Source organism: Stenotrophomonas sp. YJH_SMC_65, assembly GCF_059369475.1.
In genome coordinates this window covers 222,555-277,866 of record NZ_JCAFSR010000007.1, presented here as the reverse complement: position 1 = coordinate 277,866, position 55,312 = coordinate 222,555, and the positions used below count along the sequence as shown (strand labels likewise).

The window sequence follows — 55,312 nt, the reverse complement described above, 5'->3', positions numbered from 1 at the left end:
TGTGCCACGAGCCGACCAGCCGTGGCCTGCCGCCGGCCATCGGGGTGGGCAAGGGCACCATCGTGCTGCAGGATTTCGAGCATGCCGAGGCGATCTTCGTGATCGGCCAGAACACCGGTACCAATTCACCGCGGATGATGAGCAACCTGGTCGAGGCGCGTAAACGCGGCATCCCGATCGTGGCGGTCAATCCGATGCCCGAGCGTGCGCTGATCCGCTTCGCCGAGCCGCAGGACGTGGTGCAGATGGCCACGTTCGGTTCGACCGAGATCACCAGCGAGTTCGTGCATATCCGCATCGGCGGCGACCTGGCCCTGATCAAGGGCATGATGAAGGTGATGTTCGAGCGTGAGGCACAGGGCGAGCGCGTGCTCGACCATGATTTCCTGTCGGAACACACGGTGGGCCTGGAGGCGCTGCGCGAGGACGTGATGGCGCAGGACTGGGACCAGATCGTGCAGGTGTCTGGCATTTCGCAGGCGCAGATCCGCCGCTGTGCGGAGATCTACATCCGTTCCAAGGCCACCGTGATCTGCTACGGCATGGGGCTGACCCAGCACCAGTATGGCTCGCGCCTGCTGCAGCAGGTCGCCAACCTGCTGTTGCTGCGTGGCAACTTCGGCAAGCCCGGCGCCGGCATCGGACCGATCCGTGGGCATTCCAATGTGCAGGGCGACCGCACCGTCGGCATCGACGAGAAGCCCAAGCCGGCCTATCTGGACCGCGTGCAGCAGGTGTTCGGTTTCGACCCGCCGCGTGAGCACGGCCATCACGTGGTCGAATCCATCGAGGCGATGCTGGACGGCAGCGCCAAGGTGTTCATCGGCCTGGGTGGCAACTTCATCCATGCCGTGCCCGATACCCCGCGTGCGTATGAGGCAATGCGTGGCCTGGAGCTCACCGTGGGCATTGCCACCAAGCTCAACCGCGGGCACCTGGTCCATGGCCGCGATGCACTGATCCTGCCGGTGGTGGCGCGCTCGGAACGCATCGTTACGCCGGCCGGCGAGCAGTTCGTCACCATCGAAGACGCGATGTCGAATGTAACCGCGTCGCGCGGGGTACTGGAGCCGGTCAGTGCCGAGGTGTTGCCCGAGGTAGAGATCGTCTGCCGGATGGCACTGGCCACGCTGCCGGACAGCAGGGTTGACTGGGCCGGCTGCATGCACGACTACGCGCCCATCCGCGAGCTGATTGCCGCGGTGTATCCGGAGATCTACACCGGCTTCAACGAGCGCATCCAGCAGCCACACGGTTTCCATCTGGACATTCCGCCGCGCCGCCGGGTGTGGCCCACGCCCAATGGCAAGGCCAACATCCTGGTGATGCCCGGCCTGGACGTGGACGATCCGCTGCACGATCCGGACATGCTGCGGTTGGCCACGGTACGCTCGCATGATCAGTACAACACCACCATCTACAGCTACAACGATCGCTATCGCGGCGTGTACAACGATCGCATGGTGCTGTTCATGAATATCGAGGACCGGCTGGCGCGCGGGCTGGAGAAGGAAGCGCTGGTCAGCCTGGAGACGATCAGCGGCGATGGCGTGCAGCGCCGCATCGAGGGCCTGACGGTGCTGGACTACCCGATGCCGCGCGGCGCGCTGGCCGGTTACTACCCGGAACTGAACCCGTTGCTGCCGCTGGACTACTACGACCGGATCAGCGGCACACCCGCAGCGAAGTCGATCCCGGTGCGGATGCGGGCGATGGCGGCGGCGATTGCGTGACGCGCATCGGCTATCATCGGCGGGTGAACCTGCCTGGCCTGCTGCTGCGATGGATGCTGCTCGTTGCCCTGGTGCTGAATGCACCGGCGCTGGCGCTTGGCTCGTCTTCGTACGGCGGGTCGGCCAACCAGGATCACTGCGCTGCACCGCACGCGGCTGCGCTGGCGGCAGCCGGCTGCTGCGATGATGCGGCCCGGGCGGCCTGCCAGAGCGGTGAGTGCGAATGCCCGCCAGCCTGCCTTGGCATGCTGGCCACGTTGAGTGGAACGCCCGCCTCGCCGTGGCGTGAGGCGCCTGTAGCTGCCCGTTCCCAGCAACGCGCATCGCCGCCGATGCCGGACCCGTTGCGTCCCCCCATCCTGTGATGTCCTGCAGGCGCTCGAGCGCCTGCCATGACTGTTCGACTCTTTCTCGCCTCTGCCTGCGCCTTCGATGCGCGGGCGGCGGGCCGCGTTGCCCGCCTCAGCAAAGGAATCACTCAATGAACCGTTCTCTCTCCCTCGGCCTGCTGCTGGGCACCGTGCTGGCCACCACCGCCTGTGCACGTGCCGCCGAAGAATCCGCCGCCGCACCGGTCGCCAGCAAGGCTCCGGTGGCACCGATCCAGGCCAGCCCGGCCAAGGTCGATCCGGCCCTGCCGGTGGCCATCGTGCACAAGACCGCCAGCTGTGGCTGTTGCGGTATCTGGGTCGACCATCTGAAGGCCGCGGGCTTCCAGGTGGACGTGCGCGATACCGATGACATGAATCCGATCAAGGTCCGCCTGGGCGTGCCGGTCGGCAAGGCCTCCTGCCATACCGCCGAGATCGGCGGTTATGTGGTCGAAGGCCACATCCCGGCCGAGGACATCAAGCGCCTGCTGGCCGAACGCCCGGCCGCACGCGGGCTGGTGCTGCCCGGCATGCCGGCCGGTTCGCCGGGCATGGAAATGCCGGATGGTTACGTGCAGTCGTACACCGTCGAGCTGGTGCGGACCGACGGCAGCACCGAGCCGTTTGCCCAGCACGGGCAGGGTGGCTGATGGAAGGCGGGTGCCGGTCGTCCTGACCGGCACCCTTCGACGCGTCTTGTGTAGGGCTGAGCCTATGCTCGGCTGTGTTTGGCCGGCAAGCCGAGCATGGGCTCGGCTCTACAGGATCAGCGTGCCGTGGCTGTTTCCTTGGCCAGCTGTGCGTCGAACTTCTTCTCGGCCGCATCCGCGTAGGCCTTGCAGGTCAGGGCGTTGGCTCCGGCCTCTGCACCCGCGGCATAGTTCCAGTTGCTGGCGCCCGGATGCGGCGTCAGCAGCAGGTCGCAGGGCAGGCCGCGCACCGTAGTGAAGCTGCGCCGGTAGTCCTCGACCAGGCGGGGATAACGGGCGTTGCCCTGCAGCTGGTAGCCCGGCGCACTCAGGCTGTCGGCGTAGGCGATGCGCACCGGCTGGCCATCGCGGGTATCGGTCCAGGTCCAGGCGGTGCTGCCTGGGGTGTGCCCCGGCATGAAGTGCGCGTTGAACGCGATGCCGCCTACGGTGACCCCTTCGCCATCCATGATGATGCGGTCGGCGCTGGCCGGCGGAAAGGTGATGCTGTCGCCAAAGTGCAGGTCGTTGCTGCCACCGCGCGCCAGCAGCACGGCCGATTCGGCGTTGGCCGCTACGCTGGCGCCGGTACGGCGCTTCAGCTCCGCCACTGGCCCGGCATGGTCGGCGTGTGCGTGGCTGAGCAGGATCAGCCGTAGATCCTGTGCTGCCACCCCGCGTGCCTTCATGTTGTCCAGCAGGTGACCGGCCATCTGCGGCATGCCGCCGTCGAGCAGTACCGCACCGTCGGCGGTCTGCACCAGCAGCGCGGTCAGGTCCTCGGTGCCGATCTGCCAGGTGTGGTCGGCAATCTGCAGCGGTGCCATCGGCTGTAGCCACGAGGCGTCCACGGTGTAGGCCTGCAGCTGCGGCAGCGGTGCGTCGGCGGCAGTCACATCAAAGGCAAGTGTGGCAGTCAGGGCAAGGGTCGTCAGGCAAAGGCGCATGGCGGAGAGGTGTCTGGGCAGGGTCGGATGAAACTACCACGCGGGCCGGGCGGACCGTTTCGCGAATAATTCATGGCTGCGATAAGGTGCGCCGCAGCCTGCCCAGGGATTGTTCGCTGGCCATGGATTGTGAATCCACCTCCACGGGCTGGAGCGCAGAATCGGCCGGGGCTAGCCTGCTACCAGGCTCAAGGAGGTGGACCATGCACGTGCTCATGGTGATGCTGGGTGGCGTACTGCTGCTGGGGGTATTCGTGCTGTTTGGCCATCTCTGGAGCACGGGCACCTCGCAGCTGCCCACGGCACTGATCGCCTTCATCGCCACCTGGCTGCTGGTGGCCGTGGCCAACATGTGGGTAGGGGTCAGCAAGGCCGGCTACGCGGTACGCGAGGAGCTGCCGATCCTGTTGCTGGTATTCGCCGTGCCGGCGCTGCTGGCCGGTTTCCTGTACTGGCGCCTGGCGCGCTGAAGGAGTTCCATGAGTACCCGACTGCGCCTGCCCGCGCTGCGCCACCGCGATGGCCATCATGCCCGCGTGACCTACGAAGAACTGTTCTTCGACCTGGTCTACGTGTTCGCGGTCACCCAGCTCAGCCACCATCTGCTGCACCACCTGGATCTGGCCGGCGTGCTGCAGACCCTGGTGCTGTGGTTCGCGGTCTGGCTCGGCTGGCAGTACGCGTGCTGGGTCAGCAACTGGTTCGACCCGGAGGCGCCGCGCATCCGGGGCCTGATGTTCGCCACCATGCTGCTGGCGTTGTTGATGTCCTCGTCCATTCCCGAGGCGTTCGCCGATCGTGCGTGGATCTTCGCCGGGGCGTACGCCACGATGCAGGTCGGACGCACCGCGTTCGTGCTGCTGGAAGTCGGCCGCAACCATACGTTGGCGCCGAACTTCCGCCGCATGCTGGCCTGGGTCAGCGTGTCGGCCTGCTTCTGGCTGGCCGGCGCGGCGGCCGAGGGCCACCTGCGGCTGGCACTGTGGGCGATGGCGGCGGCCTGCGAATACATCTCGCCGATGTTCGGCTTCGCGTTCCCGGGCATGGGCCGGTCGCACACCCGCGACTGGACCATCGAGGGCGGTCACCTGGCCGAACGCTGCCAGCTGTTCGTCATCGTCGCACTGGGCGAGACGTTGCTGGCCACCGGGGGCGTGCTAAGCGATGTCGAGCACTGGAGCCTGCAGGTGATCTCGGCGGTGCTGGCCACCTTCGCTGGCACGATTGCCATGTGGTGGCTGTACTTCGGCATCTCCAGCCGCGATGCCACAGAGGCCATCACCCACGCCGAAGACCCGGGCCGGATGGGCGCCAATTTCCATTACGTGCATGCCCTGCTGATCGCCGGCATCATCGCCACCGCGGTGGGCAACGATCTGGTCATGGACCATCCGGCGGCGGCCGTCACCACGGTGTACGCCACGGTGATGGTGGCGGGCCCGCTGATCTATCTGCTGGGCAGTGCCCTGTACAAGCACGTGGTCTATGGGCGCGCGCCGCGCTCGCACCTGCTGGGCGCCGCCGCACTACTGATGCTGGGCCTGGTGTTGCCCTGGATGCACCTGCTGGCCGCCGGATGGCTGACCAGCCTGGTGCTGCTGGGCGTGGGGTTGCTGGATGCGCGGCTGAAGCGGCGCACCCGGCCGTTGCCGGGCTAGAACCCGCCGCCGGTCTTGAAGTCACCGCCGCCGCTGATACCACCGCCGCTGTGGAAGCTGCTGCCGCTGGAACTGGAGCTGGAGCTGGAGCTCGAACTGGAGCTCGAACCCGAGCCGGAACTGCTGGAACCGCCCGAAAGCAGGTCGAACAGGCCGCCAGAGGAGCGGGTGGTGCTTCGGCTGCTGGTGGTGCTGAAGAAGGATGCGGCGACGGTGGCCGGCGCGGCGGCCCGGTAGCTCGGCGCCTCGTAGGCCTGGCGCTCGATGTCTGCTGCCGCCTGGTAGCTCCTCCGCGCCGCCTGCAGGCTGTCCAGGCGCTTTTTCAGCACGGCCATTTCGCGGGTGTGCTCGCCTACCATCCCATCGATCTCGCCCAGGCGCAGGCGACTGCGATGGATGCGCTCGAGCACGGCATCGTCCTCGCCGGAGGCGGTGGCGGCCACGCGCCGGTACAGGTCGTCCATGCTCTTGGCCGACAGCGTGCGCGCCAGCGCGGTGAGCAGGGCGCTGCCTTCGGCATCGGTCCAACTGCGGAAGCCGTCGATCTGTGCCTGCTTGGCATCCACGGTCTGACGATGCAGCTGCTCGGCCAGCAGCGCCTGCGCTACTGCGCCCTGTGCCGTCTGCAGCTGCTGGCGCAGCGGGTCGCCACCGGCGCGGGCGAGGGCGGCATCGCGGGCCTGCTGTACCGGTTGGCGGGCCGCCTCCACGTCGTCGCGGGCGCGTCGGGCATGTTCCTGCAGATAGGGCGGAAGCTCGACCAGCGTGGCGTACTCGCGACGGGCACGGTCAAAGCCGCACAGTTCGGCCAGCCAGCCGTCGACGGTGCGCACCAGTGGCCAGCCGCGGTAGGCCGTGCTGCCGTAGCTGCGCCGGTGCAGGTACATGAAGATCGGGTCGGCCTGATAGGCGCCGGCCTTGGCGTCATGCTCCGATTGGGCAGAGGAAGCCATGCGCTCGACCGTGTCGGCACGCGCCACGGCCAGCTGCAGGTCGTCCTGCAGCGCCCTGTAGGTAGGTTCCGCTTCCAGCGTGGTGTCCACCTGGTCCTGCAGGGCCTGCCAGCGTCCGCCGGCGGCGTCGCGTGCGGCAACGGCCTCCTGCGACCGCTGCTGCAACGACTGCTCGATGTCCAGCAGCGCCTGCAGTTCGTCGTCCAGCACCGCCGCTTTGCGGTCACGGCGCTGCAGATCGGCGCTGGACTGCTGCAGCAGGTCCCGGGCCAGCATCGGCGGCGCATTGTTTGCGGCCTCGGCCTGCAGGCGCGCCAGGGCGTTGAAGTCGTCGCGGACCCGCCCGTGCAGCGCTTCCTGTTCCTTGATCAGCTCCCGGCACTGGTCGCCACGCGCGGCCAGTTGTGCCTGCACCTGGCCGATATCGGTTTCGACATCGGCAATCGCGTCGTTCAGGTCTCTCATGTCAGTTCCTTACCCATCACCATTGGGTGATGTAGCCACCGGTGGCGGGCATGCGGAACCGCGGCGACAGGCTGCCGCGCGGCTTGCTGCCGATCTGGTCGTCTTCGATGATGCCGTTGTCCTGCTTGTCGGCGGCAACGCGGTTGTAGGTGGCCTCGGGCACGCGTACGGCAAACACCGAGACCCGTTCCTCCTTGCCGGTTTCCTCGTTGCGGATCGGCAGTTCGGCAGCATTGCCGGCCTCGTCCAGCGCTTCGGTCACCAGATAGTAGTTGCGGCCACCATTGGCCTTCTCGTTGTAGCGCCAGACGCCGGTGCGTTCATCGTCACGGTTGACGATGCGGTAGACCAGGGTCTGCGACAGCAGCCCCACCAGCTGGCTGACCTCGTCCAGGGCCGGCCCGGCTTCGGCCAGCGTCTCGACCCGGATCAGGCGGGCGGCCTGCTCCAGCGCACGTTCGAAGCGCTTGCGGTCTTCGCCGGCGACACCGGTGGCGAGGCCGTCGGCCTTGAGCTGGGCCAACCGCTCGTTGAGCGCGGCCAGCGTGTCGGCGCTGCCGATCAGCTCCTTCAGGGTCGCTACCGCCTGGCCGGCCGCGGCGATGTCGCCCGCGCGCAGTGCCACGTCGCCGCCGGTGTAGGCGCGTGCGCGCGCCTGCTCTGCATCCGGCGCGAGGCGTGCCGCCTTTGCAGCGGCGTTGGTGGTATCCAGCAGCTCGCTGGCCTCGATCGCCTGGCCGAGCATGTTCACCCGCTCGGTCAGCGGCGGCAGGGTTTCCCTGGCATTCGCCAGCAGCTGCGCGGCGGCCTGCCGATGCTGCTCAACCTGCGCGGCCGCCTGCTCGCCGGTGGCACTGCCACCACTGCTGAGCCGGGTGAGCTTGTCCTTGCGCACCAGGGTCGGCTGTGCGGCCAGTGCGGCGGGAACCCCGGCGAAGCGCCGCTGTGCTTCGGCCAGCGCGGCCTGTGCGCCTTCGGCCAGTGGCTGCAGGCGCCCACCGCTGGCGGTGGCACGTGGCAGCAGCCCCTGCAGGGCCTGTTCCTGTGCGGCCAGCAGGGCGCGCGCTGCAGCAGCCTCCTGTTGCTGCGCGGCCACCCTGTCGTTCAGCACCTGCACGTTCTTCTGCACGTTGCTCTCGTGCACGAACGCTCCGAAGCTGCGCGCCATGAACAGCAGCATGCCGAGCACCAGCAGCAGGAAGGCCGCCAGCAGCGCCCACTTCAACAGGCGGGCCCGATCAATCCAGCGCCGCGCCAGCCACGCCTTCCAGCCACGCGGCGCGGTGTAGAGGTAGCGCTGCTCGCGCTGGGCCTGGATGCCGGCCTCAAGGATCTCGTCGGAGACCTCGATACCCTGCGAGCGGTACAGCTCAAGCAGGCGCTGCTTCAGCGTCGCCTTGTCGTGGCCGCTGTCGGCCAGCGCCTTCATTTCGGCGTTGCGGTAGCGCAGCTGGTCGACCACATCCATGGTCAGCAGCGCATCCTGCAGCTCGGCAGGGGCCATCGTCGCACTCACCTCAGCGCGGCTCCGGGCTCGGCGGCGCCTGCAGCAGGGCGGCGAAGCGCTGCTTGCCCTGTTCGACATACTCGGCGATCTCGGCCGAGTCGCGGGTCGCCTGGCCGCGCAGCTGCTCGATCTCCTGCAGCGAGGTCTCCTGGAAGCGCACCACCGCATCGACCAGCTTGCGCACCGAATCGACGCCGATGGTGGCGCCGTAGCCGGCCTTCAGGCCCTCGTGCAGCACGTCATCGCCAATGTTGGCCACCGCTTCCAGGCCCTTGGAGGTGCCCTCGGTCATCGCATTGAGCGCCTGCGTGGACTCGTGCAGGCCCATCTGCGTGGTGAAGGCCAGGTTCAAGGCGGTGAAGCTGGTTTCATTGGTGGAGAAGAACACCACCGAGCGCTCGTTGACGCGGCGCTTGATCTCGTGCGACTGGTGCACGCGCAGCATGATCGCCTCGGAGGTGGCGTAGTTCACCTGCAGGTTCTCGGCCAGGTCCTTGGCCAGCTGGTAGCGCGACTCCTCGGCCTGGTTGTTGCGCAGGGCCTCGTCGCGGGCCATGACCAGGCGGCCGGTGTCGGCAGCATCGGCGGCCGGATCGGTCGACTCCACGCGCTGCTGCGCCTGCTTCAGCGCCTCGCGGGCATCGGCCAGCGCCTGCTCCTGCAGCTTCAACAGCTCATGGGCCTGGATCTCGGCATCCTTGATCGACAGGCGGAAGTCGCCGTACATCTCCAGCACGCGCGACTCGCGCTGCAGCTGCTCGGCCGAATCGCGGCTGACTTCCAGGAATGTGCGGCGGATCTTCTCGAACCGGCTCGGGATGTCGCCGCGGGTGACCTTCATCCACAGGTTCTGCAGGCGCTCGCCCATGTCGATCCTGCCGTCGCGCACCTGCTCGACCATGGTGCTGGCATCGTCACGGATGCTGTCGAAGGCGCGGATGATCTCGGTATAGCGGTCGGACACCTTGGCCGAGCTGATTTCATCACGCATCACGGCATTGAAATGCCCGGACTGCTGCAGCACGCGGGCAATGGCCACCACGCGGCCCTGGTCAAGGGTGGACAGCTGCGAGACCAGCGCGATGGCCGGAGCGTTGTTGTCCTGGGGAGCGGCCAGGCCCAGGCTGCGCAGCGTGGCCATGGCGCGGTCGAGGTACTTGATCGGCGCGGTAGCGGCCGGCGTGGCAAGGAGGGTGTTCTCGGACATTTCGACGGCTCCGGTCAGGGCAGGCAATGAGGAACCTGCCGCGCGGAACGGGCAGGTTGCTGCGAAACGAAGGGGAAGGGGAGCGGCAGCCGTGCGGCGCACGACAGGTGGGCCCGGTCAAGGGCCGACGGCCCGGTTTGGGCGAGGGTGGTGTCCTGTTCAAGCATGGCGCATTCCCTGCAGATCGCCCCCCTGGCGATTCCGTCCCATTGTAGCGGCGGTGATGGGCAGGTGAAGCCCCACCGATGGCAGGGTGGAGTAGCGTTGGCGCACGCTCATCGGTTGCGGCAAGCGAGGGCTTCGTGCAGAACGTACCGCAATGGTTGCTCTGGGCTGGACTGTCCGCCGTGTTCGCAGCGCTGACCGCGCTGTTCGCCAATGTCGGCGTCAAGGGTGTCGACCCGGACCTGGCCATGGCCATCCGTACCCTGGTGGTGGCGGCGGTGATCCTGCCGCTGGTGGTGGTCACCGGCAAATGATCCAACCCGTTGCTGCTGCCGGGGTGCACCCAGCTGTTCCTGGTGCTGTCGGCGCTGGCCACCGGTGCGTCGTGGCTGTTCTACTTCCGCGCACTACAGAGCGGTGAGCTGGCCAAGGTGGCCGTGGTAGACAAGTTCAGCGTGGTGCTGGTGATCGTGCTGGCCTATCTTCTGCTGGGCGAGCGGCCCAGCCTGCGGGAGTGGAGCGGCATCGGCCTGGTGCTGGCCGGGGTGATCGTGCTGGCCACGAAGAAGTAGCAGCGTTGAACCGACCAGAGGGGAGAGCAGGATGCAGGGCGAAGCACACGGTACGTTTGAAGTGGATCTGCGGCCGATCGGTGGCAATGATGGCCCAATTGCGGTGATGTCGATCAACAAGACCTTCGCCGGCGACCTGCACGGCAGCAGCGTCGGCCAGATGCTGGCCTTCCGCACGCCGGTGCAGGGCTCGGCCGGCTACGTGGCGATGGAGCGGGTAACGGCCACGCTGGCCGGGCGCCAGGGTGGGTTCACCCTGCAGCACAACGGACTGATGACCCGGGGCAGGCCGGAGCTGAGCGTTGTGGTGGTGCCCGATTCGGGCAGTGAAGGACTGCTCGGCCTGAGCGGCACGCTGGAGATCACCATCAGCGAGGGCCGCCATGACTACCGGCTGGTCTACAGCCTGCCGGACGAGATCTAGCGGAGTTCCGCTGCCATCGCCGCGAGCCGGGCGACGGTATTGAGATTGCGCGCCGTGCCCTGTGCCGAGCCGGGAATGCGCAGGCGCGAGTCGGCCATGCCGGCGCCGTAGTGGATGAAGATCTCGCGCGTGCCGAGTGCAAGCTGTTCGTCGCGCCGGCCGGTCACGCCATCAAGCGGGTCGGCAGGCAGGCTGCCGTCGAGGAACAGGGCGACCACACGGTTGCCGGCGGCATCCGGAAACGGATTGCGTGCCACCACGCCTGCGATCTCGCTGGCCGAACGCACCAGTACGCCTACCGGCTTGCCGGCATATTCCTGGAGCCGCTGGCCGAGGGCCTGGCGCACGCCCGCCTCGTCGAGCGAGCTGCGCAACACCACATTGCCGCTGGCGATGTACGTGCGGACATCGGCGAAGCCTGCGTCCTCGCACATCGCCACCAGTTCGCGCATCGGCAGCCTGCCGGTGCCGCCGACGTTGACCGCGCGCAGCAAGGCGACGTGGACGTTCATGGCGTCCCCGCCTGCAGGCGGTCGTACATGCGCACCAGGTCGACCAGGGTGCGCGCGCCCATCTTGCGCATCACCTGCGCGCGGCGCACCTTCACCGTGATCTCGCTGACGCCGAGGTCGCCGGCGATCTGCTTGTTGAGGCGGCCACGCACCACGCCATCGACCACCTCGCGCTCACCCGCGTTGAGCGTGTTCCAGCGCTGCTGCAGGGCATCGAGCGCCTCGCCCTCGCGGCGGCGCTGGCGGTCGATCTCGATGCCCTTGTGGATCGCATCCAGCAGTTCCTGGTCGCGAAAGGGCTTGGTCAGGAATTCGATGGCACCGTCCTTGATCGCGTTGACACCCATCGCGATGTCGCCGTGGCCGGTGATGAACACCACGGGGAGCTGCAGGCCATGGCTGCCCATCGTGCGATGGAATTCAAGACCGCTCTGGCCGGGCATGCGCACGTCCAGCACCAGGCAGGCCGGCGCGTCTTCCAGGTCGTGTTCGAGGAAGGCCTGGGTGGAGGCGAAGGCCCGCACCTGCAGGCCCATCGAGGCCAGCAGGTCTTCCAGCGCCGCGCGCACCGACGGATCGTCGTCGACCACATAGACAATGGGCGCCGGATCGGCGATGGGTGCAGTGGGCTTACGCATGGTGGACATCCGTGGCGACGGGCAGGTCGAAGACGAAGCAGGCACCGCCGCCTGCCGGTCGTTCGGCGCGGATCTGGCCGTCGTTGGCCTCGATCATCGAGCGGCTCAGGCTGAGGCCCAGCCCCAACCCGTGCGACTTGGTGGTCCAGAACGCGTCGAACACGCGCTCGGGATGGTCGGCGGGCAGGCCGACGCCACGATCGCGTACGCTGAGGCTGACCCGTTGGCCCTCACGCCGGGTCAGCAGCGACAGACGCCGGTCGCCTGCGGGTACGGCTTCCATTGCATCCACCGCATTGAGGATCAGGTTGCCGATCACCTGCTGCACCTGTACGCGATCGGCCTGCACCGGCGGCAGGTCGGCGTCCAGCAGCAGGGCCACGGCCACGCCATGCTGGTCCAGTTCGCTGCGCGACAACGCCAGCATTTCCTCCACCGCCTGGTTCAGGTCGAAGGCGCGCCGTTCCGGTGCCGCGCCCTGGGTCAGGCCGCGGATGCGGGCGATCACGTCACCGGCGCGGTGCGCGTCTGCCAGGATGCGGGCTACGGTCTGTCGGGCCTTGTCCACGTTCGGCGGGTCCTGCGCCAGCCAGCGTTGGCAGGCTTCGGCGCTGCTAGCGATGGCCGCTAGCGGCTGGTTCACTTCATGGGCGATGGAGGTGGTGAGTTCGCCCACGGTGGAGGCGCGCGCTACCCGCAGCAGGCGACCCTGCGCTTCCTGCACGGCGGCCTTGGCCGCTTCCATGTTCAGGGCGAGGTAGGTGGTGATGCCGATCACCAGCATGCCGATCACCGAATTGACCAGGCCGATGCGGTAGGTGCCGAAGCGGGTCAGGAAGAAACTCAGCCCGGTCAGCGCGATGCAGGCGATGGCCAGGGAGATCAGCCCGCGCGCACCCAGCACGCGCGATGCCGCGAGGATGACCGCTGCGTAGAAGCAGGCAGCAGCAACCGCGTAGTCGGTGATGGTGTCGATCAGGAAGATCGCCGCCATCACGACGATCAGGGCCAGCAGCACCAGCGGGCGGCGGGGCGACAGCGATGGCATCGGGAGGCTCCCTGGCGTGGGGTGAAAGGATAGCAAAGCCGCCATCGGCAGATGCCGATCCTGGTCGGCAGGCTCTTGTGCTGTGGGTGCCGACCGTTGGTCGGCACAAGCCAGAACGATGCCTGGTAGTGCCGGCCGCTGGCCGGCAACTGCACGGTGTTGCCGGAGCTCATGAGGTTGCCGGCCAGCGGCCGGCACTACCGCAGGGATGGACACGGTCTCTGAAGGTTCTCTGCCGACCAAGGTCGGCACCTACCAAAGCGGTGCACGGTGTTGCTGGCCAGTGGCCGGCACTACTCCTCCAGGCTGGCGTTCCAGAATCCCTGCAGCACACCGGGCGTGGTCGCCAGCGTCGCAAGTACGGCGTCCAGTTCGCCGGCATCCACCGTGGTGGCATACAGCACCGCTTCGATCTCCACATCGCGCTCACCGAACGGGCGCTGGTCCACCGCGCGCACCGGGTACTGCGCCTGCTCAAGCAGCAGCAACAGCTGGTCCAGCACCTCGGCCTGCTGCTCGCGCTGGCAGACCACGTTGATCGCATAGGTCGCCTCGCTGAACGCTTCCGGCAGCGGCTGCCGCTGGATGCGGTTCACCACCGGCCGCAGCAGGGTATTGGCGGCCAGCACGAAGACGGCGGCCAGCACCGCTTCCGGCAGCAGCTTGATACCCGCGCAGGCTCCCACCGCCGCCGATCCCCACAGGGTGGCGGCGGTGTTCAGGCCGGACACCTGCGCGCCGTCCTTCATGATCGCGCCGGCGCCGAGGAAGCCGACGCCGGAGATCACATAGGCCACCACATGCAGCGGCGACGGTGGTCCGCCGTACAGGTCATGGAAGCGCACCGCCAGATCGACGAACACTGCCGCACCCACCGCCACCAGCGTATTGGTACGCAGGCCGGCGGTGCGTTGCCGCAGCTGCCGCTCCAGGCCGATGACCGTGCCCAGCACGAACGCCACCGACAGGCTGATCAGCGAACTCAGGGTTGCGCCGGCGTTGAACGCCGGCAGGTTCGGATTGATGTCCATTGTGTTTCTCCCTGGACAAAGCGGCGGGCGCTTACTGCCAGCCGTAACGACGGATGTAGAACTTCTTCAGCGCGGTGGTCAGCACCGCATAGCCGAACAGGATCGCCACCAGGAACGGCCAGTAGCCGGCCGGCAGGGCCTGAAGCTTGAAGTAGCCGGCCAGCGGGCTCATCGGCAGGGCCACGCCGATGGCCATGATCAGGCCGGTCATCAGCAGCAGTGGCGGCGCGGCGATGCTCTGCAGGAACGGCACCTTCGGCGTGCGGATCATGTGCACGATCAGGGTCTGGGTCAGCAGGCCGACCACGAACCAGCCGGACTGGAACAGGCCCTGGTCGGCCGGCGTGCGTGCATCGAACACGTACCACATCAGCGCGAAACAGCTCAGGTCGAAGAGCGAGCTGATCGGCCCGAAGAACACCATGAAGCGGCCGATGTCCGCCGGGTTCCACTTCAGCGGCTTGCGTACCAGTTCCTCATCCACGTTGTCGAACGGAATGGCGATCTGCGAGATGTCATACAGCAGGTTCTGCACCAGCAGCTGCAGCGGCAGCATCGGCAGGAACGGCAGGAAGGCCGAGGCCACCAGCACCGAGAACACATTGCCGAAGTTGGAGCTGGCGGTCATGCGGATGTACTTCAGCATGTTGTTGAACGTGCGCCGGCCCTGGATGACGCCTTCCTCCAGCACCATCAGGTTCTTTTCCAGCAGGATGATGTCGGCCGCCTCCTTGGCGATGTCCACCGCGCTGTCCACGCTGATGCCGATATCGGCTGCGCGCAGCGCCGGCGCATCGTTGATGCCGTCACCGAGGAAGCCGACCACCTTGCCCTGCGCCCGCAGCTCGCGTACCAGCCGCTCCTTGTGCAGCGGCGTCAGCCGGGCGAACACGCGATGGTGGTGCAGCGCCCGCGACAGCGCGCCGTCGTCCATGCGCTCGATCTGCGGGCCGGTCAGGATGGTGTCCGCGTCCAGCCCCACCTGTGCGCAGACACGGGCGGTCACCAGTTCGTTGTCGCCAGTGAAGACCTTGACCTCGACACCGTGTGCGGCCAGCGCCTGCAGCGCCTGCGCAGCCGACTCCTTCGGCGGGTCCAGGAAGGCCACGTAGCCGACCAGGGTCAAACCGCACTCGTCCGCTTGCGAGTAGGCGCTCTGACTGGCCGCGGTCTCCTTCATCGCCACCGCCACCACGCGCAGGCCCTGTTCGTTCAGTTCCTCGGTGGTCTGCCGCACCCGCGCCAGGCGGCGCTCGTCCAGTGGCACGTCCTGGCCGTTCTCGCGCACGGTGCTGCACACCGCCAGCATCTCTTCCACCGCGCCCTTGCAGATCAGCTCATGGTGGTCCTCGCGCTCGGACACCACCACCGACATGCGGCGGCGCTCGAAGTCGAACGGAATCTCGTCCACCTTGTGGTAGTCCTGCGACAGCCGCAGCGAACTCTGCAGCTCCACGTGCTCCAGCACCGCGCGGTCCAGCAGGTTGATCAGCCCGGTCTGGAAGTGGCTGTTGAGGTAAGCGAACTTCAGCACGTCTTCCGAATCGTGACCGAACACATCGGTGTGGCGCTCCAGCGCGATCCTGTCCTGGGTGAGCGTGCCGGTCTTGTCGGTGCACAGCACTTCCATCGCGCCGAAGTTCTGGATCGCATCCAGGCGCTTGACGATCACCTTGCGCCGCGACAGCAGCACCGCGCCCTTGGCCAGGGTGGAGGTGACGATCATCGGCAGCATTTCCGGCGTCAAGCCCACCGCCACCGACAGCGCGAACAGGAACGCCTCGGTCCAGTCGCCCTTGGTCCAGCCGTTGATCAGCAGGACGAACGGCACCATCACCAGCGCGAAGCGGATCAACAGCCAGCTGACACTGTTGACGCCGGCCTGGAACGCGGTGGGCGCACGGTCGGTGGCGGTGCTGCGCTGGGCCAGCGTGCCGAAGTAGGTGCGGTTGCCGGTGGCCAGCACCACGGCGGTGGCGGTGCCTGACACCACGTTGGTGCCCATGAACAGTAGGTTGTGCTGCTCCAGCAGGCCAGCCAGGCCGTCGCCGGGGTGCGCGAACTTTTCCACCGGCAGCGACTCGCCGGTCATTGCGGCCTGCGCCACGAACAGGTCCTTGGCGGTCAGTACGCGGCAATCGGCCGGAATCATGTCACCGGCCGACAGCACGATGTGGTCACCGGGCACCAGCTCACGGATCGGCAGGTCCAGCAGGCGAGCCGGACGACGGCTGTGCAGGTGGGCGCCGAAGTACTGGTCGGCCACATCGGCGGCCTCGGTGCCCGGATTGCGGCGCAGCACGCGCGCGGTGTTGCCGACCAGCGCCTTCAGCCGCTCGGCGGCACGGTTGGAGCGGCCCTCCTGCACGAAGCGGATCAGCGTGGACAGCAGTACCATCGCACCAATCACGATCGTGGCCTTGATGTCCTCGGTCAGCCAGGACACCGCCGCCAGTACGGTCAGCAGCAGGTTGAACGGATTGCGGTAGCACTGCCACAGGTGCCGCCACCACGGCAGCGGCTTTTCGTGATCCACCTCGTTGGGGCCGAGCGTGGCCAGCCGCTCCTCGGCTTCATGCGGGCTCAGGCCATCGGCATGCGACTCCAGCGTGGCCAGCAGCTCGGCTTCTTCCTGCTGGGCAAGGGTGATCAGGCCGGTGGTAAGCGCGAACGGCGCCGCTTCGGCGCTGCCCGGGCCAAAGCCGGCTTCGGGCATCGCACGACGGCGGAACAGGTTGCCTGCGCGACGGCTGCGCAGGAAGGCGTTGAACCAGGCGTTGAGCAGGCTCATGGGACGCTCCTCGAATGTCAGAGCCGGCCGCAGCCGGAACACGAACGGAATGGGTGAGACAGATCAGGCGTGGCGCATCGCCAGCACCGCCGGCGACCACGGCTGCATGTGCAGGCGCTGGCTGCCGCCGATGCATAGCGGCTTCATCGCATCGCGCAGCGGGTAGGGCAGATGGCGCAGCACGGTGATCCGCTCGCTGATCGGCAGCAGCGACAGCGCGTCGGCCACCACGCGCGGCGAACCGAGCGACAGCGAACGGGCGAACATGACCGGGCCGTGCTGCAGCAGCTGGCTGCGCAGGGCGGCAACATCGCGCTCGCCAATCAGGCGGCGCAGGGTGATGTAGAGGATCTTGTAGGACATGGGGGTGATCTCCAGGCAGGCGGCGCCTGGCGATCCCCCGTCACTCAGGCAGGCAGGGACCGGCGGGCAGGCGCCAGGAACAGGCAACAGGCGGTCATCCGGGGCGCGGTGCGCCCGGCAGGGTCGGGGTCCATCTGCGTCTCCATGAGGGGAGGGTGCCAGCCAGGGTTGCCCTGGCCAGTGGCGCTATTGTCCGCCCCTGAATGGGGTAGTCCTAGAGGCCCGTGGGTTAGCCCGGCTATACCTTGGTATAGCCGGGCGTATGCGGTGCCGATCGAGGGTTCAGTGGTGGGTCAATGCGCGCCGCTGGTCTGCTTGCAGACGTCGTACTCGCCACGGGTCAACGTCTTGTCACGGTCGGTATCGCAGGCATGCAGGCGCTCGGCCCAGTCGGGTGCCACGGCATCCACTTCGGCCAGCGTGACGATGCCGTCCTTGTTCTTGTCCAGCGACTCATACGGCGGTATCAGCTTCACTTCGGTGACGTCCTCGGCGGCGGTGGCCTTGCTCGCCTCCTGGGTTCTGGAACAGGCGCCCAGCAGCAGGCCGATGGTGATGACGAGGACAGCAGGAACGTAGCGAATACCGGTCATAACAGGCTCCAGAAGTGGGGACGCGGGCCATGGGTCTGGATGGCCACGGCCGGATATTCGGCCCGGATCTGTAAGCGAGCTGCGAAGAACCGACCGGGTCGCCAGATGGCGGTGGGCGCCCGTTCACCCGCACGCCCCATGCGTGTGCCAGCCGCCGATGCTGTTCCAGGGCGTGCCGTCGCGATGTGCAACGGGCCAGACCGCCGCGGCCGAGTGCGCGGACAGGATTTCCGGGTTGACCTGGGCGGAGCCACTTTGCGAGGTCGGAAATATCTGACCTTTTTGCAAGTTGTTGCATGGCCTGATTGTAAATCTGCCGTGAAACTAACCGCTCGCCTCTCCCCGCGGGTTCGTCATGCAACGCGCACTCCTTCTCCTCCTGCTGGCCCTGTTCGCCAGCAGCGCTCATGCCACGACACCACAGATCAACGTGGGTCTCCTGTTCGATCATCTTGCGCCCGCGCACAGCAACCTGCTCAAGCGCATACGCAATACCGGTGATGTGACCGCATACGTGCGCGTTGAGGTCACCCAGATGCACTTCGATGCAGACGGCAAGGTTGTCGAAACGCCAGTGGACACCGTGGCGCTGGTACGCAATGCACCTGGCGCGCACGGGGTGATCGCCAGCCCCAGCCGCCTGATCATTGCCGCCAACGGCCAACAGGCGACGCGCCTGGTCTATCGCGGTGACCGTGATGAGGAGCGCTACTACCGGCTCCGCTTCATTCCGGTGGTGCCCAGCGCCGAGGAATTCTCACTCAGCGATGCGCAGGTGCAGGAGATCACCGGGCTGACTTCGGCAGTTCGCGTGTTCACCGGCTACGGCACCATCCTGTTCGTGGCACCGCGGAACACGCGCTATGACACCCGTGTGCAGGACGGTCACGTGCACAACGGTGGCAACGCCACGGTGGTGCTGGACAACCTGCGGTACTGCGAGCGAAGCAGTCCGGATGCCTGCACGCCCGGCATCATCGTCCATGTCCGGCCCGGGCGAACCTATGCGCTGCAGGCCGACGACAGCCGGTTCGCCCGCTACGACCTGAGGGAGGGCGACGACCGGCGCAGTATCGACTCGCGCCGCTGATCGTCCGCCCATCTCCCCTTTCTGCAACGTCCCCACCGGGTTCGCCAGGCGCCCGGCGGGGAGGCTGTGTCTTCGTCCTGGCGTCGTATCCCATCGTATCCATCCACCGATCCCGGAGCATTTTCATGTCCCTGAAGAAGTACGCCCTGGCTGCAGCCGCAGCAGCCCTCATCGCACCGGCTGTCAGCCTGGCAGCCACCGAATCCAAGTCGATCACCGTCAACGTGACCGCCGACGTCCCGAACACCGCTGGCCTGCAGGTGTCCACGCCTGACGGCTGGGAAGGCCTGCCGCAGAACCTGCCGTGGGACACCGCGCGCGAAACGCTGGGCGAACTGACCGGGCGCGTCATCAACATCAAGTCGCCGGCTGCCATCACCGCCTACCTGACGTCGCCGGCACAGATGGCGTCGGCCGCAGACGTCGTGGACCTGGTGGTGAAGCTGGACAACGTGGAGGTTCCGGCAACCGCCGCCGCCAAGATCACCGTTGCCAACGCGGCCCAGGCCGCCGCGGGCAAGTCGCTGGCCTTCGCCATCGCGCCGACCGCGCCGTCGGGTGGCTACAAGCAGGGCAGCTACGGTGGCCAGTTCCACATGATCTTCGAAAGCGACATCACTCCCTGAGTCCTTTCAGGCGCCCCGTCGCATCCAATGACGCGGCGGGGACGCCGGAACAGCGCCCATGCTCTCGTCCTCCAACCAACGTCGATTCCGCCTGGCCCAGCTCGCGACCGCGATCGGTGCCGTGGTCCTTGCCACGTCAACGCAGGCGGCCGGCCTCGCGCCGGGCGAGCTGCCCAGCCTGCTGCAGCAGCGCGAACGCATGCCGGCCGAATTCCGCGAGCACCTGTTTGGCAACCCGCTCACCGTGCGCGTGGAGCTGGATGGGCAGTATCTGGGTGACGCCGAGGTTCTGCTGCACGAAGACAACCGGGTGCAGGTGATCGGCTTTGGCGACAGCCACGAAAGCCGGTTGGCACAGACCGAGCGTGCCCGTTGGGGCGAGCAACTCGCTGAACCGATGGCGCTGGGCGTATGTAGGCATCAGTGCCGGGGCATGGCAGCGCTGCACTACAGTCTGTCCAACTCGCTGCTGAGTGTACTGACGCCTGCCGGCGCGCAGAAGGAGGGGCGCCACATCGCCTTGCCGGACGCGGGCAGCCGGGGGCTGATCGTGCGCAACAGTCTTGCCGTGCACGGCGGCCAGGAACAGCAGGCCACCGTGCGCTACAGCGCTGAACTGCGCGGCAGTGCCGGCCACTGGAGCACGGTTGGCAGCTACCAGTACTACGCCCAGCCCGGCAGCAGCGAGCACTACCTCAGTGCCCTGTATGCCCAGCGCGAACTGGGCGATCATTTCGTTCGCGCCGGCTACTTCCTGCCCACCTTCGAGGGCATTGTGCGCCAGCCCCGGGCACCGGGTACGCAGAACGATACGGCGCTGGGCCTGATGTTCGGATCCTCGGACGTACTGCTGGCCGATACGCGAAGCCCCAGTGTCTATCCCGTCTATGTCACCGCCAGTGGCGAAGGCGTGGTGGAGATCTATCGTGACGGGAACCTGCTGTCCACGCAGGCCGTCAAACCCGGCATCCAGGAAATCGATACGCGCCGGCTACCCGGCGGGATCTACGATGTGGAACTGCGGGTGGTCCAGGACGGCCGCGAAGCGTCCCGCGAAAGCGCCTCCATCCACAAGCCCAGCCGCTGGCAGGATCCCAGCCGGCGGTGGCGCTACAGCGCGTTCGCAGGGCAGCAGCGCGGGTTGCTGGCCAGCGCCGGAAGCGCCCGCGAGGGCGGCGCCGCGGCCGGTGCCGTGGTCAATTACCTGTTGCATTCCCGTGCGGTGGCCGGGGCCACCGTGCAGCGGATCGGCGCGCGGCATGCGGCGGGTGTGTCGATGGACTGGCAGGCCAGTGACCGCTTCAGCACGTACACCAATGTCTATACCTCCAGCGACGCCGGGCGCGGCGTGGACCTGCAGGGCCTGTACCGCTATCGTGCCGGCTCGGTGGTGGCCAACCATGCGCGCGGTTGGGTGGAGCAGCGCGAGCGCGTCGTGGCAGACGACAGCGGCGCCCCACGCTGGGAGACCCGCGGCGGCTGGCAGGACACGACGGCCGTCTCGATCACGCATCGCCTCGGGCACCGTGATACTGCCAGCCTGCGCGTGGCCCGCAGTTCGGGCTTCACCCGCGGGACCGGCATCGATGTCTCTTACGGGCGCCGGGAGACGGTGTTCGGCAAGCACGATGTCAACTGGCGCGTTTCCGCCTATGACCGCCCCGGCGCCCGCTACACGGGCTATCGGCGGCAACGCGGGATCGACCTGACGGTGAGCGTCTCGCTGGGCAGCGATCGACGCAGCTACAGCGGCAGCCTGGGCAGCCGCACCGGCGATGCCGGTCGCCGCGATACCTATGTGACCGCCTCCTCCACACAGCGCGTGGACGGCGCCGTACTGCAGAGCGTGAATGGCACGGTCACCGCCGAACGCGGCGGGCTGGGCGCAGGCGCGGGTGCCTCGCTGCAGGGCGCGTTTGTGGAGGGTGACATGCAGGTCTACCGCGGCGCGGCGTCGGGCCGCATCAGCGGCACCGCCAACCTCGACAGCACCGTGGTCATTGGCGGTGGGCGCGCCGCCGTGCTGGGGCAGGGGCGCGGCAGAAGCGCCGACACCGGGCTGATTGTCGATGTCCGCAGCGATTATCCCGATCTTGCCCTGCGTGCGGACGACAGCCACGGCGGCGGCGTTGCGCTGCGCCCGGGCCGCAACTTCGTTCCGGTGGCCGCGTATCGCGCAGGCCACGTGCAGTTCGACTTCCAGGGGCGGCATGCGCCGTCGGCAACGCTGCAGCCCTCGGTCGTCAGCTATCACCTCAACAAGGGGGGCGTGATGCATGCCACGCTGGACGTGCTGCGCACCTTCACCGTCATGGGCCAGGTACTGGATGCAGACGGCAACGGTGTGCGCGGCGTGCAGGTGATCAACCACGCCGGCCGCAGCGTCAGCCAGGAGGATGGATTCTTTACCCTTGAACTGAGCGCCCGTGCGCCGGTGGTGGAGTTGCGCTACCCCAACCTGGTCAGCTGCACGCTGACGATGGAGGAGGGGCGCTACCCCAGGGAAGGAGATGTGTTGATGGTGGGGGCGACGGGATGCCCGCCGTCGATCGCGAGAACCGAGGAGCATACGAAATGAGAATCCGCTCGCTGATGGCGGCGCTGCGAGGCGCAGGGCTGGTCGTGATTGGGCTTGGCGCGGCCGCAAGTGCATGTGCGGCAGAAGTGCTGGTCACGGCAGAGTTTGCCCCGTCAGCCCTGGACCCGGGCCGGATGGTCTTCCGGAACACGACGCCGCCTGGCATCTACTGTTCGTGGCGTCCAGAATTCTGCACGGAGGATGGTGCCTACTCTGTCGATGTCCCGATGTCGTGGAACAAGACCTACGAGTATAACGGCGACGTCCGCAAGCGCTTCTATCTTGGCTTGCCTGCCCCTCGCAACGTCATGTTGCAAAACACCACCACGGGTGGCGAAGCGGAGGTCCGCATCACGATTGCTACCGTCAGTGGTCAAATGACACCGGGAGGCGTTACCAATCCAGTGTTCACTCGAACGGTGCGTGGAGGATGCAGCTACGTTCAAACCGTCAGCTACGGGTCATATATCAGGTTCGGCTGGACAGTGAAGAATCCTGAGATGCCGCAGCCGTGCAACTCTCAGGGAGATAACCCGCTATCACAGCCGGCCAACTATGCGATGCCCTGGATTGGTCTGGGCCTTCTCATAACCGCGCCGTCGCCATTGTCGCTGAACGACGGTGTGTATGAAGGAGAATTGACCTACAGTGCGGGAGGCGCGGGCAGCGATATCGACTTTGGTGATGACGTCACGACCGAGCCGATCACGTTGAAGTTCCGCTTCACGGTGTCGCACCAGTTCCAGGTACGGTTCCCCAGCGACAATCCGCAGGTGCACCTGGCGCCGGAGGCAGGTTGGGCGCAGTGGACCGATCAGGGCCGTGCCCCGACACGCCTCTATCAGGAGCTGCCATTCCATCTGACCAGCTCGATGGACTTCAGCATGAAGCTGCGCTGTGAGCACGACGCAGGCAATCGCTGCGGCATTCGCAACCACGCGCTTGGGGAGGTTGTACCGGTGGATGTGGACGTCACCCTGCCCGGCATGCGCAATCTGCGCGATGGGCGCCCGGCGCAGGATACACCGCTGTCGCCCGACGACGCACAGGCGCCGCGCTTCACACCGGATGGCTATCTGATGCAGCGGCGGTCGACCTTGCGGTTCACCGCAGGGCGGGACGCCGTAACAGAGATGCTGAAGGCGCCAGGCTCGCATTGGGAGGGCAACATGACCGTGGTGTTTGACGCCAACCCGTAGTCGCACGCGGGAGTGTGTTGCGGGGTGCCGGCCAGCGGCCGGCACTATCCCAGGCGTTCAGAACCGGTCGGCAAAGGCATCCGTCGCCCGCACCAGCGCATCGACCGTGGCCGGCTCGTTGGCGCTGTGGCCGGAGGTCACCATCTCCAGGCGCGCTTCCGGCCAAGCCTTGGCCAGGTCCCACGCGCTGCGCGGCGGGCAGATGATGTCGTAGCGCCCCTGCACGATCACGCCGGGCAGGTGGCGGATGCGATCGATGTTGCGCAGCAGCTGGTCCGGCTCCAGGAAGATGCCGTTGCGGAAGTAGTGCGCTTCGATGCGGGCCTTCGCCAGGGTATCCAGCGGATCATCGGTGGATTGCGCATCCACGTCGTGCTGCAGGGTGGCCGCATTGTCTTCCCAGCCCAACCAGGCCTGCGCGGCTTCAATACGGGTTGCTTGATCCGGGCCATCCATGCGCGCCCAGTAGGCCGCGATCATGTCGCCACGCTCGGCTTCCGGGATATAAGCCTCGTAGCGGTCCCAGCGCTCCGGGAAGATCCAGCGCGCACCGCCATCGGCCTCGGCGAACCAGCGGTTCTCGATCTCACGACCGAGGAACACGCCACGCACGATCAGGCCGGTGGCGCGTTCCGGATGCGCCTGCGCGTAGGCCAGCGACAGCGTGGAGCCCCAGGAGCCGCCATAGACCAGCCAGCGCTCGATGCCCAGGTGCTCACGCACCTTTTCGATGTCCGCCACCAGGTCCTGCGTGGTGTTGTCGCGCAGCTCGCCGAACGGCGTGGAACGGCCGCTGCCGCGCTGGTCGATCAGCACGATGCGGTAGCGCGCCGGGTCGAAGAAGCGCCGATGGGTCGGCGAGATACCGGCGCCCGGGCCACCGTGCAGGTACACCACCGGAATGCCCTCCGGCGTGCCGCACTCTTCGATATGCAGCGTGTGCAGATCGCTCACCGGCAGGGCGAATTCGCGGTAGGGCTCGATGGCCGGGTACAGGGTGCGCATGGCGGGTGTCTCACAAGCAGGGGCGGCCAGCATAGCGCCGCCATCTACGGCTTGCAGTGGCAGGCTCCTGCGCGGCGCTGGAAATGCGCTGGCCGATGCGCATAAGCTTCCGCGATGCAAGCGACCACGACCGGGACGTCCACGTTCAACCTCAGCCTCGGCAGCGGCGCGCGCGAGCTGTTGAAGTGGATCGCGCTGCTGGCCATGACCGGCGACCACGTGGCCAAGGTGGTCTTCGGGGGCTACGTGCCGGTGGTCAGCGAACTGGGGCGTATCGCCTTCCCGCTGTTCGCGCTGGTGATGGCCTGCAACCTGGCCCAGCCGGGCGCCGACCTGCGCAAATCGATCCGCCGGCTGGCGCTATGGGGGCTGATCGCGCAGCCGTTGCACGCCTTCGCGTTCGGTTCCTGGCTGCCGCTCAACATCCTGCTCACCTTCACCCTGGCGGTGGTGGCCGTGCATGCGCTTGCGAGCCATCGGCCTGTGCTGCTGTTGCTGGCTGCCGGTGTGCTGCCGATGTTCGTGGACTACCAGTGGGCCGGCGTTGGCGCCGTGTTGCTGGCCTGGATCGCGTTCCGACATCGGGCGTGGTGGCCGCTGCTGGTCGCGCTTGCGGCGGCGTGCTGGGCCAACCACAACGGCTGGGCACTGCTGGCCGTTCCGGTGGTCGTGCTGGCGACGCGGGTGCCGTGGCAACTGCCGCGCTGGCGCTGGATGTTCTATGGGTACTACGTGGGACATCTGGCGGTGCTGGCGTTGATTGCCCATCTGCTTGTGTAATGTCGGAACTGGCGTGTCGCGCGTCTTGAAAGCCGGATGCGGTCAAGGAACGCGTGGTGCCGATGCGGGCGGGGAACGCCGCCGTTGGCGTGGCGCAAGTTGTTGAATCTTCGGCTCGATTGTCGATATGCGACAATGCGGCCACTGCGTGAACGTTGCTGTCTTTGCACTTGGGTTGTTGGCGCCTGCCACCCCGTTGTGCACATGATGGGGTGCCATCGAAAAAGGATGGCCGGGGGCTGGAATCCCCGCTGGTTGTGTTGTTCGCGCTTGTCAGCCGGCGTCGCCTTGTGCGGCGCCGGCTGACAACCCGTCCGCGCCTTATGGCGGGCGGTGCGTGGAGGCGCGCGCAAGCGTGCCTACCGGACTGTCTTCACGCAACCACCGGATTCCAGCCACGCACCGTCCGCCGCCTTGATTGTTAAGGGTGGTGGTCCCGCATGCCTTGCACGGAGACCTGCCATGAACGCATCGGAGTTTCCCCATCAGCGCGCCCCGGCCAATGCCGATGAGGGGCACGACATCCTGCCCGATCCCAACAACCTGACGGCCCTGCTGCATCGCATCGGGTTGGGCGCGGCTGCCGACGGCCAGCCCTGGCCCGAGCGCCACCAGCTGCCAGGCCGCTGCCTGACGTTGGCCGACGCCGACGGTGCACTGGCCGGGCTGCGTATCGTGCAGGAGATCCTGCTGGCGGCCGAACGCGCCCGCCAGAATGGCGGCCCGGAACAGTACGTGGGCGATCGCGTAATGGAAGGGCTGAAGCTGGCGGCATTGGCGTTGACCAGCCACGCCATCTATCGCCTGCATCCGGAATGACACGTAGATCCACGCCATGCGTGGATGCCGTTCGCGGATTGCCCGACGTCCTGTAGAGCCGAGCCTATGCTCGGCTCAGCGGACGAAACGGAGCCGAGCATGGCTCGGCTCTACAGGGGTTCCACGCCAGCTTAGAAATCCATCGTTGCCGACACCAGCACCGTCCTCGGTGCACCCAGCGCCAGGCTCGACAACAACGGCATGCCCCAATACGACTTGTTGGTCACGTTGTTCACGCTGGCCCGCAGCGCAAGCGATCGACCCTCCACGGTGGTGCTGTAGCGCGCCCCCACGTCGAACAACGTACGCCCCGGCACCGACAGGCTATTGTCGGCACTGATGTACTGCCTCGACATCGCCGTGGCATTGCCGGTCAGGGTCAGGCCCTGCAAGGTCGGCACATCCCATTCCACGCCCAGCTTGGCCTGCCGCTGCGCCACGGCGGTGGCGATGCGTCCTTCATTCACGCCACCGGCCGTGCGGGTCAGCTTCGGCTGTACGTAGGCCACGCCGCCGAGCAGGCGCACGCCATCCAGCGGTGCGCCGAAGAAGCCCCATTCCACGCCCCGGTTACGTTGCTCGCCGCCAAACGAGAAGATATTCGTGACCGGGTCGGTGTAGCTGTTCGGTCGCTTGATCTCGTACACGCTGAAGGTGTGCGCGAAGCTGCCCAGGTCCAGCTTCAGGCCCAGCTCCTTCTGCCTGGTGCGGAACGGTGCGAACACATCGCCGGCATTGGCGGCGGTCATCGGCGCGGTGGCGCCCTGGCTGAGGCCTTCGATGTAGTTGGTGTAGAGGGAGATCGCGTCGGTGGCTTTCACCAGCAGGGCCGCTGCCGGCGTGGTGGCGCTCTCGTCGTAGCGCGAGGTGCGTGCACCCGTGGACACGTTGAAGGTCTCGCTGACCACCTGCTGGCGGCGCACGCCCAGCGTCAGCTGCACGCGGTCATCGGCGAAGGCGAGGGTGTCGGCGAAGCCGAGGCTGTCCAGCGTCAGCTCGGTATGCGAGATGTGCGGTGCCACGAACGGCGCCGCCGGGCCCCACACTGGGTTGTACAGATTGGTGGTCCAGTCCCAGCCGGGTACGCTGCGCCGGCCGTAGTCGTTCTGGGTGTGCTGGTAGTGGGTCACGTTGGCGGCCCACTGGTGGCCGACGTTGCCGGTGTGGAAGGAACCGCGCAGGCCGGCATCTGCGGACTGCTTCCTGATGTCGAAGGCGAGCTGGCCGATCACCGTGGTGAAGTTGCCGGCTGGATTGAGGATCTGCGCGCTGATCGAACCGTTGTAGCGGTAGTCGGTCCTGCTGGTGCCGTACGCGAGGTAGGCCATCAGGCTATCGTTGACATCCAGTTCTCCGCGCACCATCGCGCCCTTGTCCTGGCTGTCCACGTAGGCCCAATCCGGGTTGATCAGCGTATCGCCGCGTGGCGGGCGCGGAATGGCCACGCCCGGTGCCAGGCCGACGCCCCGTGCCGGGCCGTCAACGCGGTCGTCGGCGCTGTACAGATCGGCCGACAGCCGCATACGTTCGCCGCGCCAGTCCAGTGCCAGCGAACCGAGCTGTACCTTCTTGCGCTGCTTGCCGACGGCGCCGTCACCATCACGGTAGGCACCGTTGAAGCGGATGCCGAACTGCCTGTCGGCGCCGAGGCGACGGCCCATATCCACGTGAGTGCCGAACTGCGCATCGGAGGCGAAGTTGGCACTGACCCGCAGCAGCGGTTGCTCGCTTGCGCGCTTGGGCACCAGGTTGACGCTGCCACCGACCGAGCCGCCCGGCGGCATGCCGTTGAGCAGCGCAGACGGTCCCTTCAGCACCTCGATGCGCTCGAACATTTCCGGCGAGGTGCGGTAGTAGGGCGCCATGCCGCTGAGGCCATTGAAGGTGGTGTCGCTGGTGTTGGAGGCAAAGCCGCGGATCGCGTAGTTCTCGCTCCATGCACCGGTGACGCCGTTGCTGAACACCGTGGGGTCGGTGGCGGCAATGACGTCGGTCAGGTCCTTGGCCTGGCGATCGCGGATGAAGGACTCGGTGTAGCTGATCGTATTGAACGGCGTGTCCATGAAATCCTTGTCGCCGAGCAGGCCGACGCGGCTGCCGGCAGCCACTTGCCCGCCCGCATAGTCTGCAGTGACCCGGCGTTGTTCCTGCACCTGTACCGACGGAAGGGTGGACGGCGCGGCGTCGGCCAGCGCGGCGAACGAGGCCAGCAGCCCCAGCGCGAGGGCGGACACCCGGTAGCGCCGGACCATGCCCGGCGAATACATCAGGCCGGAGGATGCGGCGGCAGCGCGATGCTGTGCAGAAGTGAAGTTGAAAACGGTCATGCCAGAGTCCTGTGAATCGCAGGCGCGAGCGCGCCTGGCGCGCTGCCGACGGCAAGCACGGGGAAAGGGCGCAGCGCAGGGTTGTTGGCTGGGTGGGGACCTGGCGGGAGGTGAGCCATGGGCTCGATCACGGGCAGCGTGCTGGACGCCTTCCGAATTAGTTGAGTAAATTAAACTAAATCAATCGAAGCGGACAAGAGGGTCCCTTTGCTGGCACCCTCAGCAGGGTATGGACGCGCACCGTAAGAGCAGGCACCGTATGAGCACGCACCCCGATCCAACGGCGCCGACCCGTGGCCGCCCGCCCACCATCACCCCGGAGCGTCTGGCCGACATCGGCATCCGCCTGGGCCTGCCCAACCTGACCATGGCCAACGTGGCCGCCGAACTGGCGGTGACCCAGGCAGCGCTGTACAAGCGCGTGGCCAACCTGGAGGCGTTGAAGCGCCTAGTGGCGGAGGCGGTGTTCCAGCGCTGGCAGATTCCGCGCGCGTCGGTCGACGCACCGGGTGGGCTGGAGGCCTATCTGATGGGGTTCGTGGAGTCGCTGTGCGAAGTGGTGAAGGCGCATCCCGGGCTACCGCCCTACCTGCTGCGGCGCACGGTGGCGACCGCGCCGATGCTGGAAAAGATCGCCTCGCACCAGGCGCACGTGGCCGAGGTGTTCGGCCTGCCGGTGGACAAGGCGCGCTGGCTGCTGGCCACGATCGCGTTCTACTGCATCGCCGGTGCCGACACCATCTACGCGATTGCGGATGACGAAGAAGGGCAGGTGATCACCGAGTTCAAGCAGGGCATGCGGGCCCTGGTGATCGGTTCGCTGGAGGTATCGCGGCTTCGGTAGATGCACGCCATGCGTGGATGATCGCGGCCGTTCACCATGACGCCAGCCAGGCGTGGCCTGGCTCTACTGGACGGATCGCGTAGTGTCGAGAATACAATGCGGCCATGCCTGCCACGCCCACTCTCGATGACCTTCGCCGCTACGCGGTGGCGCGCACCTTGTTCAAGCCGACCACGCTGCTGACCGCGATCCGGCGGCTGGGCTTCGTGCAGGCCGACCCGATCCGCGCACCGGCACGCGCACAGGACCTGACCTTGCGCCACCGGGTGAAGGACTACCGCGCGGGCGATCTTGAGCGCCGCTACACGCGTCTGCCGGTGGAAGAGGATTGCCTGGTGAACTACGGCTTCCTGCCGCGCGAGCATCTGGCGCTGATGCACCCACGGGTTTCCAAGCGCGAGTGGGATGCCGAGACCCATCGCCGTGCGGCCGACGTGCTGGCCTTTGTGCGCGAGCGTGGCAGCGTGCACCCGCGCGAGGTCGACCAGGCCTTTGCGCATGGGCGGGTGACCAACTACTGGGGCGGCACCAGCAACGCCAGCACGCATCTGCTGGATGGCATGCACTACCGCGGCCTGCTGCGGGTGCAACGGCGCGACAGCGGTACGCGCATCTATGCGGTGGCCGATCATGCCGAGCCCGACTCCAGCGAACAGGCGCAGATCGAACGTGCCGCCGCCCTGATCGACCTGGTGGTGCGCAAGTACGCGCCGCTGCCCTCGGCCAGCCTGACCTATCTGGTGCGCCTGCTGGGCTATGGCGCGCCGCACCTGGCCGAGCAGACCCGCAAGGCATTGGCGCTGGCCAAGCAACAACTGGCCAGCTGCACGCTGGAAGGCACCACCTGGTACTGGCCGGCGGACGAGAATCCGCGCTCGCGCCGCCATGCACCGGATGAGCAGGTGCGCCTGCTGGCGCCGTTCGACCCGGTGGTGTGGGACCGCCGCCGCTTCGAGCTGTTGTGGGATTGGGTGTACAAGTTCGAGGCCTACACGCCTGCACCGAAACGCCAGTACGGCTACTACGCACTGCCGGTGTTGTGGCATGAGCAGGTGGTGGGCTGGGCCAACTTGAGCGTGCGCGAGGGTGAGTTGGTGTCGAGCGTGGGCTATGCAGGCAAGTCGCTGGCCCGCGACAAGGTATTTCGTGGCGCGCTGGACGACGAGCTGCAGCGCATGGCAGAGTTCCTGTAGCGCCAAGCGGCGCATGGGTATCTATCGATCCCGGTAGCCGCCAACCTGGGTTGGCGCTGGCTCCCATCGGTGCCCACCAAGGTGGGCAGCTACCAGAGCAACACCGCTCAGGCCTGGTAGCCACCAACCTGGGTTGGCGCTGGCTTCCATCGGTGCCCACCAAGGTGGGCAGCTACCAGAGCAACACCGCTCAGCCCTGGTAGCCGCCAACCTTGGTTGGCGCTGGCTCCCGTCGGTGCGCGCCAAGGTGGGCAGCTACCAGGGCAACACCGCTCAGCCCTGGTAGCCGCCAACCTTGGTTGGCGCTGGCTCCCGTCGGTGCGCGCCAAGGTGGGCAGCTACCAGGGCAACACCGCTCAGGCCCGGTAGCCGCCCACCTTGGTTGGCGCTGGCTCCCATCGGTGCCCACCAAGGTGGGCAGCTACCAGAGCAACGCCGCTCAGGCCGGGCAGCCGCCAACCTGGGTTGGCGCTGGCTTTCATCGGTGCCCACCAAGGTGGGCAGCGACCGGTCAAGCGGCGCCCTTGTGGTCCGCATCGTCCATGCCGGGGCTGACGCGGCGGCCGATATCCTTCAGCCGCGCAAGCTGATCCACCATTGAAGGCGCATCGTCCAGGCTGCCGACGAAGGTCCACAGGTAGGTCATCACCGCGTAGACGTGGCCCGGTGTAACGCCTTCACTGGTGGCAAGGCGGCCGATGGTCAGCGCGAACAATGCCGCGGCAGCCAGCCCGATCACCACATAGGCGCCGGCTTCGCGGTCGGACAGCAGGATGCGCAGGCGCGACAGCGTGGTGTAGTGGCGGCGCAGCACCGAGGGGCTGACCCGGTCGACCAGCCGGATTTCGTGTTCCAGGCGGTTGTTCAGTCGGCCGTGCAACTGCTCGTTGCGACGTGCGAACCAGGGCAGCACCAGCAGGGCGCCGAGCAGGGTGGCCAGGCCAGCGGCACCGACCATCGGCTCGATCGCCAGCAGCATGGCCACTGCACCGAACATCGATGCCAGCGCGGTGGCGATGATCGGCACGTGCTTTTCAAAGAAGTCGACGAACTCGCGGGCCAGCACCACGCGTGCCGCCGAAGTGGACGTCGCCTGGCCCAACCGGCGCTGCGCCTGCACCACGCTCACTGCCAGATCGGCATAGATGCGGGTGAAGGTGCGCGTATCCACCGCCCGACGGGCGGCACCCACCAGCCAGAACAGCAGTACCACGCCGGCATAGGAGATGGCATGGCCGATGTTGCCGCTGATGATCGCGTCTACCGCGAAGCCGGCGAACAACGGATAGGCCAGCAGCAGGGTGTTCTCCAGCGCCACCAGCGAGAACGTGCCGGTCAGCTGCCAGGGGTAGGTGCGCAGGATGGCCTTGAGCGTGGCGGCCGCATTCTGCTGGCCGATGCTGCCGGCGGCGGCCGCTGGATCGTGGGGGTGTTGCATGGGATGCCTGGGGGGTTCGGGGACAGGGCAGGGGACGGATGCCTGCCATCTGCCGGGTAGCGCCCAGTATCTGCAGCCCTTTGGAGCGGGCATGGAGGGATGATGGAGATTGCGTGGAGAAATCGGCGGCGTTCAGCCACGCGCGTGGTGCCCACCAAGGTGGGCTGCTACCAGGGCAGCGTCTACGGCCTCAACGGCGCACGTGCACCGGCCAGCGGATCTCGAACGAACTGCCGCCACGCTCGGTAGCTCGGCACTGCGCCGTTCCGTGATGGGCCACGGCAATCGCACGCACGACCGCCAGGCCGAGACCTGAGCCCCCACTCTGCCGTGAGCGCGACACATCGGTGCGCTGGAAGGCTTCGAAAATGCTGTCGCGCAGGTCGTCCGGCACGCCGGGGCCACCATCTTCCACGGCCACCGCGCACTGCCCCTCAGCGAGGGTGACGCGCACCCGCAGCGGGCAGGGGATGGCATGGCGACGGGCGTTCTCCAGCAATGCCAGCACCGCCTGGCGGATGCGGGCCGGATCGCAGTCCGCCAGCGACGGCCGCGCATCCAGGCTCACCGAGAAGCCACTTTCGGTCAGCGCCTCGGACATCGCCTCCACCACCGCCGCCACCTGCACGCTGACGTCGCTGCGTTGCAGGCGCAGATCCAGGTGGCCACTCTCGGCCAGGCTGACCACGCGCAGGTCCTCGATGATGCGGGTCAGTCCCTCCAGCTGGGTGAGCATGCTGTTGAACTGCTCGGGGCCCGGCTCGAATACACCTTCGGCGATGCCTTGCAGGCGGCCACGCAGGATGGTCATCGGCGTGCGCAGTTCGTGTGCGATGGCCGCGTTCCAGAACACACGGTTCTCGGACATCCGGCTGAGCCGCTCGGCCATGGAATTGAAGTCGTTGACCAGCGTGGCGGCCTCGGCCATCGAGGTGTCGCCGCCGCGTGCGCGCGCCTCCAGGTCACCGCTGGCCACGCGACGCAGGCTTGCGGCCACCGAATTCAACGGGGTGATGATGCGCCGGGTCAGGCGAGACGCGATCAGGGTGGCCAACGCCACCACCACGGTGGCGGTCAGGCCGATCCACAGCCACTCCAGCCCGGAGGGCATCATGGACTTCGGCTCGTCATACCAGCGCGGATAGAACACCTCCAGCAGGAAGTAGAACAGGTAGAAGCCGCTGATCGACAGCACCGTCGAACACAGCGAGGCCACGGTGATCGACAGGCTGATCTGGCGGCCGATGCTCTTGCCTTTCGCAGTCATCATTCAGTCCAGGAAGCGGTAGCCGACGCCACGGATGGTGGCGGGAATGCCGATCACGCCGACATCCTCGAGCTTGCGCCGCAGCTTGCTGACATGGCTGTCGACGGTGCGCTCCTGCGCATCGCCCTCGGGCAGGCAGGCGTGCAGCAGGTCCACCCGCGCATGCACCTGGCGCGGCGCGCGCGCCATGTGCACCAACAGCCGGAATTCGGTGAGGGTGAAGTTCAGTGCGTGCGCCTGCTCGCCGTTGCGGACCGTCACTTCGTGGCTGCGCAGGTCGATCTCGAACGGGCCCTGGCGGATCAGCCCGGTGGGTTCTTCGGCCACGCTGCGGGCACTGCGGCGCAGCACGGCCTGGATGCGTGCAGCGATCTCAGCGGGATTGAATGGTTTGGCCACGTAGTCGTCAGCGCCCACACGCAGGCCGGTCAGCTTGTCCACGTCCTGGTCGAGCGCGGTGAGCATGATCACCGGCGTGTTGCCGCGACGCCGCAGTTCGCTCAGCACCTGCCAGCCATCCAGCTTGGGCATCTGCACATCCAGCAGTACCAGGTCCGGGCGCAGCTGGCGGTGGCTGGCAAGCGCCGCCTCGCCGTCGGCGGCGCGTGCGCTGCGCAGGCCCGAACGGGCCAGGTAGGCACCGAGGATGTCGGCGATCTCGCTCTCATCTTCGGCGATCAGCACCAAGGGGGGCTGTCGGTTACGGGGTTCGTATTTCATGGCGTACGGCGGGTTCGAGGCCAGGGCGGGCAGGGGCCGGATCAGGGGCAGGGTCATCGTCGGCGTTCCCTGGCCTGCGCCTCTTCGTTGGCCGCCCAGGCCAGCGTGGCCAGCACCAGCGAGCGCTGCAGGCTGGGGTCCACCGAACCCGCGCCGCGCAGCTGCTGCAGCGTCAGGGTAGACACCGCGGCAGGCAGCGCGTTCCAGCGCGAGGCCATGGGGGTGGCGTTCACCCGGGCCTGCAGCCGCGAGGCCATGCCCACGATGGCGCGCAGGCGCACTGCCAGCAGGGCGGCGACCACGGCGGTGGCGGGCGCAAGCAGCAGATGCAGGTTGACGTTGGCGGCCGGAGGTGTTGCCGACCAGAACGCCAGGCTGATCAAGGCCAGCGATGCGAGCGACCCGGAGCGGCGGGTGCGTCCGGGCCCGTCACTGCGGAACCCCAGCAGGGCGGCGGCCCCGAAGCCGGCCAGCAACGGCAGTCGCGGATACGGTGCGACCCACATCCATGTGCTGGTCGATGCCAGCACCAGTGCGATCAACCACGGCGAAGGCGCACACCACGCCAGGTAGGCACGGCGCACATCGATGGGTGGCAGGTCCGGGTAGGAAAGGGGCACGGCAGGCTGGCAGTCGGCGAGGCCGCCGAGGCTAGCGACCGTTGATGGAGACTTGGTCGAGATTGTGTCGAGATTGCGTGGAGCCGGGCCATGGATTCAGCGGCCGACGCGGTCCCTGAACGGCGGTCGCGTCTCCATCCAATCTCCACAGCCGCTCCAAGAAACATCCACCTGGGGCTTCCAGACTGCGGCCCTGGCGGTCGCACCGGGCGACTGCACGCACCCCCGGAAGTTTCGATGAACAACCGCAGGACCTGGATCATTGCCGCAACGCTGGCCGTTCTTGCCGGCGGCGGTTGCTGGTGGGCGTTTGCCGATGGCGAGGATGCCGCGTTGATCACCGCACCGGCAAGGGTCGCCGGTCTGGAAAAGACCGTGCAGGCGGTCGGCCGGGTCAATCCGAAAGAACTGGTGGCCGTGGGCGCGCAGGTCTCCGGGCAGGTCACGCGCCTGCATGTGGTGCTGGGCCAGCACGTGCAGGCCGGCGACCTGATTGCCGAAGTGGATTCACAACCGCAGCGCATTGCCCTGCGCAGTGCCGAAGCCGCCGCCAACGCGCTGCGTGCGCAACATGCGGCCAGCCAGGCGCGCTACCGCCAGGCCCTTCGCACGTACGATCGCCAATCGCAGCTGGTGGCGTCGCGGCTGGTCTCGCAGGAAGGCTTCGAAGCGGCACGTGTGGCGCGCGATGCGGCGCGCGCGGATGCCGCTGCGTTGCAGGCGCAGATCGACCAGGCGGTGACCCAGGTGGAAACCGCCCGCATCAACCTGGGCTACACGCGTATCGTGTCGCCGTCCGAGGGCTACATCGTGGCCATCGTCACCAAGGCGGGGCAGACGCTGAACTCGATGCAGACCACGCCGACCATCGTGATGCTGGCACAGATGGACACGATGACGGTGCGCGCCGAGATCGCCGAGGCTGACGTGGAACTGATCGCACCCGGCCAACCGTTGTGGTTCTCGACGCTGGGACCGAGCGGGCGCCGCTATGAATCGCACCTGCAGCAGCTTGAGCCAGCGCCGTCGTCGATTGCCGACGCGTCCAGCGGCAACAGCGGCGGATCGGCGCAGACGCCGAAAGCGGTGTACTACGCGGGGCTGTTCGACGTGGCCAATCCGGGCTTGATGCTGAAGCCTTCGATGACGGTGAAAGTGACGATCCAGCTGGCACGCGTGGCCAATGCACTGCAGGTGCCGCTGACCGCCCTGAGCGAGTCCGACGACAAGAACGGCAACGGCGCAACCGTGCGGGTAGTCGATGCGAAAGGCCGCGCCCACGAGCGCGCTGTGACTACCGGCCTGCGCACCGCCACCGCGGTGCAGATCCTCTCTGGCCTGGAAGCGGGCGAGAACGTGGTGGTCGGCCAGGCGCCCAGCGGTGGCGATGCCGAACCCACCAGCCTGCTGGGGATGTGAGCATGGCCGACGCACTGCTGGAATTGAAGGGCGTATCGCGCGCCTATCGCTCGGCCGCCGGCGAGGTGGTGGTGCTGAAGGAGGTCTCGTTGCGCATCGATGCCGGCGAGTTCATCGCCATCATCGGCCCCTCGGGTTCGGGCAAGTCCACGCTGATGAACATCCTGGGCTGCCTGGATCGGCCGACCGAAGGCAGCTACCGCGTGGAGGGGGCTGCGACCGAGCAGATGTCGCCTGACCAGCTGGCGCGCCTGCGCCGCGAGCACTTCGGCTTCATCTTCCAGCGCTACAACCTGATGGAGAACCTCAGTGCCACCGAGAACGTGGCCTTGCCCGCCGTCTATGCCGGGGTGGAGGCCGATGCGCGCACCACGCGTGCCCGCCTGCTGCTGGAAACGCTCGGCCTGGGCGAGCGGACCGCGAACCGGCCCAGCCAGTTGTCCGGCGGCCAGCAGCAGCGCGTCTCCATCGCACGCTCGCTGATGAACGGCGGCGCGATCGTGCTGGCCGATGAGCCGACCGGCGCGCTGGATCATGCCAGTGGCAGGCAGGTGATGGCCGAGCTCGAGCGCCTGCATGCGCAGGGCCATACCGTGATCCTGGTCACCCATGATGCGGCGATTGCTGCCCACGCGTCACGGGTGATCGAGATCGCCGATGGGCGTGTGGTGGCGGATCGCCAGGAGCGAGGCCCTTCGGTGCGGCAGCGTTCGGACGCACCGGCGCGCACATCCACGGCGGCTACCGAGCGGCGCGCCCGCATCGATGCCGTGCGCGAGGCGACGCGCATGGCGGTGCGTTCGATGCTGGCCCATCGCCTGCGCACCCTGCTGACCATGCTCGGCATCATCATCGGCGTGGCCGCGGTGGTGACCGTGGTTGCGCTGGGCAAAGGCGCGCAGGCGCAGGTCGAGGCGCAGATAAACGCGCTGGGCGCCAGCACGCTGGAGATCTTCCCGGGCGCCGATTTCGGTGACCCGCGCTCGGCGGAGATCGAGACGCTGGTGGTAGGCGATGCCGATCACCTGGCCGCCCTGAGTTACGTGGACAGTGTCAGCCCCAACCTCAGCGGTTCGGTAGCAGCACTGCAGGGCGGCCGACGAGCCAATACGCAGGTACTGGGCGCCGGTGCGGATCTGCCGCGCGTGCGCGGGCTGCGCCTGAGGGCCGGCCGGTTCTTCACCGATGCCGAGGTGGAGGCGCATCGGGCAGTGGGCGTGGTCGACCAGAAGGCAGCGAAGGCACTGTTCGCTGGCAACCCTATCGGCAGCACGGTGCTGCTGGGCGGCATGCCGGTCGAGGTGATCGGCGTGGTGGGTGCCAATGCATTCGCCGGTGGGGCCACGCCAACCGTCTACGTTCCCTATACGTCGGCTGCCTCCCGGCTGCTGGGCAGCCAGCGCCTGGAGAGCATCACCGTGCGCGTACGCGACAACGTACCCACCAATGCCGCCGAGGCCTCGCTGGGCGCCGAGCTGGAGCGCCTGCATGGTCGTCGCGATTTCTTCATCTACAACTCGGACCAGATCCGCAAGGCGGTGATGAAATCCAGCCAGACCATGGCGGCGCTGGTTTCGGCGATCGCGGCGGTGGCGCTGGTGGTTGGCGGCGTGGGCGTGATGAACATCATGCTGGTGTCGGTGAAGGAGCGCATGCGCGAGATCGGCGTGCGGCTGGCGGTGGGGGCGAGGCAGGGCGACATCCTGCGCCAGTTCCTGATCGAGGCGGTGCTGATCTGCCTGTCCGGTGGCGTGCTGGGCGTACTGCTGGCCTTCGCCGTGGGTGCGCTGTCCAGCCTGCTGTCGCTGGGGGTGCCCTTCCTGTTCACGCCAGGGCCGGTGCTCGCCGCGCTGGCATGTTCGTCTGCGACCGGGCTCGGTTTCGGCTACTTCCCGGCACGCAACGCCGCACGGCTGGACCCGATCCAGGCATTGGCAGCAGAGTAGGGTCGCCCGCTGTGGCACCTTGAGCCGAGCCCACGCTCGGCTGCGCTCCGTTCGGCCGCGACGCACCCTGCGCTGCGCGCAGCGAGCCGAGCATGGGCTCGGCTCTACAGCGACTCAGCGCACCTTGCCCTTTATCGGCAGGCTGCCCGGCAGCTGCGAATAGCCGCTGTCACCCCAGTGCCGGGTGATGCGCTGGAAGAACAACGAGTTCGGCACGCGCAGCAGGCAACCGCGCGCGCCTTCGCCACGGTCACTCAGCGTGGTGTAGATCAGGTTGATGTCCACCACCTGGCCGCACAGGCCCGGCTTGTCCACGCTTTCCAGCACTTCGATCGTGTCGTTGATGCGGAACGGTCGCGTAGCCACGATCAGGAACGAACAGAACAGGTTGGACAACACGCTCCACGCGGCAAAGAACGCCACCGCACCGACCGCCATGAACCCGGTCAGCGCGGTCCACAGCACCGAGCGCGAAACGCCAAGTCGCTCCAGTATCAGCAGCGTGGCCGCCAGATACAGCAGCAATGCACCGCCGCGGCGCAGGCCCACATGAAGCTCTGGAGCCAGCCTGCCGCGCTGCCGGGCCTGCACGAGCAGCCACGCCAGTGCACGCACCATCAGCCAGGCCACCCCGAGAATGACCAGCACCTCGGCCACCGGTACCACCACCAGCAGCCAATCCGCTATCCAGGCAGGCAGTCCGGCCATGGGCGGTCACAGCGTTGCCGCGCCGCCGGAGATGGTCAGCAAGGCACCGGAGGTATAACTGGCGCTGTCCGAAGCCAGCATCACGTAGGCCGAGGCCAGTTCCGCGGGCTGCCCGGGGCGGCCGAACGGCGTCTGCGAGCCGAATTGCTCGACCTCTTCGGAGGCCATGCCTGCCGGAATGAACGGTGTCCAGATCGGGCCGGGCAGCACGGCGTTGACGCGTATCTGGTGCTCGGCCAGCAGGCCCGCCAGCCCCAGCGTCAGGTTGGCGACGGCGCCCTTGGTCGCAGAGTACGGAAGGATGTTCGGGGTCGGTCGCTTGGAATTGACCGATGCGGTGTTGATGATCGCGCCGCCACCGCGCAGGTGTGGCACGCACAACCGCGTCAGATTGAACACGGCATGGACATTGGTATCGAACGTCCGCTTCCAGTCATCCAGGGTGATGTCGTCGAAGTGCTCGTAGTAGCGCTGGTAGGCCGCGTTGTTGACCAGGATGTCGAGACCGTCCAGCTCGCTGGCCACGCGGTCGACCAGCGAGCGCGCCTGCGCCGGGTCGCTGATGTCACACGGTACCAGCACGGCCTTGCGCCCGGCCTGTTCGATCTGCTGCTGCACATGGCGGGCGTCGTCCTGCTCGCCATCAAGAAAGGCGATGGCGACGTCGGCACCCTCGCGCGCGAAAGCGATGGCCACCGCTGCGCCGATGCCGCTGTCACCGCCGGTGATCAGTGCCTTCTTGCCCTGCAGCAGGCCATGGCCGCGGTAGCTGTCCTCGCCGTGGTCCGGCCGGGGCTGCATCTGCGCGGTCTTGCCGGGGAAGGATTGCTGCTGCGCCGGGAAGGGCGGACGTGGGTAGTCGGGCAGGGCCATCGTCACTCTCCGAAAGGGAACCTGGCGGCAGTCTCGCTAGGCGCGGGTAAACGGCCGGAGGGCGCGGTGTCGTGGCAGCGTGGACGACTGCGCACGGTGCTTCACAAGGGATGGGCGATCGTGGTCATGATGCTGTTGGCCGGCTGCCGTGAATCCAGCCGCGTGTGCTGCACGATGATCGGCTGGTCGGATTCGATGAGGGTGGCGAAGCCGGTGCCGCGTGGTACCTGCGCCGGATCCTGCAGGTCGTTGAAGCGCAGGTGGCAGGTGCGTCGTGCTGGCACGGTGATCCGGTAGGGACCGACAGGATCGCGGTCCTCGAAGTAGAGGGTCAGCGTGACATGCGCGTCCTCGTTGCCCGCATTGAGGACGCAGCAGGTTTCGTGACTCTGCATCTCCGGCGACGGGCCGTTGCTCCAGGCTGGAATGTAGCCTTCGGCGATAGCCCAGCGTCGATGCCCGATGCAGGAGGTGTTCGTTTCCATGACGCCGTTTTAGCTGGAGGGGTGTTGCCATCGTGTCCAGTCCCCGCACGGAATCCGTGATGACCATCGGCTACCACGCATCGCATGAGCAGTTCCCGCCCGCCACCTTGCTGGGCCTGGCGCTGCGCGCCGAACAGGCGGGATTCGAGGCTTTGATGTTCTCGGACCATTTCCACCCGTGGACGACTGCGCAAGGGCAGTCCGGCCACAGCTGGGTATGGGCCGGCGCGCTGGCGGTGCAGAGCGCATTGACCTTGGGCATGGTGACCTGCCCGATGCTGCGCCAGCACCCGGCATTGGTGGCACAGGCAGCGGCGACGCTGGAGCAGTTGGCGCCGGGCCGGATCTGGCTGGCGCTGGGTACCGGCGAGGCCCTGAACGAGCGCATCACCGGCCAGCCGTGGCCAGCCAAGCGCGAGCGGCAGAAGGCATTGCGCGATGCGGCCGAGGTGATGCGGCGGCTGTGGGGCGGCGAGCAGGTCGACCACGACGGTGGCTTCCGGGTGCGCCAGGCACGGCTCTACAGTCGCCCGGCGCTTCCCCTGCCGCTGCTGGGGGCGGCCGTCACCGAGGAAACCGCACGCTGGATGGGGGGCTGGGCCGATGGCCTGATCACCATCAGCCAGCCACTGGCGCAGTTGCGGCGTGTGGTGGCGGCGTTCGAGGACGGCGGCGGCAGGGGCAAGCCGATGTACCTGCAGGCCAAGCTCTCCTACGCGCGCGCCGAACAGGCGGCGCTGGAAGGCGCGATGGAGCAGTGGAGCGCCAACGTGCTGCCGCCGGAACTGGCCGAAGGCCTGGACCAGCCCGAACAGTTCGAAGCACAGGCCCGATCGGTCAGCGCCGAGGTGGTGCGCGAGCACGTGCATGTCTCGGCAGACCTGGGCCAGCATCGGGCCTGGCTGCAGGAGCTGCAGTCCCTGGGGTTCGATCGCATCTACCTGCACAACGTGAACCGCGAGCAGGAACGCTTCATCGACGACTTCGCCGAACACGTACTGCCTGCGCTGCGCACTCAGGCACCCTCGGCAGCCAGCCACGTATAGCCATGGCCCTGCAGGTAGCAGCGACGACCCTGCAGTTTGGCGCCGTGGCCCACCAGCGTGTGCAGCGGGCCGTGCAGGGGTACGTCCACCTCAACCGGGTTGTCGCCGAAGTTGATCAGTGCCAGTGCCTGATGGGGTGCCTCACCGAAGCGGAGCATCAGCAGCGCGGGTGAGGGTGGGTCGAGCGTGTGTGGCCCCTGCTGCAGCACGGGATGGGCATTGCGTTGCTGCAGCAGCTCGCGCACCCGCAGCAGCAGTGAGTCCGGCATCGCGCGTTGCGCCTCGACATTCACCGTGCGGTAACCGTAGGGGCCGTCCGCCGGTGGCGCGCGCCAGGCATGCCGCGATTGGTCGGTGAACCCAGCCCCTGGGCCGTCATGCCAGTGCATCGGCATGCGCACAGCATTGCGTTCGGGCAGCTCCAGGCAATCACCGAGGCCGATCTCTTCGCCATAGCGGATCACCGGCACCTGGCCCAGCGACAGCAGCGCCGCCCAGGCCATTGCCTGCCATGCGATGTCGCCGTCCAGCATCGGTGCCAGCCGGCGGCGGACGCCACGGCCATAGATGCGCATGCCACGCTCAGGAGCGAAACGTTCCATCACCGCTTCGCGCTCATCCGGCTCCAGCTGCTCCAGGTCCAGTTCATCATTGTTGCGCAGCCAGGCAATGCGTGTGTCCGGCGGCGCGTGCGGGCCGTACTCGGCCATGACCCGGGCCACTTCGCTGGCATCGCCGCGTGCCAGTGCCAGGAAGAAGTGATTGTTGAGGTGGAAATCCAGCAGGTGCGAAAGCCGCCGCCCGTGGCATAGGAAGTCACCGTAGCGGGACGCGCGGACATCCGCTTCGCCGATCAGTGGCAGCCCTGGTTGCTGCGCGTCTGCCGTGGCGCGCATCGCCTCCAGCAGCCACAGCCCGTCGTCGCGCGGGTCCGCGTGGCGGGCGCGCTCGACCATGTACGGGACCGCGTCGACGCGGAAGCCGGCCACGCCGCGCTGCAGCCAGAACGTCATTACCTGCAGCAGTTCCTCGCGTACCGGCGCATGGGCCAGGTCGAGGTCCGGCTCGTGCCGGTAGAACATGTGCCGGTTGAACGCGCCGGCCTCGGCATCCCATGTCCAGACAGAGGCCTCGATCGGCGGGAACATCGGCTGCAGGCCGTCGTCAGGCATGTGGTCGCTCCACAGGTACCAGCGGCGCCAGGCCGGGTCACCCTGCTGCGCGGCGACGAACCACGGGTGCGCGCTGGCGGTGTGCTGCATCACCAGTTCGACGATGATGCCGATGCCACGTGCGTCGGCGGCATCGACCAGGCGCTGGAACGCGGCCTGGTCGCCCAGGCGCGGATCGATACGGTAGTGATCGTTGACATCGTAGCCACCATCGCGGCCGGCGTTGCAGTAGAACGGCAGCAGCCAGACATGGCTGATGCCAAGCCACTGCAGGTAGTCCAGCTTTTCCGTGATGCCATCCAGCGTGCCCCAGCCGCGGCCGTCGCTGTCGCGGAACAGGTAGGGGTCGATCTGGTAGATGGCGCGCAGCGGACGCACCGCCATGGGCTTCTCCGGCACTGTTCACGGGTGACCAGCCTGCTGTCGCGCGTGGCAGCGGTTCGTGAAACGAATGGCACCGCATCATGACGTGGCATCCACGGCCCGTGCATGCCCGGGCGCTCAGAGTGAATGCTCATTCCCGGCACCGAGGAGGCTTCCTGCATGGCCCGACGCAAGACGCTTCGTATTGCCACGTTCAACGTCAACGGCATCGGCACGCGCCTGCCACAGCTGCTGGACTGGCTGCACAGGGAATCGCCCGACGTGGTTGCCCTGCAGGAACTGAAGGCGACCGACGCGGCGTTTCCGGCTGCGTCGTTGGAGGAGGCTGGGTACGGTGCGCTCTGGCAAGGTGAGGCGCGCTGGAACGGCGTGGCGTTGCTGGCTCGCGGGACCACGCCGGTCGAGAGCCGCCGCCGATTGCCCGGCGAGCCCAGCGACACGCAGAGCCGCTACCTGGAGGCGGCGGTGCACGGGGTCATCGTGGGTGCCCTCTACCTGCCCAACGGCAACCCGCAGCCCGGGCCCAGGTTCGACTACAAGCTGCGCTGGATGGAACGCCTGATCCGGCACGCGCGCAGCCTGGTCGAACTGCCGCACCCGGCGCTGCTGCTGGGTGATTTCAACGTGATTCCCACCGAAGCCGACGTCTACGACCCCAAGGCCTGGCGCCGCGATGCGCTGTTCCAGCCCGAGGTTCGCGATGCCTTCGAGCGGCTGCTCGCGCAGGGCTGGACCGATGCGCTGCGGAAGGTGCACGGCGACGCCACGATCTACACCTTCTGGGACTATTTCCGCCGACATGCCGAGCGCGACCGTGGGCTGCGCATCGATCATCTGCTGTTGAATCCCGTACTGGCGGAGCGACTGAAGGACGCTGGCGTCGACCGTTGGGTGCGTCTGCAGGAGAAGGCCAGCGACCACGCGCCGACGTGGGTGACGGTGCGGCCGGCGTGATCAACGCGCGGCGGGGCCTTCGCGCCGCTCGCGGCGCACGCGCGCGCGGGTCCGGTAGAGGCGGCTGTCCGCCTTCTGGATGGTGTCGGCCACGGGCTCACCGGCCGTATTGATGGCTGCACCCATCGAGAAAGCGCTGGGCGACAGCGCAGCGTGGTCCTGGTACCAGTGCTCCAGTTCGCTCAACCGGCCATCCGCGGGCGCGACCAGTACCACCATGAATTCGTCGCCGCCCAGCCGCACCACCGTCTCCTCCTTGCCCAGCGGCGAGCGCAGGAAGGTGGCGAACTCGACCAGGACGGCGTCGCCGCGGCGGTGGCCCTGGGTGTCGTTGATGTGCTTGAAGTGGTCCAGATCGAACATCACGCAGGCCCAGCGCTCATCAATCAGTTCATCCAGCCGGTGCAGGTAACGCCGGTTGTAGCACTGCGTGAGCGGATCCTTGAAGGACATTTCGCGCAGCTGCTGCTCCTGCATCCTCAGCGCGGTGACGTCCTGTGCATGCCCCAGCACGTAGGGCGGGCTGGCCTCGCTGTCGAGCACGTTGTGGTACGCCCAGTAGTGGCGCGTACCGTCGGCGGCAATCAGCTCGATCACGCCAGCGTCGGTGTGGTTCGCCTGGATCCGAGCGAGGTAGGCCTTGAAGCCCTCGCGTTTTTCCGGTGGCATCAGGTCGCACAGGCTGCGCCCGACCATCTGGCTTTCCTCGAAGCCCAGCGACTGCACCGCCGCGGGATTCACCGAGGTCAATGTCCCGTCCAGCGTGTGGGTGCAGATCAGGCCCAGGCTGTAGTGGAACAGTCGCCGGTAGCGGGTCTCGCTCGCTTCCAGCGCGTCGAGCGCGGCTCGCTCGTCCGTGATGTCCTGGATCGCCCCGACCAGACGCGGATGGCCGTCGACCTGTTGCCGGCTGCCGACCACCCGGGTCCAGATCGCGCGCCCGTCGGCGGTGGTCATTGGCAGCTGCACCTCCCAGGACGTGCCTTCGTCGATGCAACGCTGCACTGCCGCGCGGATGATGTTGCGGCTGTCTTCGCGATAGAACGACAGCGCGGTGTCGAGCGTCGGTTCAAAGTTGCTGCGCACGCCGTGCAGCTGCTTGGTCTCGCGGGTCCAGCGCACTTCGTTGGTGACCAGGTCCATCTCCCAGCCGCCCACCCGGGCGGCGCGGTTGGTCCGCTCCAGGAAGTCTTCGCTGCGTTTCAGCTCGCGATGCAGCGCTTTCGCCTGGCCAACCTGCGCCATCAGGGTACTGCGCTGTTCCAGCACCTGGGTGGTGACCCGCGCCAGATGCACCATCAGTTCGCGCTGGGAGGGGGACAGCACGCCGGGCATCGGGTCGAGCAGGCACAGCGTGCCAATGCGTGCGCCATGGACCGAGCCCAGCGGGATGCCGGCGTAATGCCGGATGCGCGGCCCGGCGGTCACCAGGGGATTGGTCGAGAAGCGAGGGTCCTGGCGCGCGTCGGGTATCTCGAACAGCTCGTCGTGGCGGATCGCATGCGTGCAGAAGGAGATCTCGCGGGCCGTTCCGGTGACGCCCTCCAGCCCGATATTGGCCTTGAACCACTGCCGGTCTTCGGCCACCACGGTGATCAGCCCCATGGTCATGCCGGTCGCGGCGCGGGCGGCGGCGACGATGGCATCGAACACCGGCTCGGGGGGCGTATCCAGCAGGTGCAGTCGTTCGATTTCGAGCAGACGTTCGGCTTCGTCCATGGCGCTTTTCAGGGCTGGGTAGCGAGGGCGGTTGCGGCAGCTGGCTGGCGCTACGCTAGTGCGCACGGCGTTATGTATCGCCATGGCAGAGTGATGCCGATGTGAGGTGGCCGCGCCCGCTCAGTGTTGCTGGAGCGATGCCTGCAGGGCGGTGGCCAGTGCGGCATCACCGGATATCAGGTCCTGCCAGCGTAGCGTGATGCCCTTGCGTCGCCCCTTTTCGACCAGCTTGAGGCCTTCGGGGTCCACGGTGAGGGTATGGGGCCGGCCATCGATGTCCAGTTCGCGTCGCAGTGGTTTGTCGAGCGGGGTCATCATCGTTTCCTCGCAGGGGCGGGAGTACGCCGTGGCTGAATCGATACGTGACGATTGTCACGGATGTGCCAGCGCCAAGGGAAATCGACCGCGCGGGTGATGCCGATGCGTGGACCAATTACCGGGTCGGACGGAGGCGGGGTCCCATCGCTTGCGATCACGATGCCATGGCTGCCAGTCACCAGGTCGGCGCCGTCGAAACTGCGGTCCAGCCCGAATGCCTGCGAGAGCTTGCCGGGGCCGCTGGCCAGATCGTGATCCCGGCGCGCGGCGGGGCGCAGCTCGTGCATGCGCTCAAGGCCCGCCAGCGGCTCGACGGCCCGCAGCAGCACCGCCACGCCTTCACCGACCTCTCCGCAGACCACGTTGCTGCCCCAGTGCATGCCGTAGGTGAAGTAGACATACAGGTGGCCGGCCTCACCGAACATGCTGGCCGTGCGCGGCGTCTGCCCGCGATAGGAGTGCGCCGCCGGATCGACGCTGCCTGCGTACGCTTCGACTTCAACGATGCGACCCGTTCGGCCATCGTCACGGACCAGAAGTTTGTTGAGCAGCTCGGGCGCAACCTCGACGGGCGGGCGCCGGTAGAAGCTGCGCGGGAGGATCTGGAGAGAGGCGGGCAACCAATCCGGCACGGTAGAGGCAGGTTCGGGCAGATGTTGGTGGCACTGTGGCATTGGACTGGTGAAACGGGCGCAGACGCAGCGTCATTCCGGCGCGGGCGGTGCCGCCAGCGTGGCGCGCCGGGCGGCGTAGACCTCGGGCGTCTGCGGCTTGATGAACAGTGCCACCAGCTCCGGATACTCGCGCTTTACCGCCGTTTCGATGCGGGTGATGCAGGCTTCAATCTGTGGGGTGTGCCGATCGTCCTCGAACTCGGCGCTGAGCATGGCCACGACCTGTTCCGGTCCCATCTGCATGGTGGTCACGCCGTTCGCGCGACGCAGATCCGGATCGGTTTCGGCCACCGCCATGATCCGCTCGGCCACCGCAGGGTGGGCAGGCTCTCCAACCAGCAGGCCCTTGGTTTCACGGGCCAGGAGGAAGGCGGTTGCGGCCAGCACGCCGGCGATGCACAGCGACGCCACACCATCAAGCACCGGCATATCCAGCACCTGCGCGGCCACCAGGCCGATCAACGCGAAGCCCAGCCCAAGCAACGCAGCGCTGTCTTCCAGCAGTACGGTGAAGGTGGACGGATCCTTGCTGCGGCGGAAGGCTTCGAAGTAGCCAAGTTTGCCTTTGGTACGCCGGAACTCGCGCAGCGCCACCCACCAGGAGGCCCCCTCGAACAGGATGGATATGCCCAGCACGCTGTAGCTCAACGCGTGGTTGGTGGCCGGCTCCGGCCGGCGGATGTGCTGGATGCCCTCGTACGCCGAGACGCCGGCGCCAGCGGCGAACACCAGCAGGGCGACGATGAAGCTCCAGAAGTACAGCTCGCGGCCATAGCCGAATGGATGTACCGGGTCTGGCGCCTTGCCGGCACGGCGCAGCCCGTACAGCAGCAGGAGTTCATTCAATGTGTCGACCAGCGAATGCACGCCCTCGCTGAGCATGGCCGAGCTGCCGGAGATGCCGGCAGCGATGAACTTTGCGATGGCAATGGCCAGGTTGCCCGCGAGGGCGGCATAGATGACCAGACGGGAACCGGTGGGAGCGGACATTTCGGCTGCGGGGCGGGGCGGACGCCTGATCTTCCCGATCAGCGCGTGCCCATTGCGTGCACGGCGCGATCAGTGCCCCTTGGGATTGAGGTACAAACGCGCCCCATCCGATTCACGGTAGCCCGTCCAGCGCCCACCGCCTGACGCGCGGAAGCGCCCGAACACGGTGTTGCTGGTGTCGGTGAGCAGCAGCTGGTTGCCCGACAGTACCCAACGGTTGGCCGAGAAGAAGCCATCCGGGCAGCCGGCGGGCACGTAGGCACTGTAGCCGCCGAACCACTCGATGTTCTTCAGCTCGATGGAGCAGGTGTTGCCGTTCTCCTGGCCCAGCGTCCAGCTGCCGAACAGATCGCTGTCGCGCACATCGCGGCCGCCACGGTGGCGGTCGCGGCCCCAGTCGTCGTTGTCGTCGTGGAAACCGAAGCCCACGTCGATCTCTTTGCTTTCGCTGCGTGACCCGGACTGCGAGCTGCCGCTGGTGGTGGTCTGGGTGGTCACCGCGCCACTGCTCTGGGTCCGGGTGCTGCTGGATTGCGTGGTCTGGTCGGTGTGGGTGGTCTGTTCGCCGAAGCCGAACGAGGCGTCCTGGGCCAGGGCGGGCAGGGCCAGGCAGCACAACGCGGACAGGCAGGTACGGGCGAGCACGGCAGCCATTGCAGCATCCTCGGAAGGGCGGACCGCGCGAGTATCGAACCGGTGGGGCGGGAGACGGTGTGAGGGTGTGCGCGGCGGCAGCCCAGCGAAGGGTAGTGCCGGCCGCTGGCCGGCTCCCACTTGGCGCCCAGAAACCGAAGGAATGCCGGCCAGCGGCCGGCACTACCCGCAGCCAGGCGGAGCCTGGCGCTACGGGTCGGGCTTTACCCGCACCACCCGTTTCCGGTACTCATACACATTGTCACCGCGGATACGCTTTTCCTCGGTACCGGTAACCCGGCCTACCTGCTGGTCCGAGCCGGTGACCGGCTTGGCCTCGATGGCGGTCTCGTGCTCGAAGGAGTGCGATTTGTCGGTGTTGCGGTAATAGCGGTACAGCGCCCAGTACAGCGCGGTTGCGCCGGCCGGACCTGCCGCCAACAGCCAGAGGCCACTGTCGTCGCTCATGTCGATGCCACCAGGAAGGCAATTGCGAGGGCTTCAATGACGGTGCCGGTGGCCAGTGCCGCCAGCAGCATCTTCCATTGCTGCACGGGCACGCTGCCCATGGTTTCGCCGGTACGGCCGTTCACCGCGATGTAGTGCAGCATGCCGCCGTTCTTGCCGGGCTGGTGGTAGGAGTACAACCACACCGGCAGGTACATCGACACCCAGCGGGTGCCATGCACCTCCAGCTGCTCCTGTTCCCAGCGCACGCCACGGTTGTAGCGCTTCACCGAACCTTCCACCTGTGCGCGGGCGATCGACAGCAGCTGGTCTTCCAGCCGCGGCCGCAGCTTTTCCACATCCAGGTTGCGCTTTTCGGAGGTGAAGCCGGCCAGGTACGAGGCGTTCCATTTCACCGCGTTCTTGGTATCGAACGGCAGGATGGTGTTGATGATGTTGTTGGTGTTGGCGCGGGTATCGAGATTCCCGCGCTCGGCCGAGGATTCCAGTGGCAGGTCATCGACCGTGAAGTCGACCTGGCGCTCGACCTGGTAGACGTCTGCGTCGTACAGGGTGCGCTTGTTCTTCTCGCTGCCCACGGTGTACTGCCGGGTCTGGATCTCACCCTTGCCGGCCACGGCCGCGCTGACATTGCTGTCGACGATCATGTAGGGCAGGAACACGCCCACCACGTTTTCCGGGGTGAACTGGTCCTTGAATGCCTTCAGCGCGAACATGCGGCGCTTGTCGACGAACTGGCGGATGCGCGCGACCGCATCGTCCTTCCTGATATGGAAGGGCAGCACTGCATCGGGCACCGCGCCATTGGCGATCTGCTCGTTGACGCCGAACACATGGCGGCACCAGTGGCAGCGCGCCGTCATCGTACTCTCGGTATTGACCGTGACTTCAGCGCCGCACCCGGTGCATTTGAACGTCATCAGTGCCGAGGTGTCGGCGTCGATGTCACGTGCGCCGGAGGCAATGACCGTACCGCGCAGCTGGTCGATGGCCTCGCCTAGGCCGAACTCTTCCTCGACGCGTGCGCCATGCCATTCGTGACGGCAGTACAGGCAGACCAGGATGTCGGTGCCGGCCTTGGGCCGGATGTCGGTGGCACCGCACTTCGGGCAGCGGTTGAGGCCGTCCTTCAGCTCGCTGGCCGACGTATCGATGGCCACCGGGTCGGGCGCTTCCACTTCATCACGGATGGCCTGTGGCAGTTTCGAGGTGTCCAGCGGGAAGCTGCCGGGCAGGGGAGGGACGTCCTGCGGCGAACCGGGCCCATCCAACGACGCCGCCGGCAAGGGCGGCGGCGTCGCGGGCGCGGATCCGGGCAGCGGCGGCGGGCCGTTTCGGGGATCGGACATGTTCGTTGTGCGTCCTGCTGTTACAGGCCCAGTGCCTTGGCCTTCAGGGCGTCATAGTCGCCCTGGGTGATCAGGCCCAGATCCAGCATTTCCTTGGCCTTCTTCAGCTTGGCCACCGGGTCGTCGGCAGCCGGGGCGACCGGCTGCTGCATGCCGCCGACACCGAACATGCCCGAGGCCATGCCGACACCGACCAGGCCAGCCGCTCCGCCGTTCTCGCCGGCCGACTGAATGCCCTGGGCGACGCTGGCCTGCAGGTTGGAATTGCCGCGCGAACCCGACAGGGCATCGGCGCGCTGCACGGTCTTCAGCAGTTCGCGGGTGTTGGCGTCGTACTCGATCGAGACGATGGCGGTCTTGACGATGGCCAGACCGCGGTCGGACTTCCACTGGTAGCCCTGCTCGACGGCGGCAGACAGGCTCTGTGCAAAGCCCAGCGAATCCTGCTGCAGCTTGGTGATGCGGTTGCCCTTGCCCGGGTCGTTCGTGTACAGGCTGAAGGCCGGGGCCAGCGAACCGACCACTTCATTGAACAGTTGGCTGGCGGCGGCGTTGTCCAGGTCGGTGAAGTCGAACACCTGGCCAGGTTGCAGGTAGCTGGCCGGCACGAAGTTCTTCACGAACAGGATCGGGTCGACGATCTTGAGCGTGTAGGAGCCGCGCGTGACCGCACCCACCTGGGTGTTGAGGAAGCCGTCGTCCCAGTAGATTTCCGACTGGGTACCGAAGCGGTTGTCCGGCAGTTCCTTCAGCGACACGAAATACGCCGCCTGCTGCGAACCCGGCTGGCCGCCGAACTTGAAGCGCTCCCAGCTCTGCTTGATGAACGTGCTGACCAGGCCGTCGCCGGCGAAGATCGACTGCGAGTTCAGATCGTCCGAACGCCACTCGTAGCCACCCGGTTCGGCGACGAACGCGGTGATCGCGCCGTCCTGGAACAGCAGCAGGCCGTAGCCCTCCGGCACGATGATCTTCGAGCCGTTGGTGATGATGTTGGACGAGCCGCTGGTATTGGAGCCGCGGCCGGCATTGGTGCCGCGCGGTACCGCCGCGAACAGGGCCGCCGTCGAGGGCAGGCCCGTGGGCACGGTGTAGAAGTCCTTCCACTGGTCGGCCAGCACACCACCCACCGCACCCTTCACCGCCTGTACCAGACCCATGTCCAACTCCCTGTGATTCGAGGGCAGGCACCATGCCTGCCGAGCTGGACTGACTATAGAGGAGCGGGATGGGCCGCCGCCACCGCCGCGCGCGCCTGCCATTCATCATGGCGCGACGGCGACGGCAGGCTTTCAGGCCATGCCGCGCGCGATCAGGGCATAGCCGATCATCAGTGCCAGGCACAGTGGCAGGGTGAGGAAGGAGGCGATCATCCAGCGCAGCGCCTTGCGCGAAGCCTCGGTGGCCGCGCCGATCTGGCCGCTGGCGACCAATGACGTGCTGCGGTTGGCGTAGACGGTGGCGACGATGCCGAACGGCCAGAAGCCGGCGATGATGCTCAGGATGGCCCACATCAGGTAGTTCCTGGGGGGCACGGGTGGCGGGGTGCGGTCCATGCGGTCGATCTCCTTGATCGTGCTGCGGTCGGGAGCGCGAGTATGCCGACAGGCCAGGCGCAGCGGAAGGCATGCCACCCGTGCGTGGTGCGCAATCTTCTGCTGGTCGATGGGTCATTGATCGGGGGCGGCGCCGCGGCAGGCAGGCGCGGTGGCCTGCGGGCCTGGGCGAGCAGGCGGTGCAGCCGTCACGGCGGCGCAATACGTGCCCGTCCCTGGTTCGCTCAGACGCGTTGATCATCAGCGTGGATGGAATCCCGGCGCCTTGCCTTCACCTGCTTTGCGGTGCGCGGTGCGCGGTGCACGGAAACGCGGGCGACAAATATCCGGCGCGGATATTCACGTCATTATCATGCTTATTTTCTGGAAACTCGTTTCCCATAATCCAGGGACGCGATGGCCGGAACACAGGGAGCGCCGCGTCACAGGCAGTGCCGCCCTGTGGCGCACGACCCCGGCCTGGACGACGTCCGCCTTGCCGACCTCCAGCAGCGATGGCAGTTCCCGGCACTGCGGGAGCGGACAGCGTGCACGGCACCAGCGGTGCGACCAGCGGGCACGGCATGCGGCGTGGACGTCGCAGCATCCCGCGATGATGCCGGAGGGCCTGCATCGCGAGATCGCCCGTTGCAGATGCATCGGGTCGCCATTCCAAAGGGGAGTTTCGATGCACAGGCAAGTCAGTGAGATGCTGCAGCGCGCTTATCGGCCCTATCCGTCATTGCCCGAGCTGCTGGGCGCGTTCGTGAAGGAGCTGTCCCAGCACAAGGTGATACGGGGTGGCCACGTGCGGTTGCGTGGTGCGGTGGCAGGGGCAGCTGCGGGGTTGCCAGCTGCGTCCGGGCAAGAGGTTTCCTTGCAGCGGGTTCCCATCCGCTATGGCGGCGAGGTGTTGGGTGAGCTGCACCTGGAGGGCGAGAAGGGCCGGCTGGATGGTAGTGCCCTGGCGCTGGGGGAGCAGTTTGCCCAGCGTTGCGCGCATCTGATCAAGCGCTACGAAGCCAAGGCCTGGGCCGAACAGGCATTGAGCCGGCCGCTGTTGCTGGTCGGCGCCGGCGAGGCGCTGAAGCAGATGGATGAATTCGTGGAGCGCGCGGCGGCCAGCCCGTTGCCGGTCCTGCTGCGCGGCGAGTTTGGTACCGAGAAGATGGAGCTGGCCGCCGCCCTGCACAGTGGCGGCCCTTCCCGGCAGGGCCCGTTTGTGGAAGTGAACTGTGTTCACCCGCTGGGCGAAGCCAGCGACTGGTTCGCGCGCGCACAGGGCGGGACGCTGTACTTCCACGAAGTCGACGAACTGCCGGTGCCGCTGCAGGGGCAGCTGTCACATCGCATGCGTGGGCTGCCTGCCGCTCAAGCTGACGCGCTGGCGGCCGGCCCGATACGGGTGATCGCGTCGACCAGCGCGGACCTGGAACAACGGGTGAGAGAGAAGCAGTTCTCGCGCGCCCTGCTGGCTGGGCTGGAGTTCCTGACCGTGGATATTCCGCCGCTGCGCGAACGGGTGGAGGACATCGGCGCGCTGGCGGCGCGTTCGCTGGAGCTGCATGGATTCAATCCCCGCGTGCTGGGCGACGATGTGCTGGAAGCCCTGTGCGCGCACGACTGGCCCGGCAATCTGCTGGAAATGGAGCGGGTGGTGGTCCGGCTGGCGGTGATGACCGGTGGCCGATGCATCCGTCGTGAGGATCTTGCACGCCACGCGCCGGATCTGGCTGCAGGCCACGTTGCCAGCGATGCCGGGCGCGCCCCGCAACGGCTGCCCGCGGTTGAGCAGACCGTCGGTCCTGCGCCCGCGCAGCCGGATACGCCGCGGGCAGCGCATGAAGGCCTGCACGACGGTCTGAAACGCGCCCTGGCCTACCTGAAGGACCATGCCGCAGAGCCGCTCACGCTGGGCGACCTTGCCCGTCAGGCCCATGTGAGCCAGTCACACCTGGGATTCCTGTTCCGCAGCGAGCTGGGCACGACGTTCAAGCTGCTGCTGCAGCAACTGCGCATCGAGCACGCCAAGCAGCTGCTGCGGGATGGGCAGCGCCTGCGCATTACCGATGTCGCACTGCAGGTCGGCTTCGGTGACCTGAGCCACTTCGAAAAGAGCTTCCGGCGCGCGGTAGGGGTCAGCCCGCGCAGCTACCGGCGAAGCCCGCACCAGTAAAAACATTGCCCCGGTGCAGGCGCGGGCCTGCCCGGGGCGTTGGGATGGCAGATGCGGCGTCAGCGCGCGTTGGCTTCAGCAGCGCGCTGCACGGCATGTTCGGCCGCTTCGTCCGCGCGTCGCGCGGCCTCGGCGGCGGCCTCGACCGCGCGTTGCGAAACCTTCATCGCGGCGCGGATGCCTTCTTCACTGGCAGCCATTGCGGCGTCCGCCAGTTCCTGGGCGATCTCCATCGGGGTTCTGCCCGCCGGATGGGCGGGAGTGGGCTTGCCGGGAAGCGGGGTCGGGAAGGTCATCGTCGGTGCTCCTGCTGGGGATGAGGGGGGAACACCGTCACTGCGCTCCCCCAGGATGTGGCGCAATGCCGCCTGGGCATCGGCCAGGATCTTCTGCGCCTGTTGCCGGGCCGCCAGGCGTCCGGCAGCAACGGCCGCGCCGGCTGCCGAAGCAAAGGCCTCTGTTGCTGCCTGCACGCCATCGCCATCTGGCGCCGGAGCCGGGTTCACACTGCATCCTTCTGATAATCCACCCGCGCTTCATCGCCCAGGTGGCGGCGGGTTCGGCGGTAATCCTGCAGGGTGATCACATTGTCCTCCACCTGTATCAGCGCCTTCGCTCTGGAACCGTCGATCGCGAACTGCACGCTGGCACCGTCCTGGCCCAGCCGGCCACGGGAAACCGGATGTTCGTTGAGGAATTCCTGCGCATCGCGCAGCTGCCACCGCGCGGCCTCGCGCAACCGGCTGTCATCCTGCAGCAGTTCGGGTTCGTCGTCGAAGCAGGCCGCCATCTGCTGGGCGGCCAGCGAGATGCGGGCATAGCCGATCTGCCGGTGCGCGGCCAGGCTTGCGTCGATCGCCTCGCGCACCTGCTCTGGCGACGGCAACTGTGGCAGCTGCGGCCCGTCCAGGAAGCCGAACAGGATCGGCAGCACCTGCTGCAACGCACGGGTGGCACGCGTCAGCCGATGTTCGCGGCTGCCACCTCCTGTGCTCACCCGCTGGTAGAAGCGGAAGTAGTCGGCAAACTCGATGGGCCTGCGCGCGTGCAGCAGCGCGAAGCCGGCAGCGTCGGCCAGGTCGTCGCGCCCCGCGGCGGACATGCCCACCTCACCGGCCAGCTGGTGGAGCGCCACCGATTCGCGAAAGTCCAGCTGCTGCAGCAGGGGTGCGTCGGCCGCGCCGATCGAAGCCAGGAACGCGCGCGAGGCGCCGAGCTCGGCGTTGGTCAGCAGCCGGTGTTTTTCCAGCACTCGCTGTGCCTCGTTGTGCGACAGGCGTGTCTCGTCATCAAACTCCATGTTGCGCAGGGCACCGAGGTCGCTGGCACCAAGGCTGAGCAGCTTGACCGGGCCGATCTGCAACCCGGTGCGCGGCAACCATGTCATGCGCGAACCGTGCAGGCCCTGTTGCACCCCATCGAGCATCGTGCCCTCGTCGGAGAAGGCGTAGCGGTGCTCATGCGATTCCATGGCCCACTTCAACCAGTGCTCGCCGCCGTCGATGAACTGAAGGACATGCCTGCAGGATTGACTGATCAGGTTGGCCTGGGGGATGGAACGACCGGCAATGAAAATGCTCATGCGTGGATCTCCTGGCGGCCTCACTGGGCCGGAAATTCCTTGAGGACGGTCGCAGCGGCATTGCCGACGCGGTTGAAGTCGGCGGTGGCCCCCTGCATCATGTTCTGCGCCTGCGTGAGCACCCTCGCGTACTTTTCGTCCCCCGTCGCCAGGTACTGGGCCATGGCCACGCCGGCCGCGGTGGTCGCGATGGTTGAGACATTGCGCAGGGCGTCGGCGGCATCCTGTACGGCGATCGCCGCAGACTGGGCCACCGACTGGTAGGCCTTGCCGGCACCACTGGTCGTCACGACGGTCGCTGACATGGTGGCCGTCTGCACCTGGTTGATCACATCGATGATCTGGGCGTTGACGTTCCTCGGGTCCATACGGGCTCCTTGATGGGCGGGTGGGGCCGCAGGCGGCCTGCAGTCTGTCAGGCCCCGGCGTCAGCGTCGTCTGCCGGGGAAGGGGAAGGGGAAGGGGAAGGGGAAGGGGAGTCTGGCGCGGGATCCTGGGCGGGACCTGCGTCCGGATCCGGACCGGACGCGGGGTCGGGCGCAGGACCGGGCGCGGGCGCTGCCGCATTGCCTGCAAGCGTTTGGAGTGCATGCAGGCTGCTGGTAGCGGCCGCAGCGTCGGCAGTGGCACCGTGGGTCTGTGCCTGCAGGACGCTGATGGCGGTCTTTCCTTCTGCGGTGGCCGCGGCGATCACCGCCGCAGGCGAAG

At 67.3% G+C, this 55,312-nt stretch carries 52 protein-coding genes and 1 pseudogene (2 of these 53 only partly in view); 19 read left to right on the top strand and 34 right to left on the bottom strand.

The genetic code is table 11. The annotated features are described in order from the left end of the window. Both AC5P7A_RS15385 and AC5P7A_RS15380 read left to right on the top strand, forming a co-directional pair. Positions 1 to 1,733, top strand: partial view of an FdhF/YdeP family oxidoreductase gene (locus AC5P7A_RS15385; protein ID WP_495220301.1) — the 3' portion only. It extends 553 nt beyond the left edge of the window; the window shows 1,733 of its 2,286 coding nt (coding positions 554-2,286); its start codon lies off the left edge, out of view; the stop codon is at positions 1,731 to 1,733. Between the two features lie 481 nt (positions 1,734 to 2,214). Continuing rightward, complete coding sequence (locus AC5P7A_RS15380) at positions 2,215 to 2,754, top strand: DUF411 domain-containing protein (protein ID WP_014647305.1); 540 nt, start codon at positions 2,215 to 2,217, stop codon at positions 2,752 to 2,754. A gap of 116 nt (positions 2,755 to 2,870) precedes the next feature. Here AC5P7A_RS15380 and blaL1 read toward each other — a convergent pair whose 3' ends face one another. Further along, complete coding sequence (gene blaL1 / locus AC5P7A_RS15375) at positions 2,871 to 3,740, bottom strand: L1 family subclass B3 metallo-beta-lactamase (RefSeq protein WP_495220300.1); 870 nt, start codon at positions 3,738 to 3,740, stop codon at positions 2,871 to 2,873. A 203-nt stretch (positions 3,741 to 3,943) separates the two neighbouring features. Here blaL1 and AC5P7A_RS15370 point away from each other — a divergent pair, with 203 nt between their 5' ends. Beyond that, positions 3,944 to 4,210 carry a hypothetical protein gene (locus AC5P7A_RS15370; RefSeq protein WP_014647303.1) on the top strand — a complete coding sequence of 89 codons (267 nt, stop codon included), beginning with the start codon at positions 3,944 to 3,946 and terminating at the stop codon, positions 4,208 to 4,210. A gap of 9 nt (positions 4,211 to 4,219) precedes the next feature. Next, positions 4,220 to 5,398: a low temperature requirement protein A gene (locus AC5P7A_RS15365; protein ID WP_046430856.1), complete on the top strand. Its 1,179-nt coding sequence runs from the start codon at positions 4,220 to 4,222 to the stop codon at positions 5,396 to 5,398. Here the strand turns inward: AC5P7A_RS15365 and AC5P7A_RS15360 are convergent. The 3 genes from AC5P7A_RS15360 to AC5P7A_RS15350 are packed head-to-tail and all read right to left on the bottom strand — an operon-like array spanning position 5,395 to position 9,530. Then, positions 5,395 to 6,816 (bottom strand): coiled-coil domain-containing protein, encoded by a 1,422-nt coding sequence (locus AC5P7A_RS15360; RefSeq protein ID WP_495220299.1) that lies wholly within the window; start codon positions 6,814 to 6,816, stop codon positions 5,395 to 5,397. The genes AC5P7A_RS15365 and AC5P7A_RS15360 overlap by 4 nt on opposite strands. A 16-nt stretch (positions 6,817 to 6,832) precedes the next feature. Beyond that, positions 6,833 to 8,320 carry a DUF6384 family protein gene (locus tag AC5P7A_RS15355; RefSeq protein WP_495220298.1) on the bottom strand — a complete coding sequence of 496 codons (1,488 nt, stop codon included), beginning with the start codon at positions 8,318 to 8,320 and terminating at the stop codon, positions 6,833 to 6,835. 13 nt (positions 8,321 to 8,333) lie between these two features. Continuing rightward, complete coding sequence (locus AC5P7A_RS15350; protein WP_241886888.1) at positions 8,334 to 9,530, bottom strand: cell surface protein; 1,197 nt, start codon at positions 9,528 to 9,530, stop codon at positions 8,334 to 8,336. 302 nt (positions 9,531 to 9,832) lie between these two features. Between AC5P7A_RS15350 and AC5P7A_RS15345 the strand changes: the two are divergent. Both AC5P7A_RS15345 and AC5P7A_RS15340 read left to right on the top strand, forming a co-directional pair. Then, positions 9,833 to 10,267, top strand: a pseudogene (locus tag AC5P7A_RS15345) (EamA family transporter). 31 nt (positions 10,268 to 10,298) lie between these two features. Then, complete coding sequence (locus tag AC5P7A_RS15340; RefSeq protein WP_126412339.1) at positions 10,299 to 10,691, top strand: DUF3224 domain-containing protein; 393 nt, start codon at positions 10,299 to 10,301, stop codon at positions 10,689 to 10,691. On the opposite strand, the gene AC5P7A_RS15335 is transcribed toward AC5P7A_RS15340, so the two are convergent. The 7 genes from AC5P7A_RS15335 to AC5P7A_RS15305 form a co-directional block, all read right to left on the bottom strand. Beyond that, positions 10,688 to 11,203, bottom strand: a complete 516-nt coding sequence (locus tag AC5P7A_RS15335; RefSeq protein ID WP_014647296.1) for a DUF1697 domain-containing protein — start codon at positions 11,201 to 11,203, stop codon at positions 10,688 to 10,690. The two genes, AC5P7A_RS15340 and AC5P7A_RS15335, sit on opposite strands and share 4 nt — an antisense overlap. Further along, positions 11,200 to 11,841 (bottom strand): response regulator transcription factor, encoded by a 642-nt coding sequence (locus AC5P7A_RS15330; protein WP_014647295.1) that lies wholly within the window; start codon positions 11,839 to 11,841, stop codon positions 11,200 to 11,202. The genes AC5P7A_RS15335 and AC5P7A_RS15330 overlap by 4 nt, the downstream gene beginning before the upstream one ends. Next, positions 11,834 to 12,889, bottom strand: coding sequence for a sensor histidine kinase (locus tag AC5P7A_RS15325; RefSeq protein ID WP_481443040.1), 1,056 nt, complete (start codon positions 12,887 to 12,889; stop codon positions 11,834 to 11,836). The genes AC5P7A_RS15330 and AC5P7A_RS15325 overlap by 8 nt, the downstream gene beginning before the upstream one ends. Positions 12,890 to 13,182: 293 nt before the next feature. Further along, positions 13,183 to 13,920 carry an MgtC/SapB family protein gene (locus AC5P7A_RS15320; RefSeq protein WP_005416700.1) on the bottom strand — a complete coding sequence of 246 codons (738 nt, stop codon included), beginning with the start codon at positions 13,918 to 13,920 and terminating at the stop codon, positions 13,183 to 13,185. A gap of 31 nt (positions 13,921 to 13,951) precedes the next feature. Continuing rightward, the gene (mgtA, locus tag AC5P7A_RS15315; protein ID WP_495220297.1) at positions 13,952 to 16,711 is read right to left on the bottom strand and encodes a magnesium-translocating P-type ATPase; all 2,760 of its coding nucleotides are present in this window, start codon (positions 16,709 to 16,711) and stop codon (positions 13,952 to 13,954) included. 63 nt (positions 16,712 to 16,774) lie between these two features. Continuing rightward, entirely contained in the window at positions 16,775 to 17,074 is a 300-nt protein-coding gene (locus AC5P7A_RS15310) for a hypothetical protein (protein WP_005413574.1), read from the bottom strand. Positions 17,075 to 17,367: 293 nt separating this feature from the next. Further along, on the bottom strand, positions 17,368 to 17,667 hold the full coding sequence (locus AC5P7A_RS15305; RefSeq protein WP_049439579.1) for an EF-hand domain-containing protein: 300 nt from the start codon (positions 17,665 to 17,667) through the stop codon (positions 17,368 to 17,370). Between the two features lie 355 nt (positions 17,668 to 18,022). On the opposite strand from AC5P7A_RS15305, the gene AC5P7A_RS15300 reads away from it, so the two are divergent. From AC5P7A_RS15300 to AC5P7A_RS15285, 4 genes are all read left to right on the top strand, one after another. Next, positions 18,023 to 18,757 carry a CS1 fimbrial subunit B flags: Precursor gene (locus tag AC5P7A_RS15300; protein WP_111206280.1) on the top strand — a complete coding sequence of 245 codons (735 nt, stop codon included), beginning with the start codon at positions 18,023 to 18,025 and terminating at the stop codon, positions 18,755 to 18,757. 125 nt (positions 18,758 to 18,882) lie between these two features. Then, entirely contained in the window at positions 18,883 to 19,383 is a 501-nt protein-coding gene (locus AC5P7A_RS15295; RefSeq protein WP_046430838.1) for a CS1 type fimbrial major subunit, read from the top strand. A gap of 58 nt (positions 19,384 to 19,441) precedes the next feature. Next, positions 19,442 to 21,961, top strand: coding sequence for a TcfC E-set like domain-containing protein (locus AC5P7A_RS15290; RefSeq protein ID WP_495220296.1), 2,520 nt, complete (start codon positions 19,442 to 19,444; stop codon positions 21,959 to 21,961). After that, a complete protein-coding gene (locus AC5P7A_RS15285; RefSeq protein WP_197604659.1) occupies positions 21,958 to 23,160 on the top strand; it encodes a hypothetical protein in 1,203 nt (400 codons plus the stop codon). The genes AC5P7A_RS15290 and AC5P7A_RS15285 overlap by 4 nt, the downstream gene beginning before the upstream one ends. 57 nt (positions 23,161 to 23,217) lie before the next feature. Here the strand turns inward: AC5P7A_RS15285 and pip are convergent, their stop codons facing one another. Continuing rightward, positions 23,218 to 24,165 carry a prolyl aminopeptidase gene (gene pip / locus AC5P7A_RS15280; protein ID WP_495220295.1) on the bottom strand — a complete coding sequence of 316 codons (948 nt, stop codon included), beginning with the start codon at positions 24,163 to 24,165 and terminating at the stop codon, positions 23,218 to 23,220. 114 nt (positions 24,166 to 24,279) lie between these two features. Between pip and AC5P7A_RS15275 the strand changes: the two genes are divergently transcribed. Next, a complete protein-coding gene (locus AC5P7A_RS15275) occupies positions 24,280 to 24,945 on the top strand; it encodes a TraX family protein (protein ID WP_495220294.1) in 666 nt (221 codons plus the stop codon). 462 nt (positions 24,946 to 25,407) lie between these two features. Beyond that, positions 25,408 to 25,764, top strand: a complete 357-nt coding sequence (locus AC5P7A_RS15270; RefSeq protein ID WP_495220293.1) for a hypothetical protein — start codon at positions 25,408 to 25,410, stop codon at positions 25,762 to 25,764. Between the two features lie 131 nt (positions 25,765 to 25,895). Here AC5P7A_RS15270 and AC5P7A_RS15265 read toward each other — a convergent pair whose 3' ends face one another. After that, positions 25,896 to 28,091 carry a TonB-dependent receptor gene (locus AC5P7A_RS15265; RefSeq protein WP_495220292.1) on the bottom strand — a complete coding sequence of 732 codons (2,196 nt, stop codon included), beginning with the start codon at positions 28,089 to 28,091 and terminating at the stop codon, positions 25,896 to 25,898. A 259-nt stretch (positions 28,092 to 28,350) separates the two neighbouring features. On the opposite strand from AC5P7A_RS15265, the gene AC5P7A_RS15260 reads away from it, so the two are divergent. After that, positions 28,351 to 28,935 carry a TetR/AcrR family transcriptional regulator gene (locus AC5P7A_RS15260; protein ID WP_014647283.1) on the top strand — a complete coding sequence of 195 codons (585 nt, stop codon included), beginning with the start codon at positions 28,351 to 28,353 and terminating at the stop codon, positions 28,933 to 28,935. 104 nt (positions 28,936 to 29,039) lie between these two features. Continuing rightward, entirely contained in the window at positions 29,040 to 30,128 is a 1,089-nt protein-coding gene (locus AC5P7A_RS15255; RefSeq protein WP_049406620.1) for a DNA glycosylase AlkZ-like family protein, read from the top strand. Between the two features lie 511 nt (positions 30,129 to 30,639). On the opposite strand, the gene AC5P7A_RS15250 is transcribed toward AC5P7A_RS15255, so the two are convergent. The 4 genes from AC5P7A_RS15250 to AC5P7A_RS15235 form a co-directional block, all read right to left on the bottom strand. Further along, positions 30,640 to 31,566, bottom strand: a complete 927-nt coding sequence (locus AC5P7A_RS15250) for an ABC transporter six-transmembrane domain-containing protein (protein WP_111206928.1) — start codon at positions 31,564 to 31,566, stop codon at positions 30,640 to 30,642. A 190-nt stretch (positions 31,567 to 31,756) separates the two neighbouring features. Next, entirely contained in the window at positions 31,757 to 32,833 is a 1,077-nt protein-coding gene (locus AC5P7A_RS15245) for an ATP-binding protein (protein ID WP_495220291.1), read from the bottom strand. 3 nt (positions 32,834 to 32,836) lie between these two features. Further along, the gene (locus tag AC5P7A_RS15240; protein ID WP_495220310.1) at positions 32,837 to 33,553 is read right to left on the bottom strand and encodes a response regulator; all 717 of its coding nucleotides are present in this window, start codon (positions 33,551 to 33,553) and stop codon (positions 32,837 to 32,839) included. 53 nt (positions 33,554 to 33,606) lie between these two features. Further along, positions 33,607 to 34,173, bottom strand: coding sequence for a hypothetical protein (locus AC5P7A_RS15235; RefSeq protein WP_288496108.1), 567 nt, complete (start codon positions 34,171 to 34,173; stop codon positions 33,607 to 33,609). Positions 34,174 to 34,410: 237 nt separating this feature from the next. Between AC5P7A_RS15235 and AC5P7A_RS15230 the strand changes: the two genes are divergently transcribed. Together AC5P7A_RS15230 and AC5P7A_RS15225 are read left to right on the top strand one after the other, a co-directional pair. Further along, positions 34,411 to 35,592 carry an efflux RND transporter periplasmic adaptor subunit gene (locus tag AC5P7A_RS15230; protein ID WP_014647277.1) on the top strand — a complete coding sequence of 394 codons (1,182 nt, stop codon included), beginning with the start codon at positions 34,411 to 34,413 and terminating at the stop codon, positions 35,590 to 35,592. A gap of 2 nt (positions 35,593 to 35,594) precedes the next feature. Continuing rightward, positions 35,595 to 37,538 (top strand): MacB family efflux pump subunit, encoded by a 1,944-nt coding sequence (locus tag AC5P7A_RS15225; protein WP_495220290.1) that lies wholly within the window; start codon positions 35,595 to 35,597, stop codon positions 37,536 to 37,538. Between the two features lie 114 nt (positions 37,539 to 37,652). Here the strand turns inward: AC5P7A_RS15225 and AC5P7A_RS15220 are convergent, their stop codons facing one another. The 3 genes from AC5P7A_RS15220 to AC5P7A_RS15210 all read right to left on the bottom strand — a co-directional run bounded on the left by AC5P7A_RS15220 (position 37,653) and on the right by AC5P7A_RS15210 (position 39,604). Further along, complete coding sequence (locus AC5P7A_RS15220; protein WP_241886878.1) at positions 37,653 to 38,246, bottom strand: mechanosensitive ion channel domain-containing protein; 594 nt, start codon at positions 38,244 to 38,246, stop codon at positions 37,653 to 37,655. 6 nt (positions 38,247 to 38,252) lie between these two features. Next, positions 38,253 to 39,119, bottom strand: coding sequence for a glucose 1-dehydrogenase (locus AC5P7A_RS15215; protein WP_032962699.1), 867 nt, complete (start codon positions 39,117 to 39,119; stop codon positions 38,253 to 38,255). Positions 39,120 to 39,220: 101 nt separating this feature from the next. Then, positions 39,221 to 39,604 carry a sensory rhodopsin transducer gene (locus AC5P7A_RS15210; protein WP_111206933.1) on the bottom strand — a complete coding sequence of 128 codons (384 nt, stop codon included), beginning with the start codon at positions 39,602 to 39,604 and terminating at the stop codon, positions 39,221 to 39,223. A gap of 59 nt (positions 39,605 to 39,663) precedes the next feature. Here AC5P7A_RS15210 and AC5P7A_RS15205 point away from each other — a divergent pair, with 59 nt between their 5' ends. Continuing rightward, entirely contained in the window at positions 39,664 to 40,650 is a 987-nt protein-coding gene (locus tag AC5P7A_RS15205) for a TIGR03885 family FMN-dependent LLM class oxidoreductase (RefSeq protein ID WP_495220289.1), read from the top strand. On the opposite strand, the gene AC5P7A_RS15200 is transcribed toward AC5P7A_RS15205, so the two are convergent. Further along, positions 40,620 to 42,206 (bottom strand): alpha-amylase family protein, encoded by a 1,587-nt coding sequence (locus AC5P7A_RS15200; protein WP_241886877.1) that lies wholly within the window; start codon positions 42,204 to 42,206, stop codon positions 40,620 to 40,622. The two genes, AC5P7A_RS15205 and AC5P7A_RS15200, sit on opposite strands and share 31 nt — an antisense overlap. A 159-nt stretch (positions 42,207 to 42,365) precedes the next feature. Between AC5P7A_RS15200 and xth the strand changes: the two genes are divergently transcribed. After that, positions 42,366 to 43,160, top strand: a complete 795-nt coding sequence (gene xth, locus AC5P7A_RS15195) for an exodeoxyribonuclease III (protein WP_049439606.1) — start codon at positions 42,366 to 42,368, stop codon at positions 43,158 to 43,160. Here xth and AC5P7A_RS15190 read toward each other — a convergent pair whose 3' ends face one another. The 9 genes from AC5P7A_RS15190 to AC5P7A_RS15150 form a co-directional block, all read right to left on the bottom strand. Further along, the gene (locus tag AC5P7A_RS15190) at positions 43,161 to 44,879 is read right to left on the bottom strand and encodes a sensor domain-containing diguanylate cyclase (protein WP_495220288.1); all 1,719 of its coding nucleotides are present in this window, start codon (positions 44,877 to 44,879) and stop codon (positions 43,161 to 43,163) included. It abuts the gene before it with no gap. 120 nt (positions 44,880 to 44,999) lie between these two features. Continuing rightward, the gene (locus AC5P7A_RS15185) at positions 45,000 to 45,194 is read right to left on the bottom strand and encodes a hypothetical protein (protein ID WP_346601055.1); all 195 of its coding nucleotides are present in this window, start codon (positions 45,192 to 45,194) and stop codon (positions 45,000 to 45,002) included. After that, complete coding sequence (locus AC5P7A_RS15180) at positions 45,194 to 45,829, bottom strand: DNA-3-methyladenine glycosylase (protein ID WP_053495022.1); 636 nt, start codon at positions 45,827 to 45,829, stop codon at positions 45,194 to 45,196. The genes AC5P7A_RS15185 and AC5P7A_RS15180 overlap by 1 nt, the downstream gene beginning before the upstream one ends. Positions 45,830 to 45,901: 72 nt before the next feature. Continuing rightward, positions 45,902 to 46,861 carry a cation diffusion facilitator family transporter gene (locus AC5P7A_RS15175; protein WP_164165655.1) on the bottom strand — a complete coding sequence of 320 codons (960 nt, stop codon included), beginning with the start codon at positions 46,859 to 46,861 and terminating at the stop codon, positions 45,902 to 45,904. 69 nt (positions 46,862 to 46,930) lie between these two features. Beyond that, entirely contained in the window at positions 46,931 to 47,515 is a 585-nt protein-coding gene (locus AC5P7A_RS15170; protein WP_134808907.1) for an AprI/Inh family metalloprotease inhibitor, read from the bottom strand. A 189-nt stretch (positions 47,516 to 47,704) separates the two neighbouring features. Continuing rightward, the gene (locus AC5P7A_RS15165; protein WP_014647264.1) at positions 47,705 to 47,962 is read right to left on the bottom strand and encodes a hypothetical protein; all 258 of its coding nucleotides are present in this window, start codon (positions 47,960 to 47,962) and stop codon (positions 47,705 to 47,707) included. After that, positions 47,959 to 49,311, bottom strand: coding sequence for a membrane protein (locus AC5P7A_RS15160; protein ID WP_032956535.1), 1,353 nt, complete (start codon positions 49,309 to 49,311; stop codon positions 47,959 to 47,961). Before AC5P7A_RS15160 ends, AC5P7A_RS15165 begins: the two co-directional genes overlap by 4 nt. A 20-nt stretch (positions 49,312 to 49,331) precedes the next feature. After that, positions 49,332 to 50,471 (bottom strand): SPFH domain-containing protein, encoded by a 1,140-nt coding sequence (locus AC5P7A_RS15155; protein WP_014647262.1) that lies wholly within the window; start codon positions 50,469 to 50,471, stop codon positions 49,332 to 49,334. Positions 50,472 to 50,603: 132 nt separating this feature from the next. Next, positions 50,604 to 50,867, bottom strand: coding sequence for a CD225/dispanin family protein (locus AC5P7A_RS15150; protein WP_041863485.1), 264 nt, complete (start codon positions 50,865 to 50,867; stop codon positions 50,604 to 50,606). Positions 50,868 to 51,534: 667 nt separating this feature from the next. Here AC5P7A_RS15150 and AC5P7A_RS15145 point away from each other — a divergent pair. Then, positions 51,535 to 53,022 carry a helix-turn-helix domain-containing protein gene (locus AC5P7A_RS15145; RefSeq protein ID WP_495220287.1) on the top strand — a complete coding sequence of 496 codons (1,488 nt, stop codon included), beginning with the start codon at positions 51,535 to 51,537 and terminating at the stop codon, positions 53,020 to 53,022. Positions 53,023 to 53,081: 59 nt separating this feature from the next. Here AC5P7A_RS15145 and AC5P7A_RS15140 read toward each other — a convergent pair whose 3' ends face one another. The 4 genes in view from AC5P7A_RS15140 to AC5P7A_RS15125 are tightly spaced (at most 47 nt apart) and all read right to left on the bottom strand, a layout consistent with a single transcriptional unit that may run on beyond the window. Next, positions 53,082 to 53,528 (bottom strand): hypothetical protein, encoded by a 447-nt coding sequence (locus AC5P7A_RS15140; protein WP_239683796.1) that lies wholly within the window; start codon positions 53,526 to 53,528, stop codon positions 53,082 to 53,084. Continuing rightward, positions 53,525 to 54,604 carry a hypothetical protein gene (locus tag AC5P7A_RS15135; protein ID WP_495220286.1) on the bottom strand — a complete coding sequence of 360 codons (1,080 nt, stop codon included), beginning with the start codon at positions 54,602 to 54,604 and terminating at the stop codon, positions 53,525 to 53,527. Before AC5P7A_RS15135 ends, AC5P7A_RS15140 begins: the two co-directional genes overlap by 4 nt. Positions 54,605 to 54,624: 20 nt before the next feature. Continuing rightward, a complete protein-coding gene (locus AC5P7A_RS15130) occupies positions 54,625 to 54,972 on the bottom strand; it encodes a hypothetical protein (RefSeq protein WP_014647257.1) in 348 nt (115 codons plus the stop codon). A 47-nt stretch (positions 54,973 to 55,019) separates the two neighbouring features. Then, a protein-coding gene (locus tag AC5P7A_RS15125) for a RebB family R body protein (protein WP_481452577.1) crosses the window boundary here: on the bottom strand, positions 55,020 to 55,312 show its end. 310 nt of this gene lie beyond the right edge of the window; only the last 293 of its 603 coding nucleotides appear in the window; the start codon falls outside the window, past its right edge; it ends in the stop codon at positions 55,020 to 55,022.

Bases quoted from the DNA above. Each gene is read 5' to 3' on its own strand.
- AC5P7A_RS15360 (WP_495220299.1), bottom strand. From the start codon at position 6,816: ATGAGAGACCTGAACGACGCGATTGCCGATGTCGAAACCGATATCGGC.
- AC5P7A_RS15295 (WP_046430838.1), top strand. From the start codon at position 18,883: ATGTCCCTGAAGAAGTACGCCCTGGCTGCAGCCGCAGCAGCCCTCATC.
- AC5P7A_RS15175 (WP_164165655.1), bottom strand. From the start codon at position 46,861: ATGTCCGCTCCCACCGGTTCCCGTCTGGTCATCTATGCCGCCCTCGCG.
- AC5P7A_RS15240 (WP_495220310.1), bottom strand. From the start codon at position 33,553: ATGAAATACGAACCCCGTAACCGACAGCCCCCCTTGGTGCTGATCGCC.
- AC5P7A_RS15225 (WP_495220290.1), top strand. From the start codon at position 35,595: ATGGCCGACGCACTGCTGGAATTGAAGGGCGTATCGCGCGCCTATCGC.
- AC5P7A_RS15370 (WP_014647303.1), top strand. From the start codon at position 3,944: ATGCACGTGCTCATGGTGATGCTGGGTGGCGTACTGCTGCTGGGGGTA.
- blaL1 (WP_495220300.1), bottom strand. From the start codon at position 3,740: ATGCGCCTTTGCCTGACGACCCTTGCCCTGACTGCCACACTTGCCTTT.
- AC5P7A_RS15380 (WP_014647305.1), top strand. From the start codon at position 2,215: ATGAACCGTTCTCTCTCCCTCGGCCTGCTGCTGGGCACCGTGCTGGCC.
- AC5P7A_RS15285 (WP_197604659.1), top strand. From the start codon at position 21,958: ATGAGAATCCGCTCGCTGATGGCGGCGCTGCGAGGCGCAGGGCTGGTC.
- AC5P7A_RS15340 (WP_126412339.1), top strand. From the start codon at position 10,299: ATGCAGGGCGAAGCACACGGTACGTTTGAAGTGGATCTGCGGCCGATC.
- AC5P7A_RS15135 (WP_495220286.1), bottom strand. From the start codon at position 54,604: ATGAGCATTTTCATTGCCGGTCGTTCCATCCCCCAGGCCAACCTGATC.
- AC5P7A_RS15145 (WP_495220287.1), top strand. From the start codon at position 51,535: ATGCACAGGCAAGTCAGTGAGATGCTGCAGCGCGCTTATCGGCCCTAT.
- xth (WP_049439606.1), top strand. From the start codon at position 42,366: ATGGCCCGACGCAAGACGCTTCGTATTGCCACGTTCAACGTCAACGGC.
- AC5P7A_RS15255 (WP_049406620.1), top strand. From the start codon at position 29,040: ATGCCTGCCACGCCCACTCTCGATGACCTTCGCCGCTACGCGGTGGCG.
- AC5P7A_RS15290 (WP_495220296.1), top strand. From the start codon at position 19,442: ATGCTCTCGTCCTCCAACCAACGTCGATTCCGCCTGGCCCAGCTCGCG.
- AC5P7A_RS15220 (WP_241886878.1), bottom strand. From the start codon at position 38,246: ATGGCCGGACTGCCTGCCTGGATAGCGGATTGGCTGCTGGTGGTGGTA.
- AC5P7A_RS15160 (WP_032956535.1), bottom strand. From the start codon at position 49,311: ATGTCCGATCCCCGAAACGGCCCGCCGCCGCTGCCCGGATCCGCGCCC.
- AC5P7A_RS15310 (WP_005413574.1), bottom strand. From the start codon at position 17,074: ATGTCCTACAAGATCCTCTACATCACCCTGCGCCGCCTGATTGGCGAG.
- AC5P7A_RS15330 (WP_014647295.1), bottom strand. From the start codon at position 11,841: ATGCGTAAGCCCACTGCACCCATCGCCGATCCGGCGCCCATTGTCTAT.
- AC5P7A_RS15325 (WP_481443040.1), bottom strand. From the start codon at position 12,889: ATGCCATCGCTGTCGCCCCGCCGCCCGCTGGTGCTGCTGGCCCTGATC.
- AC5P7A_RS15355 (WP_495220298.1), bottom strand. From the start codon at position 8,320: ATGGCCCCTGCCGAGCTGCAGGATGCGCTGCTGACCATGGATGTGGTC.
- AC5P7A_RS15215 (WP_032962699.1), bottom strand. From the start codon at position 39,119: ATGGCCCTGCCCGACTACCCACGTCCGCCCTTCCCGGCGCAGCAGCAA.
- AC5P7A_RS15365 (WP_046430856.1), top strand. From the start codon at position 4,220: ATGAGTACCCGACTGCGCCTGCCCGCGCTGCGCCACCGCGATGGCCAT.
- AC5P7A_RS15205 (WP_495220289.1), top strand. From the start codon at position 39,664: ATGACCATCGGCTACCACGCATCGCATGAGCAGTTCCCGCCCGCCACC.
- AC5P7A_RS15245 (WP_495220291.1), bottom strand. From the start codon at position 32,833: ATGACTGCGAAAGGCAAGAGCATCGGCCGCCAGATCAGCCTGTCGATC.
- AC5P7A_RS15350 (WP_241886888.1), bottom strand. From the start codon at position 9,530: ATGTCCGAGAACACCCTCCTTGCCACGCCGGCCGCTACCGCGCCGATC.
- AC5P7A_RS15275 (WP_495220294.1), top strand. From the start codon at position 24,280: ATGCAAGCGACCACGACCGGGACGTCCACGTTCAACCTCAGCCTCGGC.
- AC5P7A_RS15250 (WP_111206928.1), bottom strand. From the start codon at position 31,566: ATGCAACACCCCCACGATCCAGCGGCCGCCGCCGGCAGCATCGGCCAG.
- AC5P7A_RS15230 (WP_014647277.1), top strand. From the start codon at position 34,411: ATGAACAACCGCAGGACCTGGATCATTGCCGCAACGCTGGCCGTTCTT.
- AC5P7A_RS15260 (WP_014647283.1), top strand. From the start codon at position 28,351: ATGAGCACGCACCCCGATCCAACGGCGCCGACCCGTGGCCGCCCGCCC.
- AC5P7A_RS15320 (WP_005416700.1), bottom strand. From the start codon at position 13,920: ATGGACATCAATCCGAACCTGCCGGCGTTCAACGCCGGCGCAACCCTG.
- AC5P7A_RS15165 (WP_014647264.1), bottom strand. From the start codon at position 47,962: ATGAGCGACGACAGTGGCCTCTGGCTGTTGGCGGCAGGTCCGGCCGGC.
- mgtA (WP_495220297.1), bottom strand. From the start codon at position 16,711: ATGAGCCTGCTCAACGCCTGGTTCAACGCCTTCCTGCGCAGCCGTCGC.
- AC5P7A_RS15305 (WP_049439579.1), bottom strand. From the start codon at position 17,667: ATGACCGGTATTCGCTACGTTCCTGCTGTCCTCGTCATCACCATCGGC.
- AC5P7A_RS15190 (WP_495220288.1), bottom strand. From the start codon at position 44,879: ATGGACGAAGCCGAACGTCTGCTCGAAATCGAACGACTGCACCTGCTG.
- AC5P7A_RS15185 (WP_346601055.1), bottom strand. From the start codon at position 45,194: ATGACCCCGCTCGACAAACCACTGCGACGCGAACTGGACATCGATGGC.
- AC5P7A_RS15200 (WP_241886877.1), bottom strand. From the start codon at position 42,206: ATGGCGGTGCGTCCGCTGCGCGCCATCTACCAGATCGACCCCTACCTG.
- AC5P7A_RS15130 (WP_014647257.1), bottom strand. From the start codon at position 54,972: ATGGACCCGAGGAACGTCAACGCCCAGATCATCGATGTGATCAACCAG.
- AC5P7A_RS15210 (WP_111206933.1), bottom strand. From the start codon at position 39,604: ATGGAAACGAACACCTCCTGCATCGGGCATCGACGCTGGGCTATCGCC.
- AC5P7A_RS15155 (WP_014647262.1), bottom strand. From the start codon at position 50,471: ATGGGTCTGGTACAGGCGGTGAAGGGTGCGGTGGGTGGTGTGCTGGCC.
- AC5P7A_RS15270 (WP_495220293.1), top strand. From the start codon at position 25,408: ATGAACGCATCGGAGTTTCCCCATCAGCGCGCCCCGGCCAATGCCGAT.
- pip (WP_495220295.1), bottom strand. From the start codon at position 24,165: ATGCGCACCCTGTACCCGGCCATCGAGCCCTACCGCGAATTCGCCCTG.
- AC5P7A_RS15265 (WP_495220292.1), bottom strand. From the start codon at position 28,091: ATGACCGTTTTCAACTTCACTTCTGCACAGCATCGCGCTGCCGCCGCA.
- AC5P7A_RS15170 (WP_134808907.1), bottom strand. From the start codon at position 47,515: ATGGCTGCCGTGCTCGCCCGTACCTGCCTGTCCGCGTTGTGCTGCCTG.
- AC5P7A_RS15150 (WP_041863485.1), bottom strand. From the start codon at position 50,867: ATGGACCGCACCCCGCCACCCGTGCCCCCCAGGAACTACCTGATGTGG.
- AC5P7A_RS15300 (WP_111206280.1), top strand. From the start codon at position 18,023: ATGCAACGCGCACTCCTTCTCCTCCTGCTGGCCCTGTTCGCCAGCAGC.
- AC5P7A_RS15335 (WP_014647296.1), bottom strand. From the start codon at position 11,203: ATGAACGTCCACGTCGCCTTGCTGCGCGCGGTCAACGTCGGCGGCACC.